This window comes from Celeribacter ethanolicus (assembly GCF_002407265.1).
GTDB classification, from domain to species: Bacteria; Pseudomonadota; Alphaproteobacteria; order Rhodobacterales; family Rhodobacteraceae; genus Celeribacter; species Celeribacter ethanolicus.
Map to the genome: position 1 here is coordinate 613,440 of NZ_CP022196.1, position 55,160 is coordinate 668,599.

General features: G+C 61.6%; 58 protein-coding genes, 2 tRNA genes, 1 other RNA gene and 1 pseudogene (2 of these 62 cut by a window edge). 31 read left to right on the forward strand and 31 right to left on the reverse strand.

Annotation, left to right across the window (positions count from 1 at the left end):
- The 4 genes from CEW89_RS03030 to CEW89_RS03045 form a co-directional block, all read left to right on the forward strand.
- Positions 1–1,579, forward strand: partial view of a pilus assembly protein TadG-related protein gene (locus CEW89_RS03030; RefSeq protein WP_280522628.1) — the 3' portion only. It extends 212 nt beyond the left edge of the window; 1,579 of the gene's 1,791 nt are visible here — the last part of the coding sequence; its start codon lies beyond the left edge, outside the window; its stop codon occupies positions 1,577–1,579.
- 89 nt (positions 1,580–1,668) lie between these two features.
- Positions 1,669–2,469: a tetratricopeptide repeat protein gene (locus CEW89_RS03035; RefSeq protein ID WP_244906150.1), complete on the forward strand. Its 801-nt coding sequence runs from the start codon at positions 1,669–1,671 to the stop codon at positions 2,467–2,469.
- A gap of 78 nt (positions 2,470–2,547) precedes the next feature.
- Positions 2,548–3,759, forward strand: coding sequence for a type I restriction-modification system subunit M (locus tag CEW89_RS03040; RefSeq protein WP_244906151.1), 1,212 nt, complete (start codon positions 2,548–2,550; stop codon positions 3,757–3,759).
- Positions 3,756–4,817: a restriction endonuclease subunit S gene (locus CEW89_RS03045; RefSeq protein WP_198403486.1), complete on the forward strand. Its 1,062-nt coding sequence runs from the start codon at positions 3,756–3,758 to the stop codon at positions 4,815–4,817. Before CEW89_RS03040 ends, CEW89_RS03045 begins: the two co-directional genes overlap by 4 nt.
- Positions 4,818–5,178: 361 nt before the next feature.
- Here the strand turns inward: CEW89_RS03045 and CEW89_RS03050 are convergent, their stop codons facing one another.
- Both CEW89_RS03050 and CEW89_RS03055 read right to left on the reverse strand, forming a co-directional pair.
- Entirely contained in the window at positions 5,179–5,904 is a 726-nt protein-coding gene (locus CEW89_RS03050) for an Abi family protein (RefSeq protein ID WP_096804867.1), read from the reverse strand.
- Positions 5,905–5,975: 71 nt separating this feature from the next.
- A complete protein-coding gene (locus CEW89_RS03055) occupies positions 5,976–6,500 on the reverse strand; it encodes a helix-turn-helix domain-containing protein (protein ID WP_096804868.1) in 525 nt (174 codons plus the stop codon).
- Positions 6,501–6,879: 379 nt separating this feature from the next.
- On the opposite strand from CEW89_RS03055, the gene CEW89_RS03060 reads away from it, so the two are divergent.
- Positions 6,880–7,158 carry a hypothetical protein gene (locus CEW89_RS03060; RefSeq protein WP_096804869.1) on the forward strand — a complete coding sequence of 93 codons (279 nt, stop codon included), beginning with the start codon at positions 6,880–6,882 and terminating at the stop codon, positions 7,156–7,158.
- A gap of 137 nt (positions 7,159–7,295) precedes the next feature.
- Positions 7,296–8,039 carry a hypothetical protein gene (locus tag CEW89_RS03065; protein ID WP_198403487.1) on the forward strand — a complete coding sequence of 248 codons (744 nt, stop codon included), beginning with the start codon at positions 7,296–7,298 and terminating at the stop codon, positions 8,037–8,039.
- 234 nt (positions 8,040–8,273) lie between these two features.
- On the opposite strand, the gene CEW89_RS03070 is transcribed toward CEW89_RS03065, so the two are convergent.
- Both CEW89_RS03070 and CEW89_RS03075 read right to left on the reverse strand, forming a co-directional pair.
- Positions 8,274–8,348, reverse strand: a tRNA-Asn gene (locus CEW89_RS03070).
- An 81-nt stretch (positions 8,349–8,429) separates the two neighbouring features.
- A complete protein-coding gene (locus CEW89_RS03075; RefSeq protein ID WP_244906152.1) occupies positions 8,430–9,320 on the reverse strand; it encodes an MBL fold metallo-hydrolase in 891 nt (296 codons plus the stop codon).
- A 46-nt stretch (positions 9,321–9,366) separates the two neighbouring features.
- Here CEW89_RS03075 and CEW89_RS03080 point away from each other — a divergent pair, with 46 nt between their 5' ends.
- Entirely contained in the window at positions 9,367–10,698 is a 1,332-nt protein-coding gene (locus tag CEW89_RS03080) for an ATP-binding protein (RefSeq protein ID WP_096804871.1), read from the forward strand.
- A gap of 34 nt (positions 10,699–10,732) precedes the next feature.
- Positions 10,733–11,008 (forward strand): annotated as a pseudogene (locus tag CEW89_RS03085) (methyl-accepting chemotaxis protein); the annotation flags it as partial.
- A 185-nt stretch (positions 11,009–11,193) separates the two neighbouring features.
- On the opposite strand, the gene CEW89_RS03090 reads toward CEW89_RS03085, so the two are convergent.
- Positions 11,194–11,270: transfer RNA gene (locus CEW89_RS03090), tRNA-Ile, on the reverse strand.
- A gap of 119 nt (positions 11,271–11,389) precedes the next feature.
- Between CEW89_RS03090 and purM the strand changes: the two genes are divergently transcribed.
- The 4 genes from purM (at position 11,390) to rnd (ending at position 14,806) form a co-directional block, all read left to right on the forward strand.
- Positions 11,390–12,436: a phosphoribosylformylglycinamidine cyclo-ligase gene (gene purM, locus CEW89_RS03095; protein ID WP_066708259.1), complete on the forward strand. Its 1,047-nt coding sequence runs from the start codon at positions 11,390–11,392 to the stop codon at positions 12,434–12,436.
- Positions 12,433–13,026: a phosphoribosylglycinamide formyltransferase gene (gene purN / locus CEW89_RS03100; protein WP_081423944.1), complete on the forward strand. Its 594-nt coding sequence runs from the start codon at positions 12,433–12,435 to the stop codon at positions 13,024–13,026. Before purM ends, purN begins: the two co-directional genes overlap by 4 nt.
- 121 nt (positions 13,027–13,147) lie before the next feature.
- The gene (locus CEW89_RS03105; RefSeq protein ID WP_066708257.1) at positions 13,148–13,519 is read left to right on the forward strand and encodes a DsrE family protein; all 372 of its coding nucleotides are present in this window, start codon (positions 13,148–13,150) and stop codon (positions 13,517–13,519) included.
- 129 nt (positions 13,520–13,648) lie between these two features.
- Positions 13,649–14,806 carry a ribonuclease D gene (rnd, locus tag CEW89_RS03110; RefSeq protein WP_096804872.1) on the forward strand — a complete coding sequence of 386 codons (1,158 nt, stop codon included), beginning with the start codon at positions 13,649–13,651 and terminating at the stop codon, positions 14,804–14,806.
- A gap of 9 nt (positions 14,807–14,815) precedes the next feature.
- On the opposite strand, the gene CEW89_RS03115 is transcribed toward rnd, so the two are convergent.
- The 5 genes from CEW89_RS03115 to CEW89_RS03135 form a co-directional block, all read right to left on the reverse strand.
- Positions 14,816–15,340: a GNAT family N-acetyltransferase gene (locus tag CEW89_RS03115; protein WP_096804873.1), complete on the reverse strand. Its 525-nt coding sequence runs from the start codon at positions 15,338–15,340 to the stop codon at positions 14,816–14,818.
- Between the two features lie 155 nt (positions 15,341–15,495).
- Positions 15,496–15,984: a GNAT family N-acetyltransferase gene (locus tag CEW89_RS03120; protein ID WP_096804874.1), complete on the reverse strand. Its 489-nt coding sequence runs from the start codon at positions 15,982–15,984 to the stop codon at positions 15,496–15,498.
- A 391-nt stretch (positions 15,985–16,375) separates the two neighbouring features.
- Positions 16,376–17,383, reverse strand: a complete 1,008-nt coding sequence (locus CEW89_RS03125; protein ID WP_096804875.1) for a Fe(3+) ABC transporter substrate-binding protein — start codon at positions 17,381–17,383, stop codon at positions 16,376–16,378.
- A gap of 93 nt (positions 17,384–17,476) precedes the next feature.
- On the reverse strand, positions 17,477–18,295 hold the full coding sequence (gene mazG / locus CEW89_RS03130) for a nucleoside triphosphate pyrophosphohydrolase (RefSeq protein WP_096804876.1): 819 nt from the start codon (positions 18,293–18,295) through the stop codon (positions 17,477–17,479).
- Complete coding sequence (locus CEW89_RS03135; RefSeq protein ID WP_096804877.1) at positions 18,288–19,106, reverse strand: isocitrate lyase/PEP mutase family protein; 819 nt, start codon at positions 19,104–19,106, stop codon at positions 18,288–18,290. Before CEW89_RS03135 ends, mazG begins: the two co-directional genes overlap by 8 nt.
- A gap of 192 nt (positions 19,107–19,298) precedes the next feature.
- Here CEW89_RS03135 and cysS point away from each other — a divergent pair, with 192 nt between their 5' ends.
- From cysS to CEW89_RS03150, 3 genes are all read left to right on the forward strand, one after another.
- The gene (gene cysS / locus CEW89_RS03140) at positions 19,299–20,786 is read left to right on the forward strand and encodes a cysteine--tRNA ligase (RefSeq protein ID WP_096804878.1); all 1,488 of its coding nucleotides are present in this window, start codon (positions 19,299–19,301) and stop codon (positions 20,784–20,786) included.
- A 126-nt stretch (positions 20,787–20,912) separates the two neighbouring features.
- Positions 20,913–22,538, forward strand: coding sequence for a citramalate synthase (cimA, locus tag CEW89_RS03145; protein WP_096804879.1), 1,626 nt, complete (start codon positions 20,913–20,915; stop codon positions 22,536–22,538).
- Complete coding sequence (locus CEW89_RS03150) at positions 22,538–23,317, forward strand: squalene/phytoene synthase family protein (RefSeq protein WP_096804880.1); 780 nt, start codon at positions 22,538–22,540, stop codon at positions 23,315–23,317. The genes cimA and CEW89_RS03150 overlap by 1 nt, the downstream gene beginning before the upstream one ends.
- Here CEW89_RS03150 and CEW89_RS03155 read toward each other — a convergent pair.
- From CEW89_RS03155 to CEW89_RS03210, 12 genes are all read right to left on the reverse strand, one after another.
- Entirely contained in the window at positions 23,290–23,523 is a 234-nt protein-coding gene (locus CEW89_RS03155) for a ribbon-helix-helix domain-containing protein (protein ID WP_096804881.1), read from the reverse strand. The two genes, CEW89_RS03150 and CEW89_RS03155, sit on opposite strands and share 28 nt — an antisense overlap.
- Complete coding sequence (locus tag CEW89_RS03160) at positions 23,520–23,702, reverse strand: DUF4169 family protein (RefSeq protein ID WP_066708233.1); 183 nt, start codon at positions 23,700–23,702, stop codon at positions 23,520–23,522. The genes CEW89_RS03155 and CEW89_RS03160 overlap by 4 nt, the downstream gene beginning before the upstream one ends.
- Positions 23,703–23,814: 112 nt before the next feature.
- Positions 23,815–25,209 (reverse strand): class II fumarate hydratase, encoded by a 1,395-nt coding sequence (gene fumC / locus CEW89_RS03165; protein ID WP_066708231.1) that lies wholly within the window; start codon positions 25,207–25,209, stop codon positions 23,815–23,817.
- 120 nt (positions 25,210–25,329) lie between these two features.
- Positions 25,330–25,887: a class I SAM-dependent methyltransferase gene (locus CEW89_RS03170; RefSeq protein ID WP_066708229.1), complete on the reverse strand. Its 558-nt coding sequence runs from the start codon at positions 25,885–25,887 to the stop codon at positions 25,330–25,332.
- Between the two features lie 136 nt (positions 25,888–26,023).
- Complete coding sequence (locus CEW89_RS03175) at positions 26,024–26,515, reverse strand: SspB family protein (RefSeq protein ID WP_066708227.1); 492 nt, start codon at positions 26,513–26,515, stop codon at positions 26,024–26,026.
- Between the two features lie 61 nt (positions 26,516–26,576).
- Complete coding sequence (gene chrA / locus CEW89_RS03180) at positions 26,577–27,842, reverse strand: chromate efflux transporter (RefSeq protein ID WP_066708225.1); 1,266 nt, start codon at positions 27,840–27,842, stop codon at positions 26,577–26,579.
- A 64-nt stretch (positions 27,843–27,906) separates the two neighbouring features.
- A complete protein-coding gene (locus CEW89_RS03185) occupies positions 27,907–28,668 on the reverse strand; it encodes a phytochelatin synthase family protein (protein WP_066708223.1) in 762 nt (253 codons plus the stop codon).
- Positions 28,669–28,785: 117 nt separating this feature from the next.
- Entirely contained in the window at positions 28,786–29,211 is a 426-nt protein-coding gene (locus CEW89_RS03190; RefSeq protein ID WP_066708220.1) for an ester cyclase, read from the reverse strand.
- A 231-nt stretch (positions 29,212–29,442) separates the two neighbouring features.
- Positions 29,443–29,818, reverse strand: a transfer-messenger RNA (tmRNA) gene (gene ssrA, locus CEW89_RS03195).
- Positions 29,811–30,332: a DUF1287 domain-containing protein gene (locus tag CEW89_RS03200; RefSeq protein ID WP_198403488.1), complete on the reverse strand. Its 522-nt coding sequence runs from the start codon at positions 30,330–30,332 to the stop codon at positions 29,811–29,813. The genes ssrA and CEW89_RS03200 overlap by 8 nt, the downstream gene beginning before the upstream one ends.
- A 281-nt stretch (positions 30,333–30,613) precedes the next feature.
- The gene (locus CEW89_RS03205; RefSeq protein WP_096807111.1) at positions 30,614–31,654 is read right to left on the reverse strand and encodes an extracellular solute-binding protein; all 1,041 of its coding nucleotides are present in this window, start codon (positions 31,652–31,654) and stop codon (positions 30,614–30,616) included.
- 133 nt (positions 31,655–31,787) lie between these two features.
- Complete coding sequence (locus CEW89_RS03210; RefSeq protein ID WP_244906153.1) at positions 31,788–32,525, reverse strand: FadR/GntR family transcriptional regulator; 738 nt, start codon at positions 32,523–32,525, stop codon at positions 31,788–31,790.
- 128 nt (positions 32,526–32,653) lie between these two features.
- On the opposite strand from CEW89_RS03210, the gene CEW89_RS03215 reads away from it, so the two are divergent.
- The gene (locus tag CEW89_RS03215; RefSeq protein ID WP_096804883.1) at positions 32,654–33,637 is read left to right on the forward strand and encodes an MDR family oxidoreductase; all 984 of its coding nucleotides are present in this window, start codon (positions 32,654–32,656) and stop codon (positions 33,635–33,637) included.
- Between the two features lie 73 nt (positions 33,638–33,710).
- Entirely contained in the window at positions 33,711–34,532 is an 822-nt protein-coding gene (locus CEW89_RS03220; RefSeq protein WP_066708211.1) for a sulfite exporter TauE/SafE family protein, read from the forward strand.
- Between the two features lie 53 nt (positions 34,533–34,585).
- On the opposite strand, the gene CEW89_RS03225 is transcribed toward CEW89_RS03220, so the two are convergent.
- From CEW89_RS03225 to CEW89_RS20650, 4 genes are all read right to left on the reverse strand, one after another.
- Positions 34,586–34,822 carry a DUF1289 domain-containing protein gene (locus CEW89_RS03225; protein WP_066708208.1) on the reverse strand — a complete coding sequence of 79 codons (237 nt, stop codon included), beginning with the start codon at positions 34,820–34,822 and terminating at the stop codon, positions 34,586–34,588.
- Positions 34,819–35,283, reverse strand: a complete 465-nt coding sequence (gene ruvX, locus CEW89_RS03230) for a Holliday junction resolvase RuvX (RefSeq protein ID WP_066708318.1) — start codon at positions 35,281–35,283, stop codon at positions 34,819–34,821. The genes CEW89_RS03225 and ruvX overlap by 4 nt, the downstream gene beginning before the upstream one ends.
- Before the next feature lie 5 nt (positions 35,284–35,288).
- Positions 35,289–36,524: a c-type cytochrome biogenesis protein CcmI gene (ccmI, locus tag CEW89_RS03235; protein WP_066708205.1), complete on the reverse strand. Its 1,236-nt coding sequence runs from the start codon at positions 36,522–36,524 to the stop codon at positions 35,289–35,291.
- Positions 36,525–36,629: 105 nt separating this feature from the next.
- Positions 36,630–37,013, reverse strand: coding sequence for a hypothetical protein (locus CEW89_RS20650; RefSeq protein WP_155846186.1), 384 nt, complete (start codon positions 37,011–37,013; stop codon positions 36,630–36,632).
- A 175-nt stretch (positions 37,014–37,188) separates the two neighbouring features.
- Between CEW89_RS20650 and CEW89_RS20655 the strand changes: the two genes are divergently transcribed.
- From CEW89_RS20655 to rarD, 5 genes are all read left to right on the forward strand, one after another.
- Complete coding sequence (locus CEW89_RS20655) at positions 37,189–37,347, forward strand: hypothetical protein (protein WP_157779746.1); 159 nt, start codon at positions 37,189–37,191, stop codon at positions 37,345–37,347.
- Between the two features lie 183 nt (positions 37,348–37,530).
- Complete coding sequence (locus tag CEW89_RS03245; RefSeq protein ID WP_096804885.1) at positions 37,531–38,130, forward strand: superoxide dismutase; 600 nt, start codon at positions 37,531–37,533, stop codon at positions 38,128–38,130.
- A gap of 146 nt (positions 38,131–38,276) precedes the next feature.
- A complete protein-coding gene (locus CEW89_RS03250; RefSeq protein ID WP_096804886.1) occupies positions 38,277–38,594 on the forward strand; it encodes a hypothetical protein in 318 nt (105 codons plus the stop codon).
- A 79-nt stretch (positions 38,595–38,673) separates the two neighbouring features.
- Complete coding sequence (locus tag CEW89_RS03255) at positions 38,674–39,840, forward strand: amidohydrolase (RefSeq protein WP_096804887.1); 1,167 nt, start codon at positions 38,674–38,676, stop codon at positions 39,838–39,840.
- 58 nt (positions 39,841–39,898) lie between these two features.
- The gene (gene rarD, locus CEW89_RS03260) at positions 39,899–40,825 is read left to right on the forward strand and encodes an EamA family transporter RarD (protein ID WP_096804888.1); all 927 of its coding nucleotides are present in this window, start codon (positions 39,899–39,901) and stop codon (positions 40,823–40,825) included.
- Here the strand turns inward: rarD and CEW89_RS03265 are convergent.
- Together CEW89_RS03265 and CEW89_RS03270 are read right to left on the reverse strand one after the other, a co-directional pair.
- The gene (locus tag CEW89_RS03265; RefSeq protein ID WP_096804889.1) at positions 40,822–41,463 is read right to left on the reverse strand and encodes a pentapeptide repeat-containing protein; all 642 of its coding nucleotides are present in this window, start codon (positions 41,461–41,463) and stop codon (positions 40,822–40,824) included. The two genes, rarD and CEW89_RS03265, sit on opposite strands and share 4 nt — an antisense overlap.
- Positions 41,450–42,031, reverse strand: a complete 582-nt coding sequence (locus tag CEW89_RS03270) for an LOG family protein (protein WP_066708183.1) — start codon at positions 42,029–42,031, stop codon at positions 41,450–41,452. The genes CEW89_RS03265 and CEW89_RS03270 overlap by 14 nt, the downstream gene beginning before the upstream one ends.
- 163 nt (positions 42,032–42,194) lie before the next feature.
- Between CEW89_RS03270 and CEW89_RS03275 the strand changes: the two genes are divergently transcribed.
- From CEW89_RS03275 to CEW89_RS03300, 6 genes are all read left to right on the forward strand, one after another.
- Complete coding sequence (locus CEW89_RS03275) at positions 42,195–43,436, forward strand: LysM peptidoglycan-binding domain-containing protein (protein WP_096804890.1); 1,242 nt, start codon at positions 42,195–42,197, stop codon at positions 43,434–43,436.
- A gap of 246 nt (positions 43,437–43,682) precedes the next feature.
- Positions 43,683–45,503, forward strand: coding sequence for an ABCB family ABC transporter ATP-binding protein/permease (locus tag CEW89_RS03280; protein WP_244906191.1), 1,821 nt, complete (start codon positions 43,683–43,685; stop codon positions 45,501–45,503).
- Between the two features lie 64 nt (positions 45,504–45,567).
- A complete protein-coding gene (locus tag CEW89_RS03285) occupies positions 45,568–46,962 on the forward strand; it encodes a cryptochrome/photolyase family protein (protein WP_096807112.1) in 1,395 nt (464 codons plus the stop codon).
- 55 nt (positions 46,963–47,017) lie between these two features.
- Complete coding sequence (locus CEW89_RS03290; RefSeq protein ID WP_096804892.1) at positions 47,018–48,244, forward strand: SAM-dependent methyltransferase; 1,227 nt, start codon at positions 47,018–47,020, stop codon at positions 48,242–48,244.
- 27 nt (positions 48,245–48,271) lie between these two features.
- Positions 48,272–48,712 carry a TrgA family protein gene (locus CEW89_RS03295; protein WP_066708171.1) on the forward strand — a complete coding sequence of 147 codons (441 nt, stop codon included), beginning with the start codon at positions 48,272–48,274 and terminating at the stop codon, positions 48,710–48,712.
- The gene (locus CEW89_RS03300) at positions 48,703–49,575 is read left to right on the forward strand and encodes an NUDIX domain-containing protein (protein ID WP_096804893.1); all 873 of its coding nucleotides are present in this window, start codon (positions 48,703–48,705) and stop codon (positions 49,573–49,575) included. Before CEW89_RS03295 ends, CEW89_RS03300 begins: the two co-directional genes overlap by 10 nt.
- 18 nt (positions 49,576–49,593) lie before the next feature.
- Here the strand turns inward: CEW89_RS03300 and CEW89_RS03305 are convergent, their stop codons facing one another.
- The 3 genes from CEW89_RS03305 to cobA all read right to left on the reverse strand — a co-directional run bounded on the left by CEW89_RS03305 (position 49,594) and on the right by cobA (position 53,051).
- A complete protein-coding gene (locus CEW89_RS03305; protein WP_096804894.1) occupies positions 49,594–50,814 on the reverse strand; it encodes an MFS transporter in 1,221 nt (406 codons plus the stop codon).
- 105 nt (positions 50,815–50,919) lie between these two features.
- The gene (locus CEW89_RS03310; protein ID WP_096804895.1) at positions 50,920–52,194 is read right to left on the reverse strand and encodes a cobyrinic acid a,c-diamide synthase CobB; all 1,275 of its coding nucleotides are present in this window, start codon (positions 52,192–52,194) and stop codon (positions 50,920–50,922) included.
- Positions 52,194–53,051, reverse strand: coding sequence for a uroporphyrinogen-III C-methyltransferase (gene cobA, locus CEW89_RS03315; RefSeq protein WP_096804896.1), 858 nt, complete (start codon positions 53,049–53,051; stop codon positions 52,194–52,196). Before cobA ends, CEW89_RS03310 begins: the two co-directional genes overlap by 1 nt.
- Positions 53,052–53,144: 93 nt before the next feature.
- On the opposite strand from cobA, the gene CEW89_RS03320 reads away from it, so the two are divergent.
- The 3 genes in view from CEW89_RS03320 to CEW89_RS03330 are tightly spaced (each overlapping or abutting the next) and all read left to right on the forward strand, a layout consistent with a single transcriptional unit that may run on beyond the window.
- Positions 53,145–54,188 (forward strand): cobalt-precorrin-5B (C(1))-methyltransferase, encoded by a 1,044-nt coding sequence (locus CEW89_RS03320; protein ID WP_425321029.1) that lies wholly within the window; start codon positions 53,145–53,147, stop codon positions 54,186–54,188.
- Positions 54,189–54,926: a precorrin-6A/cobalt-precorrin-6A reductase gene (locus CEW89_RS03325; RefSeq protein ID WP_096804897.1), complete on the forward strand. Its 738-nt coding sequence runs from the start codon at positions 54,189–54,191 to the stop codon at positions 54,924–54,926.
- On the forward strand, positions 54,926–55,160 hold the 5' portion of the coding sequence (locus CEW89_RS03330; RefSeq protein ID WP_096804898.1) for a DNA-3-methyladenine glycosylase family protein. 389 nt of this gene lie beyond the right edge of the window; only the first 235 of its 624 coding nucleotides appear in the window; it begins with the start codon at positions 54,926–54,928; its stop codon lies beyond the right edge, outside the window. The genes CEW89_RS03325 and CEW89_RS03330 overlap by 1 nt, the downstream gene beginning before the upstream one ends.

Below are 55,160 nucleotides of genomic sequence, written 5' to 3' on the forward strand. Positions count from 1 at the left end.
CGCTCAGGACACGGTAGCGGGCAATGCCTTGGCTGTCGCCGATCTGGAAACGCTGTCCTATGGTCGATACCTCTATGACGCGGCTGTCTCGCCCGAGGCGCGGTTCACTGTGGGGGATCTGACCGACACCGGGACCAATGCGGCGGAGGTCGTCCTCACGGATGACGCGCCGCTCTATTTCTCCTCTCTGTTTCTTGGATCGAACAGCACGCCGTTGAGCGCATCCGCAACCGCCGCCCGGTTTGATTTCGCGTCTTTCAGCCTTGGCTCGCGCTTGTTGTCGCTGGACGAAGGGCTGCTGAATGCGCTGCTTGAGGAGCTTCTGGGCACCTCCTTGTCGCTCACCGCTCTGGATTACGAGGCTCTGGCCAATACGAATATCGACCTTTTGACCTTCACCGATGCTTTGGCCAATCGGATAGATTTGACCGCAGCGAGCTACGAAGACATTTTGACCTCCGATATTGACCTGCTCGATGTGGCGGGGGCGCTGCTCGATACCGGGCTGGTCTCGGGCTCGACGGATGTGTTGACCGCCATTCTCAATGGTGTGGTGTCCAGCACTCTCAATGCGTCGCAATTGATTGCGATCGACGGCGACAATGTTGCCTTGCAGCTTGAAGATGTGCTCGGGGAAGTTTCTGTTTCCGCTCTCGATATCCTGATGACGAGTGTCGAGATCCTCAATCAGGATCACTATATCGAAGCCAGTCTGAATCTCGATATTCCTGGTGTCCTGGACACCGATTTGGGGTTGATCGTCGGGGCGCGGAAGGCGGGGTCTGGCTGGATCACGCTGGGAGATCGCGGCGCCACAGTGCATACGGCTCAGGTGCGTCTCAAGTTGTTGCTCGATTTGTCTCCGAGCCTTCTCGAAGGAATCGGGGAGGGGGTCTCCGTGCTGTCTTTGCGTCTGCCGCTCTACGCCGAGATTGCGAGCGCCACGGCCACGCTGGCGGATCTCAATTGCGACGCCGGGGATGCGGACGACGTTGTGGCGCGGTTCGACACGGGTTTTGCCCCGATGACCGGAACGACGGGCAACCATGTGCTCGAATTGTTCTTGGGCGAATTCGACGCGCCGACCTTTGAGGATACGACAACGCCGCTGGACGCCGCTTTGCTGGAACCCGCGAAGTTTCTTGATCTGGAGCTTAGCCTGTTGTTGATCACCATCGACTTGTTCTCCCTGAACATCAAATCCCATGTCGCGACGGGGATCTCCGAACAGCCGGAAACGGAATTTCTCGTGTCTCAGATCGGCGAGACACAGACCTACGGGGTGGAGGGGGTGCTCAGTTCAACCGTGGCCAGTTTGCTGGACCCGGACAATCTCGAGATCAGCGTCAGCAATGACAGCCAGTCTCTTTTGGGGGGGCTTCTTGAGCTGCTTTTGGCGCCGGTGGTCGCATTGGTGAACCTGATCCTGACCACCTTGCCGAACATGTTGCTGACTGCGCTTTTAACCCCCATCGACGCTGTGCTCGACGCCCTTTTCAACCTGCTCGGCATTGGTATTGGAGAAGCGGACCTGACGCTTGAAGGCGTGTCCTGCGGTAAGGTCATGCTGGTCCGATGAATGTTCTTGCGTCCCTCATACAAAACCGCTGCCGTGGGGATGTTTTCGCCTCACTCTTCTCATGATCCCTCGTCGACCGGAGTAGCCTCTTGCGCCTTATCACACACATGAAACACCTGTTTGCACCTATTCTTGTGGCTCTGAGCCTCTCGGCCTGTACGCTTGGCACTGAGACGGCGACACAGGGGGCAAGTGGAGGCGGTTCGGAAACCCTGCGTTTGGCACAGGCGACCTCTGAGGCGGGCGACAATGAAACGGCTGCGCGGCTGTTTGAGAAGGTTCTGGCGGTCGATCCGATGTCAGTGCCTGCTCTTTTGGGGGCGGGCAACAGCTATGCGCGTATGGGGCAAAACAGCCGTGCAGAGGCCGTGCTTTTGCGCGGGCACGAACTTGCCCCCGGGAATGCAGAAGTGCTGACCACTTTGGCGCGTGTCTATCTGGCGATGCAACAATCCGAGCGGGCGGTTGACACCTATGACAAGGCGCTGCGGGTGGATCGCACCAATGTGGCGGCCCTGACCGGAAAAGGCGTGGCACTCGACACGCTGTCGAGGCACAAACAGGCACAGGGCGTCTATGAAGATGGCTTGCAACTCTATCCCACGAATTTCATTTTGCGCAGCAATTATGCGCTGTCGCTGGCGATTTCCGGCGATATCGTGCGGGGGACCGCGATCCTGCAAGAGTTGGTCAAAGACCCGGCCGCTGCCCCCTATGTGCGGGGCAACCTTGCCTTGGTCTACGGGCTGGATGGGCGCGAAAACGATGCGCGGGCGACGCTGAAACTTGATCTGACTCCGCAAGAGATCGAAGAAAATCTGGCGACCTATCGGGCTTTGCGCCGGATGCGGCTTGAGGGGAAACAGATCGGGTCTCTCGTATTCGTCTGAGGCAAAAGAGGGTGCTCTGACGTTCACACGGCAGTCGGGCCGGACAAATGATCCAGGATTTTACCAAAGCCGATCGAGTTGGACGCGTTTAGCAAGATGGTATCCCCCGGTTGCAGATGGCGGTCGATGTCTTCTAGGAGATCCGACTTCAGTTCATCTACCGTTGAATGGTACGCAACGTCGGTGTCTGTGGTGTTTCGGGCAGGACGCTCGTTTTATCAAGTGGACGGACGACTCTACCGCAACGCCGTGGAGGCTGACCCCTTCGGCGATGCCTACGAATTCCTGATCTCCAACTACGCCGCCAACGCCGGCAAGTCAGGCGGCGAATTCTTTACCCCGCAACACGTGTCCAAGCTGATCGCGCAACTCGCCATGCACGGCCAAACTCGCGTTAATAAGATTTACGACCCCGCTTGTGGCTCTGGTTCACTGCTGTTGCAGGCCAAGAAACACTTCGACGCCCACATCATCGAAGGCGGCTTCTTCGGGCAGGAAATCAACTACACCACCTACAACCTCGCCCGCATGAACATGTTCTTACACAATGTTAACTACGACAAGTTCGACATCCAGCATGGCAACACCCTCGAAGATCCGCATTTTTTGAATGCCGAGCCCTTTGATGCCATCGTCTCGAACCCACCCTATTCCGTGAAATGGAAGGGTTCGGACGACCCGACCCTGATCAATGACGAACGCTTTGCGCCCGCAGGTGTGCTTGCCCCGAAATCCAAGGCCGATTTTGCCTTTGTGTTGCACGCACTGCATTACCTGTCGGGTCGTGGTCGCGCTGCGATTGTCTGCTTCCCTGGCATCTTCTATCGCGGCGGGGCGGAGAAAAAGATCCGCCAATATCTGGTCGACAACAACTATGTCGAAACCGTCATCGCGCTGGCCCCGAACCTGTTTTTCGGAACCACCATCGCAGTGACGATCCTTGTGCTGGCCAAGAACAAGCAAAACACCGATGTGCAGTTCATTGATGCCAGCGGAGAGGCCTTCTTCCGCAAAAGCACCAACACCAACCTGATGGAGGACGGCCATATCGCCGAGGTGCTGCGCCTGTTTGCCAGCAAAGACCCGGTGCCCCATGTGGCGCAGAACATCACGCAGCAAAGAGTCATGGACAATGACTACAACCTGTCAGTCAGCGCCTATGTGGAGCCGAAGGACACCCGCGAGGTGACGAATATTGTCACCCTCAACGCCGATATCGCGACGACGGTCGAACGGATCACCGACCTGCGCGCGCAGATCGACGCGATCGTGGCGGAGATCGAGGCGTGAGCGGCTTGGGCTATATGGAGCGCCTTTTGGATGGGGCGGCGGTGGAATGGGTGCCGTTGGGGGAAATCGCCATTCTGCGCCGTGGAAGAGTTATGTCGAAGGAATATCTCGTTAAAAATGCAGGTGATTACCCGGTTTACAGTTCACAAACGGCAAGAGAAGGCATGATTGGAAAAATCGGGACCTTCGACTTCGATGGAGAGTATGTGAGTTGGACGACTGACGGTGCAAATGCTGGCACAGTGTTTCACCGAACAGGTAGGTTCTCGATTACAAACGTTTGCGGCGTCATCAAAAGTAACTGCGCAGAGCCGCTAAACCTCAAGTTTCTCTATTACTGGCTTATCAGGGAAGCTCCCAAGCATGTTGTTTCAGGCATGGGCAACCCCAAACTAATGAGCCACCAAGTCGCGAAAATCCTCATCCCCATCCCCTGCCCAGAGAACACGCAGAAATCTTTGGCGATTCAGGCCGAGATTGTGCGGATATTGGACGCTTTCACTGCCCTTACCGCTGAGCTTACCGCTGAGCTTACCGCTGAGCTTACCGCTGAGCTTACCGCTGAGCTTACCGCTGAGCTTACCGCCCGCAAAACCCAATACAACCACTACCGCAACCAACTCCTCGGCTTCGACGGCGCGGATGTAGAGTGGAAGACCTTGGGGGATTTGACACTGAAATCTTACTCTGGCGCAACGCCAAAAGCGGGAAGCGCAAAGTATTACGATGGGCGGATGCGGTCTGTGCGCCGTGAGAAGATGGGCCGGGTGTTCATCATGCACTCCATGCGCCTCGACATTGAGGTGAACGAGTGTGCCACGGGTGCCGAGGTGATGCGGCGCATGGGCGATGTCACGTTGCTGTCACCAAAGGAGGTGGATCGTGTGTTCGGCGCTGGTGGCGCGGCAACGCGGCGCGCGCTCAGCCATGTCGAGGCGACGCACAAGTATTGGATGAAGGAAGGGCAGACTCAGCCGTTCAAGTGCGCCGTTGCCGTGGGCGCGGATGCCGCGCAGTGCATGGCCGACTTGGGCGCGATGCGGTGGGAAGCGGTATGAGCGGAGATGTTGCGCAGTTCTCTTATACAGTACTTCAGTAGAGAAGTGCGCAACATCTCGACACCGCGTGGCACGGCGCCCAGCATGATCCCGCGTGGTACCGTTGCGCAGACTGCCTCCCGATCACGGGCAGGTCTCTTCCTAATATGTTAGCATTGCTGACATACTTCCACCCAACCAATTGATGTTTCATCAATCGCCGCGCCCAAACTGACTGCGCCATCAAGCGGTTAGTCGCCCTCTACAACATCGCTACAACATGGAAAGCAGGGCACGCAGTACCTGCTAAGGGGACCCCCTCCCGGAGACACAGAACCCCGCACCCGACCTTGGAAATATCTGAGCAGGATTTTGCGCCCTCTCAGAAGCGGACTTTCGGGTCATCTTTCGGCATGGCCAGAATCTCGGGCACACGGCAATGCGCTTCCATCCATGCCTTCTTGTGGGGGCAAACCCAAGTCATCACATCGAGGATGTTTTGGTAGTCCTGCTGTAGATGCCGCTGGAAAATCGGTTCGTGATGGGCAATGCGATTGCGGAACGTTCGCAAGTAGTCGAGTGGTGTGTGCGCGCCCGTTCGATTCAAAGAACTCGCGTGCGGAAAGGCGCCTCGAAGAGCGGGTCGCCAAAGCGTCATTTCATAGTTCGCCCGTCGGGTTCGGTTTGCATCCATGTATCCGCCACGGCCTAGAAGTGAGACCCAGAACCCAAGAGATAGTCCTGCGATGACATGCGGCGGATCGACTGGATAGTTACTCCTCTGGAGTTCCCCCTTCGCTTGCAAGATTTTTTTGTTGGCACCGTTGTCTAGTCCGCTTGCGGGGTTGTCGTACCAATGAGGGCCATAGGCATTCGCCAAGCGCCCATGCATCGAATTGCGGACCGCAACCTCCAGTGCCTGTAGTGGGCCGTAGAAGGCTGCACTGACGGCTGTGTTCCATGTATACAGACGCGCAGCCGCCTCACGGTCGCCCCCCGCTGCCGCAAGGTAAGTGGCAAAGCGGTCGGCAGAAAGTGTTGCTTCAAGTTCGTTCAGGGCGTCCTCACCATAGGCATACCCCTTGACACTGGCGTCCATATCCATCATATCACTCTCGTTCGCCCCGGACCCGCCTCTGCCCTAGGTATGCGCCCGGGGCTCAGCTTTTTATGGGGTTCTCAAACCTCGTTCTTGCTGACAGCCGTCTTCTTCGTTCGCCTGTAGCCACGCTTGGTAACTGCCTTACGCTCTGCCTTTGCATCGTCTTCAACTTCGCGAAACTCAGGTTCCAGCTCCTTCAGTCGCTTCACCAAGCCGGACAGGTCGTAGATGTTTGTTTGCTTGCCGCCATGTCCGGCATGACGCTCGATGCGCTGAACCAAGCCCGCTTTTTCCAGATCGGCGATATAGCGGCGGACCTGCCGCTCACTTAGGCTGAGCCGTTGTGCAAGTGTCTTGACGCCAGGATGAGGTTTCCGCGCTTCTTCCCACCAAAAGTCGCAAAGTTGCAGCAAGACAGCCAATTGCGTCGGGTTCAGCCCAAGCCTCTGCTGTGCCCGCAAGAGGAGCGATGGGACGATGCAGAAGCCAAGGTCAATTACCTTTTTTCCCCATTTCCGTTCAGAAGACAGCCCTGCTTTGGCCTTGGGAGGGCGGAGTTGCACCACCTTGTTTTGATCAGTATCTTTGTTGTCTGAAGTCATGTCGAAGTTCCTTTCTCTGCTGAGCTATATCGCACTGATACGACTGCATTTCAACGCTTTGCCACCGGACGCCACTGTCCGCTGGAACCAGTCGTAAGCGTCCGCATCCTCCGGTCCGAGTTGTCCGGTAAAGAAGGATCATTCACCTAGCATCCGGGAAGTCGGACGAACTAGCATACGTTAGGTGCGGACATGGGTGTCAGGAGGGGTCGCTACTTCACCTGCTTTTTGTCGAGAAGCCGATCATACTACCTGCTTTCCCGGTTTGGGATGTTCTGTAAATGTTCTAATGTCGCATCGACCGCTCCTTTCACACGGGCAACTGGTGCGGTCTAAAGGATAGGCCAGTTGCCCACCTCTTACTGATCGGGCAACACCCATGCGGAAAATCACCCTGGCCGACGGCGAACTGCGCCAATATCGCTTCCCGTCCGACACCACCCCCATCCTCGTCTTCCCAATCCCGCACGATGCCGCCGCCTTCAAGCGCATCCTGCGTGAACTGCTCACCTCCGAAGACATTGCCGTGTCGCAGGACGAAATGGTCGCGACCAAGACGGAAGTCGCGGTCTCGATCATCACGCGGCAGGGCAAGTTCCCGATCCCTTGGCAGGACGCCGCCCGGATCGCCTTCACCAACATCGACGCCACTGCGTGATGAAATACCGCGCCGAAGACGCTCCAACCGCTGACTGCGAGACGGCAGCAATCCGAGCAGATCGCGCGGCAAAGCGGCAGGTGGGTCGGTTGCCCGACCCGGCCCGCCTGTCGCGCCCTAACTCTTGGAGAGACTGAATGAGCGCCATCATCAAGAACGTCCGATATGACGAGCGGGCCTACGAGTATCAACTGATCCGCGATGCCATCGCAGGGGAGCGGGCCGTCAAGGCTCAGGGGCAACTCTACACGAAGAAATCCGACGGCATGACCTCGGCCAACTACGAGCATTACCTCGAACGCGGTTCCTTCTACGGTGCGCCCGAAATGACCCTGCGCGCCCTCGTCGGGCTTGCACTGCGCAAGGACCCGGTTATCGCCCTTCCCGAACGGCTGGAACCGATGCGACTGAACGCGACCCACGAGAAGGCCCCGCTGTCTGTGCTGATCGAGGACACCGTGCGCGAGGTCATGGCGCTTGGGCGGTATGGTCTGCTGCTGGAATTCCCGCGCGAGGGGAACGGCGCGCTGACGACGCCATATTTCTCGACTTGGCGGGCGGAAGAAATCACGGATTGGGATACGGCCTATGTGAATGGTCGGAAGGAACTGACCCGCGTTGTGCTGGCGTCGGACGAGAAGTTCGACGGGTCGGATGCACGGTCCTTGAGGGCGGAACGGACTTTGTGGTCGACTTCTGTTACGACGATGCTGGCCTGTTCGGCTTCTCCTACAACCCGACCTGCTTTGCAGATCGTGCAGAGCGGAATGCAATGGAGAAGGAGGCCGTGGCATGAACGACGACCTGCGTGCTCTCTTCGAGCAACTGGCCGACAGGCCTTACGTGACGAATGCGACCATCACGCTCAACGACGGGACTGAATACCAGTTTGAGAAACCCTCGGTTCCAGATGGAGTCCTGTATCAGTGCCGTGTCACTCAGAAGAAAGTGTTTGTGGTCTGACCGCCACCACATCGACAACAAGGCCGTGCCTTCGGGCGCGGCCTTTTTCGTTGTAGAAGCCCAATGTTGTAGAGTTGTTGTAGAGGCCCCCGAAAACGACAAAAGCCGCCCTGCGAGGCGGCCTTTATCATCTTGATCTCATTGAGAGATATTGGCTCCGGCGGTAGGGATCGAACCTACGACCAATTGATTAACAGTCAACTGCTCTACCGCTGAGCTACGCCGGAACATGTGGGGTGTATAGCTATGGGATTTCGGGGGTGCAAGAGGGTTTTGTGACAAAAAGTCAATTTTTGCGTATTTTCCTCTCAAGGCACTGAAAATACAGCATTTATGCCGATTTTTGGTTGCGCAATCAGGCGTTTTTGACGGGTCATCTCGACGAGGTGCGCCAGTGTGTTGCGGGCGGCGGCGGGCAGGTGGGTTGGCGGCAGATCGGTGTAGACCGCACGGGTCACCGCCATCAGATCCATCGGGCCCTGCGCGAGGGCTGCAAGGATCTGTGCCTCCCGTTCGGCGCGGTGATCCAGCAGGAATTCGATCCGTGCGCGCGGCGTTTCGACCGGGTCGCCATGACCGGGATGAAGCCGGTCGGGGGTCAGGCGCAGAAGCAGGGCGCAGCTTTGACGAAAGGCTTCGGCATCGCCATCGGGTGGCGAGATCAGCGAGGAGGACCAGCCCATGATCAGATCGCCGGAAAACACCGCGCCGCGCCAGGCGAAACAGAGGTGATTGCCCATATGGCCGGGGGTGTGCAGCGCTTCGATCGGTCCCGCCGGGGTGTCGAGAAGCGTGCCATGGGGCAGGGCGATGTCGGGGACAAAGGCCGAATCCACCCCTTCGCCGCCGCCAAGCGTGTCGGAAAGTGCCGCCATATGGGCGCTGCGCCCGGCTGCGGCGGTGCCAAAGGCCAGAATCGGTGCGTCCGTGGCCTCGGAGAGCGCGGCGGCGCCGGCGGAATGGTCGAGGTGGGCGTGGGTGACGAGGATCTGGGAGATTCGTGTGTCAGCGGGCAGGGCGGCCAGCACCGCCGCGCGATGCGCGGCCAGATCTGGCCCCGGATCAATCAGCACACGCTCCGTTCCTTCGCCCAGCACATAGGTGTTCGTGCCCCAATAGGTCATCGGCGACGGGTTGGGGGCCAGAATGCGCATCAGCCCGGGGGCCAGCTCGGTGAGTGTCTCGGGGCGGGTCTGCACGCGATTTCTCTTTCCTTCAGAGGTCTTGCAGGGATACCAATAGCCCATGTTCTTCGACTGGCTCAAAACATATCTGCCGCGCGGGCTCTATGGGCGGGCTGCGCTCATCCTGCTGGTTCCGGTCGTGGTGATCCAGCTCGTCGTCATGATCGCCTTTTCCCAGCGCTATTTCCAGGATGTCACCCGCCAGCTCACCCAGGGCGTCGTCGCGGAGATCGGTCTCTATGTCGCCGCCGTGGAGGGGCTGCCGGAGGCGCAGATCCCGCTGGCGCTGGAGGAGATGGACGCGCGGCTGCGCTTTACCTCTCGTCTCGGCGATCCGACCCCGGTGACGGATCAGCGGTCGTGGGACGATATTACGGGCCGGGTCATCGCTGCCGAGTTAAGAGACGGTCTGGACGGGGTCGAGGGGGTCGATTTCGCCAGCGATCCCCGGCGGGTGCAGCTTTCGGTCCTGACCGCACACGGACGTCTGACGGTCGATCTGCCGCGGCGTCGCGCCTCCGCTTCGAACCCGCACCAGCTTCTGGTGCTGACCGCGCTGACCGGCGGGCTGATGACGCTGATCGCCTTCATCTTCCTGCGCAATCAACTGCGCCCCATTCGCCATCTTGCGCGGGTGGCGGAGGCCTTCGGGCGCGGCGAGAACAAACCCTACCGGCTTGCTGGCGCTCTGGAGGTGCGTTCCGCCGGGGCCGCCTTTCTCAACATGCGCGCCCGGATCGAACGCCAGATCGAACAGCGCACGCTGATGCTTTCGGGGGTTTCGCACGATCTGCGCACGCCGCTGACCCGCATCCGCCTCGGCCTGTCGATGCTCGACGTGCCCGAGGCGGACGAGGCCGAGATCAAGGCGATGCAGAGCGATCTCGACGAGATGGAAAAGCTGATCGACACCTTCCTCGATTTCGCCCGTGCGGACGCGACGGAGGAACCGAAGCGGCTCGACCTCAAGACGCTGATGCGCGATGCGGTGACCCGAGCCGAACGGGCGGGCTCGGTGATCGAGGCGGTCATCCTGCCCGAGGAGGCGGTCGAGTTGACGGGACGACCCGCGGCCCTGTCTCGGGCGCTCGACAATCTCCTGTCGAATGCGCGGCGCTATGGCACGCGCACCCGGCTCAGCCTGACCCTGTTCGAACGCGCGGCGGTGATCTCGGTCGAGGACGACGGGCCGGGGATCGCGCCGGAGGCCAGGGACCGGGCGTTGCAGCCCTTCGTCCGGCTCGATGCCGCCCGCAACCAGAATCGCGGCTCCGGTGTGGGGCTCGGGCTCGCCATCGCCCATGACGTCGCGCGGCGTCATGGCGGCACGCTGCGTCTGGGGGAAAGCGAAGCGCTCGGCGGGCTGAAAGCCGATCTGGTTCTTGCGCGCTGATTCCCCGGCGTCGGAAGCCCTGATCGTCTCCGATACGGTCGTCGCCATGGGCGAGATCGAAAGTTCGTCGCAGAAGATCGGCAAGATCATCGCGGTGATCGAGGGCATCGCCTTCCAGACCAATCTTCTGGCGCTGAACGCCGGTGTCGAAGCGGCGCGGGCCGGGGAGGCGGGGCGCGGATTCGCCGTCGTTGCCAGCGAAGTGCGCGAGCTGGCGCAACGTTCCTCACAGGCTGCCCATGAAATCAACGCGGCAATTTTCGACATCGAACAGACGATTCAACACAATGCCGCCATGTCGGAGGAAACCTTCGCCAGCAGCGCGACCCTGATCGAGGCGGCCTCTCACCTGCGCAAGCTGGTGGACCGTTTCCAGATCGCGGCGGAGGATGAGAGCTGGAGGGTTCGGAGCCGGGTGGCCTGATCCCGTCGCGGCGGTTGTGATATTCCGGCTTGGACGGGGACATCCCATGGTCGGGAACCGGCGGAAAATCTTGGTAGGCCCGGCAGGACTTGAACCCGCAACCAAAGCGTTATGAGCGCTCTGCTCTAACCAATTGAGCTACAGGCCCGCCTGTCGCCCTGATTATTGCGGTGAGAAGACCGGGTCAAGTGGCGCAGGCAGGCCTTTTCAACGCGGCACAAACCGCGTAAACGGGCCGAAACGTCAGTTTCGCGGGGAGCCTTTGCCATGACGCAGGGAAAGAACGGTCTCACTTATGCCGATGCGGGTGTCGATATCGACGCGGGCAATGCGCTTGTCGAACGGATCAAACCGGCGGCGAAGAAAACCGCACGCCCGGGGGTGATGGCCGGTCTCGGCGGCTTTGGCGCGCTGTTCGATCTCAAGGCGGCGGGCTATGAGGACCCGATCCTTGTCGCCGCGACCGATGGGGTCGGCACCAAGCTGCGCATCGCGATCGACACGGACAACGTCAAGACCGTCGGCATCGACCTCGTGGCCATGTGCGTCAACGATCTGGTCTGTCAGGGCGCGGAACCTTTGTTCTTCCTCGACTATTTCGCCACCGGCAAGCTCAAGCTCGACAATGCCGCCGCCGTGATCGAGGGCATCGCCGAAGGCTGTGCCCAATCGGGCTGTGCCCTGATCGGGGGCGAGACCGCCGAGATGCCGGGCATGTATGAAGATGGCGATTTCGATCTGGCGGGCTTTGCCGTGGGCGCGATGGAACGCGGTGCCGATCTTCCGTCCGGTGTGACCGAGGGCGATGTGCTTTTGGGCCTGGCGTCCAACGGTGTACATTCCAACGGCTATTCTCTGGTGCGCAAGACGGTCGAGGTTTCCAGCTTCAAATGGTCCGACATCGCGCCGTTTTCCGACAACACGCTGGGCGAAGAACTTCTGACCCCGACGCGGCTTTACGTCAAACCGGTGCTCAAAGCGATCCGCGCGGGTGGTGTTCATGCGCTGGCGCATATCACCGGCGGCGGTCTGACCGAAAACCTGCCGCGTGTGCTGCCGACCGGCATGGGCGCCGACATCGACCTGTCGAGCTGGACGCTGGTGCCGGTGTTCCGCTGGCTGGTGGATACGGCGGGTCTGAGCCAGCACGAGCTTCTGAAAACCTACAACGCCGGGATCGGCATGGTGGTTGTTTGTGCCGCCGATCAGGCTGATGCGCTCACCGCACTTCTGAGCGGCGAAGGCGAGACTGTCTACCGCATCGGTCAGGTGACCACAGGCAATGGCGTGACCTATGAGGGTGAGCTCAAGTGAGCCACAAGAAGGTTGCGATCCTGATTTCCGGCGGCGGCTCCAACATGGTGTCGCTGGCGAAATCCATGGTGGCGGACCACCCGGGGCGTCCCTGTCTCGTTCTGTCGAACGTGCCGGCGGCGGGCGGTCTGAAAAAGGCCGCAGATATGGGAATCGCGACCGCAGTCGTGGATCATCGTGACTTCAAGGGCGACAGGGAAGTCTTTGAAGAAGAATTGATTTCCGTCATCGATTCCTATGCTCCCGACGTCATTGCGCTGGCCGGGTTCATGCGCATTCTTACGCCGAAATTCATCACCCATTATGCCGGGCGGATGCTCAATATCCATCCTTCGCTCTTGCCGAAATACAAAGGTCTGCACACCCACCAGCGCGCCATTGAGGCGGGCGATGCGGAGGCAGGATGCTCCGTGCATGAGGTGACGGCCGAGCTTGATGGCGGGCCGATTCTGGGACAGGCGCGGGTGCCGATCCTGCCGGGCGATACCTCTGACGATCTCGCCGCCCGCGTTCTGGTGCAGGAGCACCGGCTCTATCCGGTGGTTTTGCGCCGGTTTATCGAGGGCGAGCGGACGCTTTTCACGCTCTGAGGCAAGGTGTCGCGCCAATGTGAAGGGCGGACGGTGACATTCGGGCTGTAAAAGATATATTCGAGATATAGAATGTAAGGGAGTCTCAGATCGGGACCCGCGTTTCGCGAAAGGATATCTCATGCAAACCGCTGATTTCGTCGCCACCATCTTCGACGGCCATTCCAACCCCGGCAAGGTCACCGTGGCTTTCACCATGGCGCTCAACGCGCAAAAGATGGGCCACAGCTCGATCGTTCTGCTGATGGTCGAAGGGGTGGAGCTTGGCAAACCCGGATCGACCGAAGGTATGGATATCGGCAAGCCCTTCGAACCGGTGGCCAATCTGGTGAAAGAGTACCGCGCAGCGGGCGGACGGATCGGCATATGCGGTGCCTGCATGATCCACAACGGATTCTCCGCCGAGGAAATGGACCCGGACTATGAAATCATCACCGCGCCGGAAGTGGTTGAACTGATGATGGCGGCGAAAGGCACGATGCCAATCACCTGAGGCGTCTATCTCATCTACGGACCACAAAGGGGGCCATGTCTGCGCCCCCTTTGTTCTTTTCTTTCGGCGAAAACCTGCGTATCAAGACCAAATCGTCGGGATGACCCCGCGCCGCAGGTAAGAAACCATATGATCACCATCACCACGACCGAAGGCCTTCAGGCCTTCTGCGACCGCGCCAAGGATCGTCCTTACGTTACGGTCGACACCGAATTCCTCCGTGAACGGACCTATTATTCGAAACTCTGCCTCGTGCAGCTCGCCATTCCGGGCGATGCGGAAGAGGACGCGGTTCTGCTCGATCCGCTGGTGAAAGGCCTCGACCTTGCGCCGCTTTACGAGCTGTTCCGCAATGAGAATGTGGTCAAAGTCTTCCACGCCGCGCGGCAGGATCTTGAGATTTTCTACATTCAGGGTGGGGTGATCCCCGCGCCGCTGTTCGACACCCAGGTCGCCGCCATGGTCTGTGGCTTTGGCGAACAGGTCGGCTACGAGACGCTGGTGCGCAAGATCGCCAAGCAGAGCCTCGACAAGACCTCGCGCTTCACCGACTGGTCGCGCCGTCCGCTGACGCCGGCGCAAGAAAGCTACGCGCTGGCCGATGTGACGCATCTGCGGGTGATTTACGAATATCTCGCGCGCGAGATTGCTCGTCAGGGGCGCGAGAAATGGGTGGCCGAGGAGCTTGAGGTTCTGACCACACCCGCGACTTATGTGATCGAACCGGAGGAGGCCTGGCAACGGGTGAAGACCCGCACGAGCTCCGGGAAATTCCTCGCCGCGGTCAAGGAACTTGCGGCGTTTCGCGAGTTTTACGCCCAGAGCCGCGATATTCCGCGTAACCGGGTGTACAAGGACGATGCGCTTCTGGAACTCGCGTCCACCAAGCCGAAAACCCCGCAGGACCTGTCGCGTTCGCGGCTTTTGCTGCGCGAGGCCCGGAAGGGCGAGATTGCAGACGGGATTTTGCAGGCGATTGAAAAGGCTGCGAATTATGCGCCTGGCGACATGCCGAAGCTGGATCAGTCGCGCGACAAATTGCAGGTCAATCCGGCACTGGCAGATATGCTTCGGGTGCTTTTGAAAGCGAAATCCGACCGTTTCGATGTGGCCGCGAAGATGATTGCTTCTGCCGCCGATCTCGATCTGATCGCTGCGGGCGAGCGCGATCTGCCGGTGTTCAAAGGCTGGCGCTCCGAAGTGTTCGGTGACGACGCGCTGCGGCTTTGCAAGGGCGAGATCGGTCTTGCCGTGAAAGGCCAGAGAGTCGATGTGATCGCCCTCTGATCTGCGCGGTTACGCCAGTTCCATTGCGAAACGCGTTCCGCTGAACGGGTGGGGTGCGAAACCGCAAGCGCGGTAGGCGGTCTGTGCGACGGCGTTGTGTTCCCGGGTCGAAACCGTGAGGCGCGCACAGCCGAGCCGTTCCGCCAGATCGCGACTGGCGTCGATGAGATGCCGCCCGAGACCTTCGCCGCGGACATGATCCCGGATGAACAGGTGATGCAGGTCCATCACCTTCTTGCCATGCTGCAACTGAACGCCTGCGACCAGCGCGGCATAGCCCTCGAGCACGCCGTCACGTTCGGCGACGAGGATGCGGATCCAGGGCAGATCGGCATTCAGAAGGTCGATGAGCGCAGGCAGATCGAGCTCCGGTTCGTCGCCATTGAAACGCGCCAGCGCGTGGATCATCTCCAGAAGCGCGTCCTTGTCGCCCCAGCGCGCCGGGCGGATCACGGCCGGGCGCGTCTTGGTATCAATGCGTTGCATGAGGGTCATTTCAATCTCCTGTTTCGCGCCACAGGGGATCTTCGACATAAAAAAACCGCCCTGCGGCGGCCTTTCATCGTGTCATGACTTTGGACCGCGCTCTATGTCAGCTCGGTCCAATAAAAAACGGTCATGGTGGTTGCGTGTGTCATGGCGCGAGATTGCGGCAGAGCGCGGGTCCTGTCAACAGGGAAATCGGGGGCTCAGACCGGCATCACATAGCGCGGTGCACGCAGCGTCGGGCGCTCGAAGCCGAGGGCGCGATAAGCTGCCTTGGCCATGGCACTGGTGCGGCCGATGGCGACGGTGAGGGTTTCACAGCCCAGCGTGCGTGCCATGGTCATCGCCGCATCCGAGAGCGCGCGCCCGACGCCCTGGCCGCGTTGCGCGGGCTCGACATAGATGTGATGCATCTCCATGGCACGGTCTTGTGCACTGAGTTGCAACCCGCCGACCAGCGCGGCATAGCCGACCAGTGTGCCGTCCTGTTCCGCCACAAGCAGGCGCACCCAGGGGGTCGGGGCGTGAAGAATGTCGATCACGCTGATCTCGTCGAGGTTCAGCTTGTCCTCGGTCAGCGGTTTCAGATCGCGGATCATGTCCATGAGACGCGGCAAATCGGAGCCTTCCGCGGGGCGGATGGTCAGGGCAGGCAGGGAGCCTTTCAGGGAAATCGGCGTCTGGAGGGACATGGCGGTCGGCTTGTGTTGATGGTGTCTACGGTGCGAATCTGTGGGATCCCGATGAGAAGAAAACCGATAAAGGTTAAAGCTCACTTATCGCCGGGACATCTTTTTCATGACCTGTCACGCCATGCTGTTGCGGCTCATATGGGGGGCGGCGCGAAAACTGTCAATCAGCCCGGTTTGAATATTTGGTAAAAGATTTATGTCAGGCATGAGGCGGGCGGTTTTGTGCCGGTTTGCGGGGGGCGGACTTCCTTTGCGCAACAAAGAAAGGCACCCGCTTGGCAAGCGGGTGCCGAAGATCGGAGGCGAGCAATGTGCCTGTAAACCGGGGCTCCGCCCATGATCAGCTTAAAAGGTCCACTGGACCTTTTGTCGCCATTGGCCGATCCGCTGATCACCCATCATAATCCACTTCTTCGGTGAGGCGCAGCGCGCTCGCGCGTTGGTTGGCGATCTCCATCAGGCTCAGGTTGTCGGGGTTCAGATCGCCCCAGCCTGCCACAAGTTCCGACGGCTCCGTGCCGGGCGCGACCGGATATTCGGAATTCGTTTCCGCATAGATTTCCTGGGCCTCATGCGAAGACAGGAATTCGATGAAGCGGGTGGCATCTTCCTTGTTCTTCGCGGCTTTGGTGAGTGCCACGCCGGAGATGTTCACATGGGTGCCGCCCCCCTCGACGTCGAAGACCGGGAAATCGAGACGCACGGAGTCGGCCCAGACCTTTTGCTCCGGGTCGGCCAGCATTTCACCCATGTAATAGGTGTTGCCCAGCGAGATGTCGCATTCTCCAGCCCAGATCGCCTTGACCTGTGCGCGGTCATTGCCCTGCGGTTTGCGGGCCAGATTGGCCTTCAGCCCTTCGAGCCAGGCTTTGGTCTCTTCCGGGCCGTGATGGGCGAGATAGGCCGAGGTCAGGCCGATCATATAGGTGTGCATGCCGGAGCGGGTACAGATGCGGCCCTGCCATTTCGGATCGGCGAGGTCCTCGTATGTGGTGACCTCGCCGGGAGCCACGCGGTCTTTCGAGGCGTAGACGATGCGGGCGCGAGTGGTCATACCCCACCATTGACCGTCGGGCGCGTGGTATTGTGCCGGGATGTTCTCTTTGAGCGTGTCGGTCATCAGCGGTTGTGTCACGCCGGCCTCAACGGCCTCGATGATGCGGGAAATGTCGACGGTCAGGATGACATCGGCGGGAGAGCGGTCGCCCTCGGCCTTCAGGCGCTCAACCAGACCGCTTTCTAGAAAGGCGACGTTGACCGGGATGCCGGTTTCTTCGGTGAACGCATCGACCAGCGGCTGGATCAGCTCCGGCTGGCGATAGGAGTACACGTTGACATCGGCAAAGGCCGGGGCCGTCGCGAGCATGAGGGGAAGCGCATATTTCAGGTGGGGCCGCATGGGTCTCTCCGTAACGTGGTGCAGGTTTCGCCCTTCTTAAATCTGACAAAAACAATCAGGTCAATCGGGAAAGCTCTGCGCCATACATGTGGCTCACTCTCCACGCGCTTTCTCAGCCGCCTTCGCGGCATCCCAAAGCACATCCATTTCTGCCAGATCGCTCTCTTGCGGGGTCTTTCCCTTTGCATTGAGTGCGTCTTCCACTGTATTGAACCGGCGTGTGAATTTCGCATTGCAGGCGCGCAGGGCCTCTTCCGCGTCGACGCCCAGATGTCGCCCGAGATTGACCACGACAAACAGCAGATCGCCGAATTCCTCGAACACCTCGTCTTGCGTGAGCCTGTCGCGCGCCTCTTCAAGCTCGGCGGCTTCCTCACGGATCTTGTCGAGAACATGCGAGGTGTCCGGCCAGTCGAATCCCACCCGCGCGGCACGTTTTTGCAGCTTTTGCGCCCGCATCAGAGCCGGAAGGCCCATGGCCACACCGTCGAGTACCCGATGCTCACCGCGCCGGGCACGCTCCTTGGCCTTTTCGACCTCCCAATCCTTGGTTTGTTGCTCTGGCGATTTCTGATTGCTCTCATCCCCGAACACATGCGGATGGCGGGAAATCATTTTGGATGCAATGGTTTGCGCGACGTCGTGAAAGTTGAAGAGACCTTTGTCCGACGCGATTTGCGCCTGAAATACTGATTGGAACAACAAATCGCCCAGTTCGGATTTCAGATCTTCCATATCGCCGCGCGCGATGGCGTCGTCGACCTCATAGGCCTCCTCGATCGTGTAGGGCGAGATCGTCGCGAAATCCTGTTCGATGTCCCAGGGGCAGCCGCCCTCCGGGTCACGCAGGCGACGCATGATTTCCAAAAGCTGTTCAATGCCTTGCGGGACGTTGTGAATGGGATCACTCATGGTGGGCTCCTTTGGCGAGAAGCGCATCCACCCGGTCCGATCCGGCGGGGGTGCAGGTGGAAAAGACGCCTTGGCTCAGGATGTCTTCGGCGTTTGAGATTAGCCGTTCATGGATCGACCGCGCCAGCAAAGAGCCAAGCGAAATGCGCGCCACGCCGAGGGCGGCAAAATCGGCGCGGGTCAGGTTTTGGAGCGGGCCGACGGGCAGGGCGTTCACCGGTTTCTCGGTCGCCGCCACCACGGTTTTCAGATCGTCGATGGTGCCGGGACAGGGCACGTAGAGGCAATCCGCCCCCGCTGCGTCAAAGGCGCGGATGCGCCGCAGGGCCTCGTCCAGATCGTAATCGCCATTCATCACCCCGTCGGCGCGGGCCACCAAAACGAAATCACCAGGCAGGGCGCGGGCGGCGCTCACGGCGGCTTTGATGCAGTCGACCGCCAGATCAAACTCCCGCGCGCCTGCGTTGGGGAAGGCCGTGTCCTCGATGGAAATCCCAGACAATCCAGCCTCATAGGCCAGTTTTACGGTCCGTGCGACCTCATCGGGGTCATTGGAAAACCCGTTCTCGAAATCGCCAGAGACCGGCACGGAGACGGCGGCCACAAGGTCCTGGGCATGGGCCAGCGCCTCGTTGCGTGTGATCGTGCCGCCATCGGGGCGCCCGAGGGTAAAGGCCTGTGCCGCAGAGGAGGTGGCAATCGCCTGTGCGCCAAGTCCCGCCAGCACGCGCGCCGATCCGGCGTCCCAGGCATTGGCGAGGATGAAAGGCTGGCCGGGGCGGTGGAGGTCTCTGAAATCTGTCTGGGTCATAACCGTCACCCTGACCCTCACATGAGGGCTTTGCAAGGGCGAAAACCCGCGCTACAAAGGCCGCATGACCAACCGTGCCACCATCATTATTGGCTGCTGCATTATCCGCTGACATCGTCGCGCGGGTCCGGTCTCTTTTCACCTGAAATGGAAGCTGATAAGCCCGCCGGGGACACCCGAAGGGACAGGCTTATGACCATCAAGCTCACCAATTCGAAAACGCGCAAGAAAGAGATTTTCGAGCCGATCGACCCCAACAACGTGCGGATGTATGTCTGTGGCCCGACCGTTTACGACCGCGCCCATATCGGCAACGCGCGGCCTGTGATCGTCTTTGACGTGCTCTACCGGCTGTTGCGCCACGTCTACGGGCCGGAGCACGTCACCTATGTGCGCAATTTCACCGACGTGGATGACAAGATTAACGTGCGCGCGGCGGAGAGCGGGCGCTCGATCCGCGAGATCACCGATGAGACCACGCAATGGTATCTCGACGACATGCGTGCGGTGGGGGCGATGGACCCGGATCAAATGCCGCGGGCGACCGAATTTATCGGCGCGATGATCTCGATGATCGAAGGGCTGATTGCGAACGGCCACGCCTATGCTGCAGAGGGTCATGTGCTGTTTTCCGTCGAGAGCTATAAGGATTACGGCAAACTCTCGGGCCGCTCCATCGACGATATGATCGCCGGCGCCCGTGTCGAAGTGGCGCCCTACAAACGCAACCCGATGGATTTCGTGCTGTGGAAACCGTCCTCTGACGATCTCCCGGGCTGGGAGAGCCCATGGGGGAGAGGGCGTCCGGGCTGGCACATCGAATGCTCGGCGATGTCCTATGAATTGCTCGGCGAAACCTTCGACATCCACGGCGGCGGCAACGATTTGATGTTCCCGCACCACGAAAACGAGATCGCCCAAAGCTGCTGCGCCCATCCGCAGGGCGGCTTCGCGCGCTATTGGCTCCACAACGAGATGTTGCAGGTCGAAGGTAAGAAAATGTCCAAGTCCCTGGGCAATTTCTTCACCGTGCGGGATTTGCTGGATGGGCATGATGGGATGCCGGGTGTGCCGGGGGAAGTGATCCGCTTTGTGTTCCTCTCGACGCATTACCGCAAGCCGATGGACTGGACGGCGGAGAAGGCTCGAATTGCAGAAATTCAATTGACGAACTGGGCACAAGTAATCAGAGCTCACCCGTGGGCAATTGCAGAGAAAAATTTGAACCCAGAAAAGTTTAGCCAATCATGGGTTCCGGTCGATGTTTTGGCTGCTATCTCCGATGACTTAAATACTTCTCTTGCGATTAGCCAGTTGATCGCACTGTCCAAACCGGTATTGCCTGGATCCGGTTTTTTTGAACCTGATAGCGAAGAAGCCTCAAATATTCGCGGTCTCTTGGCTGGCTGTGATATCCTTGGAATTGATCTTGTAAAATATCTCGAGCGAATTCTTCTCAAAGAAAAAGAAACACAGGGTGACGGTCGCCTAGCGAAACTTGCCGACCATCTTTTCGCACTCCGTCAAGCGGCGATGGAAACCAAAGACTTCTCTGCCGTTGACGAGATGAAAACCGCGCTCTTGGACGCGGGGGTCGAGGTGCGCATGTCGAAAACCGGGGTCGAGTTGGAGCCGGGTCCGAATTTCGATGTGGCGAAGCTTGAGGGGCTGTTGTCATGAATGTCGTAAGAAGAACGCAGGTTTGCCCCCGGCACGAGGGTGGGGGCGCAATCGCCCCCGCCCTGGGGGGCGGGTCGGGGACGAACCGGGTCGCAAGCGTCCCGGTGAAAGAAAAGGAGGTCACCCATGTCTGACCGCCTCTACCTCTACGACACCACACTCCGAGACGGCCAACAAACCCAAGGTGTGCAATTTTCCACCGAGGAAAAGCACCTGATCGCCGACGCGCTCGACCATCTCGGCGTCGATTACATCGAGGGTGGCTGGCCCGGTGCCAATCCGACCGACAGCGACTTCTTCGCCGATGCGCCCAAGACGAAAGCCCGTTTCACCGCCTTCGGCATGACCAAACGCGCCGGGCGTTCCGCCGAGAATGACGAGGTGCTCGCGGGCGTGTTGAACGCGGGCACGGACTCCGTCTGTCTCGTCGGCAAGACCCATGATTTCCACGTCACCACGGCGCTCGGCATCACGCTTGAGGAAAACATCGAGAACATCGACAAATCCATCGCCCATCTGGTGGCGCAAGGCCGCGAGGCGCTTTTCGATGCCGAGCATTTCTTTGACGGCTACAAGGCCAACCCGGACTACGCGATCGCCTGTTGTCTGGCCGCCTATAAGGCGGGTGCGCGCTGGATCGTGCTCTGCGACACCAATGGCGGCGCGCTGCCCGGTGAGGTCTATCAGATCACGCTCAAAGTGATTGAGGCGGGCATTCCCGGCTCACATCTGGGCATTCACACCCATGACGACACCGGCAATGCCGTCGCCAACAGCCTCGCCGCCGTCAATGCGGGCGCGCGGCAAGTGCAGGGGACATTGAACGGCCTCGGCGAGCGCTGCGGCAATGCCAATTTGACGACGCTGATCCCGACATTCCTGTTGAAAGAGCCCTATAAATCGACGCTCGACACCGGCGTCACCGAAGAGGCGCTCCACAGCCTCGTCAAGACCTCGCGCATGCTCGACGACATCCTGAATCGCGTGCCGCTGCGCTCCGCGCCCTATGTCGGCGCCTCGGCCTTTGCGCATAAGGCGGGGCTGCATGCCTCGGCCATTCTCAAGGACCCGACCACCTACGAACACATCCCGCCCGAGACAGTCGGCAACGCCCGGATCGTGCCGATGTCCAATCAGGCAGGGCAGTCGAACCTGCGCTCGCGTCTGGCGGATATGGGGCTGGAGGTCTCGGAGCGGGCCGATCTCGGTCGCATTCTCGACCGGATCAAACAGCGCGAAAGCGAGGGCTATTCCTACGACACCGCGCAGGCCTCTTTCGAGCTTGAAGCCCGCCGCGAGCTGGGCCTCATGCCCGCGTTTTTCGAAGTCGAGCGCTACCGCGCCACGGTCGAACGCCGCCGGGATGCCAAAGGGCGTGAAATCCATCTCTCCGAGGTCACGGTGGTGGTCAATATCGGCGGAGAACGTCACCTGTCGGTGTCCGAAGGCATCATGGCTGACGGCAGCGATGGCGGGCCTGTGAATGCGCTCTCGAAAGCTTTGGTGAAAGATCTCGGCCCCTATTCCGACATGATCACCGACATGGAACTCGTTGATTTTAAAGTCCGTATCACCAATGGCGGCACCGAAGCTCGCACCCGTGTGATTATCGACCATGAGGACAGTCTTGGCCGTCGTTGGTCGACCGTGGGCGTGTCCTCAAACATCATAGATGCGTCTTTCGAGGCGCTTCTCGATGCGGTTCTGTGGAAACTTCTGCGCGACGGTGCGACCGCGCTCGGGGCCGAGTGATGTCGGTTCAGTCCTGCGCAGAGATCGTTCAAAAGGGCGATGAGGACCGGTTCCGCGCCACCATGGCGGCGCCTGTTGCCGCACGCGAGGTGTTGTTTCCGATTCATGCCTTTTGCCTTGAGGTCGCGAAGGCGCCTTGGGTGACGCAAGAAGCGATGATCGCCGAAATGCGGTTGCAGTTCTGGCGCGATGTCTTGCAGGAGAAAATCGACGGCAAGGCGCCGCGTGCGCATGAGGTTGCGGGGCCTTTGGCTGCGGTTCTGGACACGGCCTCAGCGCAGGCCTTGGATGCCACGGTCACCGCGCGGCAATGGGACATCTACCGCGATCCGCATGACGATGCGGCGGCGCTCAGGACCTATCTGCACAACAGCTACGCCATCCCGATGCACCTTGCATCCCGTCTGCTTGGTGCACCGGAAACCGCGGCCAAGGCGCTTAACGCTCTGGGCTACGCCGGCGGTTTGGCGCGCTATCTGATGGCCATTCCGGGGTTGCAATCGGCGGGGCGGATTCCTCTGGTCGATGGGCGCCCCGAGGCGGTGTCGGAGATGGCGAAAGAGGCGCTTGAGCAGGGCCGCTGGGGCGCGCAGCAATTGGGTAAACTGGGGAAAGCCGCTCGCGCGCCGATGATCGACGCGGTGCTGCTCTTGCCGGTGCTGAAACAGGCGGCGAAAGACCCAAGCGCGGTCTTACATGGACGTCTGGGTCAGGGGCCTGCCCGCAAATCCCTGCGGCTGGCGGTGGCGTCTCAGTCGCCGAGTTGGACTTTTTTCTGAGTGTAATCCAGAACATAGACCCGGATCGCGGAGGCCAGACCGCTGTCTACGCCGCGCAATTCGTCGATCTCGGCGGCCAGCACATTGATTGGCACATCGCGCTCCTTCGCAATGGCGCGAAAGGCGCGCCAGAACGGTTCTTCGAGGGACACGGAGGTGCGGTGACCGTGCAGCGTCAGCGAACGTTTGACGGGGCGACCACTCATTCCTTCTCCTCGCGCTCATGCGCGTCCAATGCTGCGTTCATTCTGGCTTTTTGCGCCTCTTCCAGCGTCTTCTGCGCCTTGGTGCGCCCGAATTTCACGGCATTCTCGTCACCCTGCGCGCGTTTCTCGGCGCGGGCTTTCCGTTTGCGAAACTGGTTCAGATTGGTGACTGTGCTCATGGGGTGGGATATTACCACACCTTGACCGAAGGGCAAGCAGTTTCATATCTCGTGCATCAGAAAAGGCGACCCGAGGGTCGCCTTTGTCGTCTGTACACATTGTCGGAGAGGCTCAGTCTTTCGGCCCGATCATCTGCTCCGGGCGGACCACGGCGTCAAAGGTCGCTTCGTCGACAAAGCCCAGCTTGATCGCTTCTTCCTTGAGCGTCGTGCCGTTCTTGTGCGCAGTCTTCGCAACTTTCGTGGCGTTGTCATAGCCGATGGTCGGCGCGAGAGCGGTCACCAGCATGAGCGACTCGTGCAGGAGTTTCTCGATGCGCGGTTCGTTGGCCTGAATGCCCACCACCATGTTGTCGGTGAAGGCGGAGGCGCTGTCACCCAGAAGCTGCATGGATTGCAGCACGTTGTAGGACATCATCGGGTTGTAGACGTTCAGCTCGAAGTGACCTTGCGAGCCCGCGAAACCGACAGCGGCGTCGTTGCCCATGACGTGGGCACAGACCATGGTCAGCGCTTCGGCCTGGGTCGGGTTCACCTTGCCCGGCATGATCGAGGAGCCCGGCTCGTTTTCCGGCAGGATCAGTTCGCCAAGGCCACAGCGCGGGCCGGAGCCCAGAAGACGCAGGTCGTTGGCGACTTTGAACAGCGAGGCGGCGATGGTTTTCAGCGCGCCGGAGAACATCACCATGGCGTCGTGGGCGGCGAGCGCTTCGAATTTGTTCGGCGCGGTCACGAAGGGCAGGCCGGTGATTTCGGCCATGTTTTTCGCGACGGCTTCCGCCCAGCCTTTTTTCGTGTTGAGACCGGTGCCGACGGCGGTGCCGCCTTGGGCCAACTCGTAGATCGCGGGCAGGCACATTTCGACGCGTTTGATGCCCATGCGGACCTGATGCGCGTAGCCGGAGAACTCCTGACCGAGCGTCAGCGGCGTTGCGTCCTGGGTATGGGTGCGGCCGATCTTGATGATGTCCTTGAAGGCCTCGGATTTGGCTTCGAGCGCTTCGGCCAGTTTCTTGAGACCCGGCAGCAGCACGTCACGCGCCTGCATGCCGATGGCGACATGCATCGCGGTCGGGAAGGTGTCGTTCGAGGACTGACCCATGTTGCAGTGATCGTTGGGGTGCACCGGATCTTTCGAGCCCATCACGCCGCCCAGCATTTCGATCGCGCGGTTGGAGATCACCTCGTTGGCGTTCATGTTGGACTGGGTGCCGGAACCGGTCTGCCAGACGACGAGCGGGAAGTTGTCGTCGAACTTGCCCGCGATCACCTCGTCTGCTGCGGCCACGATGGCGTCGCCCAGCTCTTTCGCCAGCTTGCCCTGCGCCATGTTCTCAAGCGCACAGGCTTTCTTCACCACGCCCAGAGCGCGGATGATCGGAACCGGTTGCTTTTCCCAGCCAATCGGGAAGTTCATGATGGAGCGCTGCGTCTGCGCGCCCCAGTATTTGTCGGAGGGAACTTCCAGCGGGCCGAAGCTGTCGGTTTCGGTACGGGTGGTGGTCATCGGGGGATCTCCCTAGCTCTGCCAATCAGTTGCCATGGCTATAGAGCCTCGCCTCGGCGCTTGCAATGTATACCGAAGCATACACGCCCCTGTTTGCGCTAAAATCCGACGCGCCGCCGCTCAACCCGGCTGGCGGCGATATTCGAATACCCGCGCGGGCGGCAGATTGGCCCAGACCGTGCCGCGTTTCACTGCCGAGAGGCCAAGCTCGGCCTGCATCGCGGGCGTCACTGGCGAGCTGTTGGCATAGGTGATCTGGGTGAAGAAGGCCCCCGGCGCCATGACCTCGAAAGCGCGACCGACGACGGCACGTTGCAGATCGGGGCGGGCGAGAACCGGCACACCGGAGATCACCGCGCCGACGCCCGTGAGCCCGATGTCACGGATGTCCTCGGCGGAGCGGTTGAGCACGGTTACTCCGGGAAATTTCTCGCGCAGGTCGTCGCAGAACCGCGGGTTCAGCTCCAGCAGCGTCAGCCGTTCGGGTGCCACGCCACGGGCGAGGATCGCTTTGGTGAACACGCCCGTGCCCGGGCCGATCTCGACCAGCGGGCCGGTGACCTTTTCGACGCCTGCGGTCATGAGACGTGCCGCGGCGGCAGAAGAGGGCGCGATGGCGCGCACCTCGTCGGGGTTGCGGATCATCTCTCCGAGAAATACGGCAAAATCGCGCGGCATGGGGGGCTCCTGTGCATCACCTCGTGTCAGAGGTGCGCGGAGCCTAGGCGCAAAACAAGAGGCCACACGAAGCTGTTACGTAAAATTCACGGAGATGTTTCGAAAGCGTCAGAAACCCGGCAAGACGGATGCGGGTTTATTTGCGAAACTTGTCGAGAGAGACGATTTCCGCCTCTTTCGGGCCAGCGGTTTTGCCGGTGTCGTCCTTCGGTTCGAAGGAGGTCACTTCCGCGTCATGCGGAATCTCGTCCTCGTCCATTTCCTCTACATCGTACTCCTGCGTCTCGAAGCGCAGGCCGAATTCGACGGAAGGGTCCACAAAGGTGCGGATCGCGTCATAGGGAATGTAGAGCGGTTCCGGGCTGTCGCCGAAATTCAGCGTGATCGCAAACCCGTCTTCGGAGACTTCGAGATTGTCGAACCAATGCTGGATGACGATGGTCATTTCCTCGGGATAGCGGTCCGACAGCCAGTCGGCCAGTTCCACATCCGGGTGCATGGTGTCGAAGGTGATGAAGAAATGATGTTCCCCCGGCAGGCCGTCGCGGGCCACGCCGTCCAGCACCTTGCGGATCAGACCGCGCATGGCGTCATGCATCAGGTTGCCGTAATCGATGGTTTTGGCCATCCTAGGGTCCTTTCTCTCATCCTGATTGCAGCATACGGGATTCTGCAGCCAAGGAAAGGGGTCACCGCACGCTTGCCGGAAGCCCAAGTCCGAGGCCCAGCCCGGCCAAGGCCACAAGGGCGATGGTGAGCATCAGCGAGCGTTTCAGGCCGAAGAGCAAAAGCGCTGCGAGTCCCGCGAGCACGGCTGCGAGCGGCTCGAATGTGGCCGGATCGGGCAGGGTGAGTCGCAACGCGTCGAGGCGGGTCTCGTTGACCCCAGTGAAAAACACATGCAGCGCGAACCACCATGACAGTGAGGCGATCACGCCCACGACGGCCGCTGTCACGGCCTTCAGTGCTGTGTCGATCCGGGGGCGGGAGGCCATCCAATCGATGTAAGGAGCGCCCGCGAAAATCCAGAGAAAACAGGGGATAAAGGTCACCCAAAGAGTCACGAGCGCGCCCGCCACACCACCAAGAATACCCAAGGGCGTGGCGGCCATATAGCCAACGAACTCGGTCACGAGGATCAGCGGGCCGGGGGTGGTTTCGGCCAGTCCCAACCCGTCGAGCATCGCCTCGGGCGCGAGCCAGGCTTTGGCCGTGACCACCTCTTGCGACATATAGGCCAAAACCGCATAGGCTCCGCCGAAGGTCACCACCGCGAGTTTCGAAAAGAACAGGCCGATGGCGAGCAGACGCTCCTGACCTGTGGCCCAGAGGAGCGCGAGCGGTGCGGCCCAGAGCGCGCCCCATGTGGCGAGCGTGCGGGGCAGGTGGGTGGTTTTGGGCGTGGGCAGGGGCTTGGGCATGCTGCGGGTCGTCAACGCCCCGACGAGGCCCGCGCCGAGCACGATCAGCGGAAACGGCACGGCAAATCCCGCGATCAGCACGAAAGCGGCCAGTGCCAGCACCTTGCGCAGCGGCGTCCCGAGCGCCTTGCGCGACAGCCGCACAAGTGCTTGCAGCACGACAATCACCACCGTGGCCTTGACGCCCAGAAACAGCGCTTCGGAGGCGGGCAGGTGGCCGTAGGCAGCATAAAGCGCTGCGAGCGCCAGCATCACCAGCGCACCGGGCAGGACGAAAAACAGCCCCGCGACGATGCCGCCCGACACGCCTTTGAGCCGCCAGCCGCAATAGGTCGCAAGCTGCATCGCCTCGGGGCCGGGCAGCATCATGCAAAACGAGAGTGCGGAGAGAAACCCGTCCTCCTCCATCCAGCGCCGGTCTTCCACAATTTCGCGGTGCATCACGGCGATCTGTGCCGCAGGCCCGCCGAAGGACAGGAGGCCGATGCGGGCAAAGCTTTTGAGGAAGTCGGAGAGGGGCGGCTGGGGCGTCATGGGGAGGGCGCTCGTGGCTGGTGTCCGTCCCGCCCTTGTTAGCCGCCCCGGCCGGTCAAGTCACTCAGTTTGCGGGGGCCAGACGAACAAAACCGCCGGTCTGACCTTCGAGAACGCCATGCTCGTCCGAAGTCGGTTTCAGCATCGCCTCCAGAAGCACCGGCGCCGGGGTCCAGTAGGGGATGTACCATTCCTGATCCACTTCGAGGATCAGAACCGCGTCCCTGGCGGCGTCATAGGCGCCGATCACCGAGACATGCGGCCCGTCCCAGTCGCCGGTCACCACGCCCTGGTTGAAATAGACCAGCATCGCATCCTCGGCGCTTTCCTCGTTGAGCATCAGCCAGTTGCGCAGGGTCGCAAGGCTTTCGGCGCTGTCGTCCGTCGGTTTAAACGTGCTGACCGCATAGCTGTCGAGACCGGCGACGGGCAGGGCCTCGGTCGCATAGGTCACAAGCTCGTCGAACATCACACCATCGCCGCCCTCGGCGGAAATCTCCGACCAATGGGCATCGCCCACGGCCTCGAGCAGATCCGGCTGGGTCATCACCGTATCCTCGGCATTGGCCGGAAGCCCCGCAAGCCCGTTGAGGGCGGCGGTGACGGAGGCAACGCCACAGGCAGAGGTGGTGAATTGCGGTTTCACGAATTCGGCAAAGGCCCAGTAGTCCGGCGCGGGCGCGGTTCTGAGATACTCGGTCGCTTCGGTGACGGGAATGGCGTTGGGGCCGAGTTTCGGCAGCGGCGCATCGTCCTGTGCGAGGGAGGCTTGGGCAAGGGAGAAGAGCAGGACCGCGGAGGTCAGCATCAGGTCAGTGGATTTCATGGGTCACCTGTAAGAGAAAACGGGCGATGCCATGGCCGAGTCGCACCACGGGCCCGTCCGTTTCACAGTCCGGCAAAGTTCTATGAAAGCAAGGAAAACCGTGTTTCAGGGGCTGGGTCAGGAGAAAGTTTCCCCGGCCAGCATCAATGCCACAGAATCTTTCGGAAGATTGCCCATCTGTTCGAAATAACTGACAAAATCGTAGCTGTTATGTGCCTCAATGATCTTGCCATGCTTGAGCCGCACCATGACCTGGCCGGAGATATGAATCGGCATCATGTCCTCGGCCTTCCGGGCGTGCAGCGTCATACGGGCCCAGACCTTGTCGCCGATTTCCATCGAATCCTCGAAGGTGATGCTGATGTCGCGCAATGCGTGGCGCACGGCGGGCACGAGGGTTTGGAAGTCCTCAAGCTGGGCCGCAAAATCGCTCATCAGCCCGGAGGCAAGTGCTTCCGTGTCGAAGAAATCGGCCACGGCGCTCAGATCGCCCTTTACCCATACCTTGTCATACCAGGCTTCCAGCAGCTCCATGCCGGTCATGAGACGGTCTCCTTCGGTCTTCACGTCTGGAACGATTTTGCGCTCAAAAGCTGAACGAAACCTTTCTGTTCGAGGGGAAAATACCGGAAAAAGAGAAATACATGTGTGGGTGTTACGTCAGTCTTCGCAAATTGCAAAAGCAGAGGGCGGCAGGACTCAATCTCGCGCGCCGCAGGATACATGTCCAACAACGATTGTGCCGGGGATCGTGTCGGGCGGTGAGAGGGGGAAAGTGCAGGTTTCTGTTGCCAGGTACCTGCGAACCCCGCCTTAAGCTGCTAGGCCTAAGGGCTTAGATTTCGATATTTCGCACAGCTTACGCTGCGAGAGCCATCGGAGCTTTGTTGTCGTTTGCAACTAGCTTAGGTGTACCGATAACGGTGGTAACTCACCGAGACAAAGCAAACCCCTTTAGACGTCCGTCGATCCTATTTCGTCCCCATGATCCAATCTCTTGCCGGTCCCAAACGAAAACCGAAGAGGGGTATTTGGTGGAGACGCCGGGTACCGCCCCCGGGTCCGATCCGCTTATTACGAGCGCGTTTATGTCCATAGTCCCCGAAGGGACAGATCACAGATAGGCGATGAGGCTCCGGGTTTCAAGTGCCCGTCGGTTTGGGAGAAAGGCGATAATGTCCGGTGATCGGATAGGCGAAGAGAAAGCCCTGTTCCCGCGTGCCGGCGCCTGCATTGTGCAGGATCAGCGGCACGCCCGTCCGGGCCTCCGTCCGGTCAGACACGATGCCGATATGGGGCTTGCCGGGCGCGAAAAGCCAGGTGACCAGATCGCCGCGCAGATAGTCCTCGGCTCGATCGCTGACTGGCAGAGACTGGCCATGGCGCTCGAAATAGCGGCGCAGGTTCGGAACCCTGCGATGGTCGATATTGGAATCCGGGCCGCTCGATCCCCAAAGCGCGGGATAGTCGGAAAAGGCGCGCAGCATGTCCTCGTGAACGCTTTGTTGCAGGTCGAGACCGTGGGAGGCACGCAGCGCCCTAATGACGACATCGGTGCAGACACCGCTCTCCATGGGCACGTCCCCGTTGGGATAGGCGATCTGCGCATAGGCCCCGTCATACTGCATCGTGACGCCGATCTGAGCTCGGGCCGCGGCGATCAAGGAGGCGGACCAGGGGTCCGCGCCCCCGGCTTTCTGTCGCCGAACCATAGGAGATCGGGACGAGGTCTGACAGCTTCGCCGTGACCGTGGCTTTGAGCGCAGGCGAGAGCTGGGAAAAGCCGAAGCCAACCGCTGCAAACACAAGACAAAGCATAAGAAACACACGACGGTACATGAGGCATTTTCCTAAGTGCGCACATATTTGTCGAGCCAAAATGCAGGCATAAGAAAAACGCCGCCCACAAGGGGGCGGCGTTCCTTTTTGGCTTTCAAGGAAGGGCTTAGAAGCCAGCCTTGATCTTCTCGAATTCTTCGGACTGCTTCTCGCGCAGCTCGACCGACATCGGCAACTGGGCCAGGATCGGGGCGTCGATCGGGGCCAGGCCACCGGCTTCGAGCGCCTCTTGACCCAACGTGGCGAGGCCTTCGGTGTTGGAAATGCCATAGCCCGCGTCCATCAGCACGGCGGCGTTGGAGGCATCGAGGAAGCCGTTAAGATAGTCATAGGCTTTTTCTTCAGAACCGGGGCCGTCCTTCAGATTGACGTAGCCACAGAGCCAGAGCGAAGAGCCCTCTTTCGGCTCGCGCTGAAATCCGACGGGGAAACCTTCGTCCGCAAGCGTCGGATAGGTTTCGTTCCAGGCCCAGGAGATCAGCACTTCGCCGGTTGCCATGAGCTGCGCCAGTTCCGCAGGGTCGGTCCAGTAGGTACGCAGGTAGGGGTGCACTTCGCGCAGCCAGGCGGAGGCGGCCTCGAATTGCTCGTCTGTGGCATTGGTCCAGTCGGTCGTGCCGGTGGCGAGATAGGCCAGCGCATAGGCGTCGTCGACGTTGTCCGGCAGCGTCATGCGGCCTTCGTATTTCGGGTTTTTGAACACGTCGAGAGAAGCGACATCCTCGGCGGGCACTTCCTCCGTGTTGTAGGCGATGGCGGTGGAGCCGAAATCGGTCGGGATGAAATAGGCACTGGTCGCCGCCACGTCCTTGCCGACGAGATTGCTGTCGAGCTTGGCGAACTCGGTGATTTTCGACGTGTCCCACGGCTCCAGAATGCCGCTTTCCTCCCATTTCATCACGGAGCCGGCACAGACGTGGCTGACGTCGGCCTTGAAACCGGAGACGAGTTTTTGCAGCGCCTCGTCTTCTTCGCCGAAGAAGGCGAAAGAGGGGACATCGCCATTCTTCTCGACATATTTGGTGTGGAAGGCCGGGTCTTCGAAACCGGAATAGTCAAACACCAGCAGATCGGGGTCTTCGGCGAAAGCGGCGCTCGCGACGGTGGCGAAGGCGACGCTGCCCAGAAGAGTTTTAAGCGTGTTCATGAAGGTCATCTCCCTGAAAATGGACCAATTCTGGGAGATGACGCTAGCATGGGTTTTGCCTCGTGCAAGGGGCGCTTTGGGCGTCGTGGCGTTTTTTCGGGAGTTTGCCCTAAATTTGATCAAATTTAGGCGATCAATCTCTTCGATGCGGGGTTTCCGGAGGGGCCGCAAGCCGATGGCCCTGCGCCGCATGGGCGGTGCGCAGGGTCTGGTCCCGCAGGTAATCAATCAGGATTTCGAGCTTCGATCCGACCCGCGCTTCCAGCGCATCGGCAATGGCCTCATGCAGGCCGATCACGGCATCGCGGTCGCGCTGGCGATAGGTGATCATGTTCATCAGCGGCTCGATTCCCTCGACCGCTGCCGCCAGTTGCCATGACAGCACCGGATTGCCCGCCGCATCAACAAGGGCCCGGTGAAACGCCACATCGGAGGCGCAGAACGCCTCGTCGCTCAGTTCCGGATCCTTCTGTCGGGCAATCTCTCGTCGCATGATGTCGAGATGCTCCGGGCCGCGATGCTTGGCGGCCAGTCGCATGCAACCGCGCTCAAGCGCAAAGCGCGCTTCGCAGGCGGTGGCGATGTCGATCTCGTTCAATCCGATCAGAAGCGTGGCCTTGGAAGCCATGTCGGCGCATGCTTCCTCGAAGCTTTGCCGATGCACGAACGCCCCGCCAGCGGCCCCGCGCCGCGTGCGGATCAGGCTCTGCGCCGCCAAGCGTTTGAGTGCTTCGCGCACGGTCGCCCGCGACACGCCATGGGTCTCGGCCAGTTCCGATTCCGAGGGCAGGCGTTGATCCGCCGCCAGCTTGCCAGAAGCAATATCGGCTCGGATCGCATCCGCGATCACGGTTGGCAAGTCTCTGGACATATTTTGTTTTTCTTTATTGTCTGACATTTAAACCATGGTCCGACCTATTTGTCAGACATTTGCTTGCATTGTGTTTTCATTTGTCCGACATTTAAGCAAATCTCATGCAGCATAGCAAGGAGGACCGCATGAAAGCTTTGGTCATGGAACAGACTGCCGAGGGGCTGGCAGAACCGCATATCAAGGACATTTCCGAAGATCTTCTGCCCGAAGGCGATGTCACGGTGAAGGTCGAATATTCGACGCTGAATTACAAGGACGGGCTGTGTCTCTCCCCAAAGGGCGGCGGGCTGGTGCGGCACTATCCGCATGTGCCGGGGATCGACTTTGCCGGGACGGTCGAGCGCTCCGACAGCCCCGAATTCCACCCCGGCGACAAGGTGGTGCTGACCGGCTGGCGCGTCGGGGAGGTGCATTGGGGCGGCTATGCCGAAAAGGCGCGGGTCAAATCGGATTGGCTGGTGCCGCTGCCCGAAGGGCTCTCGACACGGCAAGCCATGGCGGTCGGCACGGCCGGGTTCACCGCGATGCTGGCGGTCATGGCACTCGAAGATCACGGTCTGACGCCTGACAAGGGGCCCGTTCTGGTCACCGGTGCCTCGGGTGGGGTCGGCTCCGTTGCGACAGCCATTCTCGCGCATCTCGGCTATGAGGTCGCCGCCGTCACCGGGCGTCCCGCAGGGGCTGGCTATCTCAAATCCTTGGGCGCAAGCCGGATCGTGGCGCGTGAAGAAATCGCGGAGACGGTCAAACGTCCGCTCGAATCCGAGACCTGGGCGGGCTGTGTCGATGCGGTGGGGGGCGCAATGCTGGCGCGCATCCTCGGCCAGATGAAATATGGCGGTTCGGTGGCCGCGGTGGGGCTTGCGGGCGGGGCCGATTTGCCGACCTCGGTGATCCCGTTCCTGTTGCGCGGGGTGAACCTGCTGGGCATCGATTCCGTCATGCAGCCGAAAGAGAACCGCATCCGCTGCTGGAACCGGATCGCCATCGACCTTCCGATGGAAAAACTTGAGGAGATGGTGCAGTCGGTGACGCTGGAAGACCTGCCCGCGCTCGGCGCTGCGATCCTCAAGGGCGGGGTGAAGGGCCGGGTGCTGGTCGAACTCTGATCGGAAACGCAGGCACAGGCTTTGAAAAACGCGCTCTTTTCAGGGGCGCGTTTTGTCGTTAACGCTTTGCGCCATGGATTTCGCAACGCTTCTCCCCTTCGCCGCCCTGATCGCCGTCATCGGCGCGTTCGCGGGCATTCTTGCAGGCCTTTTGGGCGTGGGGGGCGGCATCGTTCTCGTCCCCGCCTTCTATTACGCCTTCTCTGGGCTGGGCTATGACAGTCCGCAACTCATGCAGATATGTCTCGCCACGTCTTTGGCGACGATCATCGTGACCTCGATCCGCTCCGTTCTGTCGCACCACAAAAAGGGCGCGGTGGAATGGCCCATCCTCAAGAGCTTTGCGCCGGGGATCGTCGTCGGCGCAATCATCGGCGTGCTGGTCGCCTCCAGCCTGCGCTCGGCCACATTGCAGATGATCTTTGGCGGGGTCGCGATCTTCATCGGGCTCTACATGGCCTTCGGCAATTCCGCATGGCGGATCGGCTCGGAGATGCCCAAGGGGATCATGCGGGGGATCATCTCGCCGCTGATCGGGTTCCTGTCCGTGCTCATGGGCATTGGTGGCGGCTCCTTCGGGGTGCCGACGATGACGCTTTACGGCGTGCCGATCCACCGTGCCGTGGCCACCGCCGCAGGCTTTGGCGCGATCATCGCGATCCCTTCGGTGATCGGCTTTCTCTTTGTCGATCTGCCCGCCGATGTGACGCCCCCCTTTACCGTGGGGGCGGTCAATATCGCAGCCTTCCTTCTGGTCATCTGCATGACGCTGATCACGGCCCCTCTAGGGGCAAAGATCGCCCATGCCATGGACCCGAAACCCCTGAAACGCGTGTTTGGCGGCTTCCTGATCCTCGTGGCGCTCAACATGCTGCGCAAGGCGCTGATGGGGTGAGGTTTTGAGTATTTCGGGCACAAAGGAAACCCGTCTCCTTTGTGCTCAAATACTCATTCCATCCGTTTCAACCGCGCCGCGCGGCCGCCACGGCGTTTGGTCGGGGCCGGTGAGCGGTTGGGCAGTTCAGCCATGATGGCGCGGCGCTCTTCAGCGGACATCGAGGACCAGCGCCCGATTTCGTCGATTGAGCGGGCGCAGCCAAGGCAAAGCCTTGTGTCCGGGTGAATTTGACAGATCTTCGTGCAGGGGCTTTCGATCTCGTCGCGTTTCCAGATGTCGTCCGTCATAGGTTTCTGAGCCTGTCCAGAGCCCCCTGAAGGATCACGCCCGCCGCCACCTGGTCGATTTTCTCGGCGCGTTTGGCGCGGGACATGTCGGCCTCCAGCATGGCTCGGTCGGCGGCGACCGACGACAGGCGTTCGTCCCAGAAGGTGATTGGCAGATCTGTCAATTGGCCGAGATTGCGCGCGAAAGCGCGAGTTTTCTGACAGCGCGGGCCCTCGGTGCCGTCCATGTTGCGCGGCAGGCCCAAGACGATGCCACTCACTTCGCGCGACGCGAGCAGCTTGAGCAGTGCCTCGGCATCCAGCGTGAATTTCTTGCGCCGGATCGTATCCGTGGGGGAGGCGACCGAGTGCAGCCGGTCGGAGATTGCCACGCCAATGGTCTTGTCGCCGAAATCCAGCCCGGCAAGCGGGCACATCGGGGTCACGGCGGCCTTGAACACCGCAATATCATCGGTGATCAGCGCGCTCATTCGACCAGACCCGCACGTTCCGCGCCCTGACGCACGACCGCCAGAGCCTCGGGGGTTGCGCCGAAGATCACCTGTGCCTCGCCCCAGATCGCCTTGGCGCGCTCCGTTTCGCCCAGCATGGCGAGCGAGGAAATCAGTCGCGACCATTCCTCCGGGCTGCCGCCTTCATTGGCGAGACGGGCCGCGAGGCCTTCGACCATGCCGCGGATCATCTCCTGACGTTCCTCGGGGGTCATGTCGGCGGTGGCTTCGACATCTTCCTGCGTCGGGCCGCGCAAGCCCCCGGCCATCGGGGCAGGCGGCAGGGTATAGCGGATGCCTGCGGCCTGTGCGACGCTCTCGATCTGCTGCCGGATCGGCATCACCCAGGGGTCTTCGGCGGAGGACGAGGACAGGAGCGGTTGCCAGAGCCGGAAGGTCATGTCGGGGCGCCCGGTCTGGGCAAACATGAGGCCGGAGTAATAGATCGCCGTGCCGTTCTGCGGATCGCGTTGCAGCGCCTTGGTGAGTGCGTCCTCGGCCTCCGGCGAGACAAAGCCGCCCGCAGCGAGGATCATCATATCGGCCAGATCGGCGTAATCGTCGGCGGTGGCGCCGGGGCCCTTGATGCGGATCACCTGTTTCTGCGCCTCATAGGCGGCGCGGTAATTGCCGGCCACGGCCTCGTTGCGTGCCAGAAGGATATGGCCCTGAAGATCGTCGGGCCTAGTGGTGAGCGCATCGCGCAGCTGGACAAGCAAGGTCGTGAGGCGCTCGTCCGGTTCCATGATGGGCGGCGAGGGCGGGCGCATCTGTTCGATCGCGTCCTGTGTCGGGCGGTTGGCACGGGCCTCTTCGGCCAGTTCGATGCGATGGGTGAGCGGCAGGTCCTCGTAGCCCGGCGCACCGAGGTCGTTGTAGAGCCAAAGCGCACCGCCGCTGACTGCGGCAAAGAGCACGGCGGCGGCCCAGATCGGCGCGCCACGCACACCGTGCTTTTCGCTGGCGCGGGCCTTGTCGGCATCGAGGAGACGGCGCGAGACCTCGATCCGGGCGCGTTTGGCGTCCTCGGCGGAGAGCACGCCGCGAGCCTCGTCGCGGTCCACTTCCTTGAGCTGGTCGCGGTAGACCTTCATCTCCACCTCGGCGGTGGAGCTATCGACATCGCCGATGCCATGGGCGCGCCGGAGCGCAAGGGCCAGCGGGATCGCGGAGAGCAGGGCGATGGCGAAAGCGATGATCCAGAAGGTCATATCAGGGTCCGTCAAAGAGAATTCCGTTGCAAGGGTGTATCCGGCGGACGGGCTTTGCGAAACCCCTTATGACGCGGGTGTGACCGAATGGCTCGTGGGGAAGATTTATTCCAGAGAAGGGAACATCAATTCATGAAGGTCGCTTCCAAGATCGGCGCTGTGTTCACTGCTGGACAGCAGAAGTTCTTCGCCGTCCTTCTTGAGGGTCAGTCGAAGTTCGGCGTCGCGTATGTCCTCGGCGATAAGAGACGCGCCATCGAGCACCGTAAGGGTTGAAAACAGCGAGGCTTCGGCAATGTACTCCATAAGCTGACGGCAGGTCCGTTGTTGCTCCTCATCCAGAGACCTGTACCATTTAGACAACGTCACAAGTCGCTTTGCGGGTTTGCGTCCCGGAGGGTTTTGTAACGATTGTTCGGATGACGTTACGACGTCATCAACGCACTCACGGCGCAGATCCAAGGCAAACTGTTCTCTGGTGTAGTTCATTGCTTTCGCTTCTGAAAAAACTATGTCGTCTGATCCCCCAAGTTCATGGATCATCTTCAGAAAAATCTAAATGTTTCTCATTGATCTTTCATAAATGCCCTATTTGGAACCAATCGCAACGTCAATCGTTTATCACCTAAGCGGCCTGTCATGGCCCAGACTTAAGGAGAAAGATATGAGTGGCAATAAAACGGGTGGCAACACAGGGCTTGGAATTCTGGTGGGGGCGATGCTCGTGCTGGTGGCTGGGATCGCCTATTATCTCTTCACGGGGGGCGATGTGCCGCCGATCGGCGACGAACCGGAAATCCAGATCGACCTGCCGGACAATTGAGTCCAGTCCAGACCTGATCCGTGGCGCCCGGTCGGGTGCACGGAAAACGGATGGTTGAAGGGTGAACAACCCATGTTCGCGATTTTTGGAACGTTTCCAAAGTTTCTCCCTTGACCCGAGCCGGTCATCGGATCAGGTATATGCCTGACAGAAACGCACAACTTCTGAATTATGGAGGCCCCAATGGCTTTTGAACTTCCCGATCTTCCCTATGCCTACGACGCACTCGCTGATCTCGGCATGTCGCAAGAGACGCTGGAATATCACCACGACCTGCACCACAACGCTTATGTGACCACCGGCAACACGCTGGCTGCTGGCACCGAGTGGGAAGGCAAATCGGTCGAAGAGATCATCAAAGGCACCTATGCCGCTGGCGCCGTGGCGCAGTCGGGCCTGTTCAACAACGCGTCCCAGCACTGGAACCACACCCAGTTCTGGGAAATGATGGGTCCGGGCGAGAAGAAAATGCCGGGCGAGCTTGAAAAAGCTCTCGTCGAGTCCTTCGGTTCCGTCGACGAGTTCAAGAAACAGTTCGCCGCCGCGGGTGCCTCCCAGTTCGGCTCCGGCTGGGCCTGGCTGGTGAAAGACACCGACGGTTCGCTCAAAGTGACCAAAACCGAAAACGGCGTGAACCCGCTCTGCTTCGGCCAGACCGCTCTGCTGGGCTGTGACGTGTGGGAACATTCCTACTACATCGACTTCCGCAACAAACGCCCGGTCTACCTGTCGAACTTCCTCGACAAGCTTGTGAACTGGGAAAACGTCGCCTCCCGCATGTAAGTCGTGAGACGATGCCGGATTTTGGAAAGGGCGCCCATGTGGTGCCCTTTTTGCATTTCGGGGAGGGGGCGCGAGATTTTCCCATTGATATCAAATGCTCCGACACTCAGCCTTGCGGTACACGCGTCAAGGATCAGGAGGGGTGGATGAAATATGTCATGGCGGCAGGGCTGACGGTGATGTGTCAGATCGGCGTTGCACAGGCGGAGGATTTGAAAACCGCTTATGTGAACGGCTGTATGGCGGAGGGCGAAAGCCCCGTGGTGTGCGACTGTGCCTATGGGGTGGCGGAAAGGACGCTCGATCCGGATGTGATCCGTATCGCCATTGCCCTCTCGGGTGGAAATGTCGCGGCGGCGCAGACCCTGGTGGTGTCGGCGGGATACAGTGGCGCAGAGGATCCCGAACTCATAGCCGATGTCATGGGCTTTGCCCGGGCCGTCGAAGCGCAGTGTCTGCCCTGACGTGGTGTGACGGAGGGCTCTTTCCCTCGCGCGTGACACATGACAGGGTGCCGCTGATCTGACGACAAGAGACACCGAGATGACGCCGCTTTCCAACGCCTGGACCCTCACCCCGGACATGCTGTCCGAGGCCGTGGCACTGCGCCATGAGCTGCACCGCTTTCCCGAAGTCTCCGGTGCCGAGCATGAAACCGCGAAACGCATGGCCGCGCGGATGCGGGCGCTTGGCGCGGAGGTGATCGAGGGGCTGGGGGGCATGGGGATCGCAGCGCTGTTCGGAGCCGGACCGAAAACTTTGATGATCCGTGCCGAACTCGATGCGCTGCCGATCCTTGAGGCGACCGGGCCAGACTATCGCTCGGAGCACGAAGGTGTCGGGCATCTGTGCGGTCACGACGGTCATATGGCAACGCTTTTCGCCGTGGCTTCTGCTCTGTCGCAGCGTGCGCCGGAGTGTCGTGTGGCGCTTTTGTTCCAACCCGCCGAGGAGATCGGGGCGGGGGCGCGGCTGGTGCTGGCCGACCCGGCATTCGACGCGATCAGACCCGATCTTGCGATCTCTTTGCACAATCTTCCGAAACGGCCGCTTGGAGCGGTGGCCCTGAAGGAAGGTCCAGTCGCCTGCGCCTCCCGGGGACTGCGTATCCGCCTGACCGGCCAGACCTCGCATGCGGCCCGACCGGAGAACGGTCGTTCGCCGGGGCTGACGCTGGCACAGCTCATCCCGGCGCTCGGGGCCCTGTCGCGCGATCTGCCGACCGAAGATCCGGGGTTTCGGCTATGCACCGTCACCCATGCCCGGCTCGGTGTGCCGTCTTTTGGCATCAGCCCCGGCGAGGCCGAACTTCAGATCACATTGCGAACTTTGTTCAATTCTGAAATGGCTGCGCTCGAGGCCGAGGCCCGCGCTCTGATCGAGACCACCGCCGCAGGGTTCGCACCCGAGATCACTCTCCACGATGCGTTTAGCCATTCGGTCAATGCGCCGGAGGCCACGGCGCTGCTGGAGCGCGCCTGTACGGGCCTGCCGCGCGCCGAGGGAGCAATCCCGATGCGCCCGTCTGAGGATTTCGGCCTGTTCGGTACGAAAATCCCCGCAGCCATGTTGTTTCTTGGTTCGGGCGAGGATCAGCCGGAATTGCACAACCCGGATTTCGATTTTCCCGACGGGCTCATTCCTGTCGGTGCGGAGATTTTCCTGCGCGCGATTCAGGCTTTCGCCAGCGATGGCAGGCAGGGCACCTGAGCCCCTGTGCGTTTTCGCCTCTTGCCAAAGGGTGGGGAAAAGGCGCTTTGTCACGGCCATGACCGAGACGCAAAAAGGCTATGTCGCCCTCCTGATCGCCCAGACCGCATGGGGTCTCTCGCCGCTGTATTACAAGGCGGTGGCCGATGTGCCTGCCTTCGAGGTGCTGGCGCATCGCACGCTCTGGACCTGTCTGCTTTTCGGTCTCTGGATCGGGTTGCAGGGCCGGCTGGGCGAATTGCGCGCCCTGATGACCGGACCGCAGGCGGGCAAGGTGCTGGCCGCCGCGCTTTTCGTGTCGGTCAACTGGGGGCTGTTCATCTATGCGATCCAGTCGGGGCAGGCGCTTGAGGCCGCCTTCGGCTATTACATCTTTCCGCTGGTCGCGACCGTCATCGGCATGGCGATGTTTCGTGAACGGCTCTCCGGCCTGCAATATGCGGCGCTAGGGCTGGCCGCGCTCGCCGTCGTCGTGCTGGGCGTCGGGCTCGGTGCGCTGCCCTGGATCGCGCTGACACTTGCCGTGACCTTTTCGATCTACGGCGCGATCAAGAAGACGCTCGACGCCGGGCCGATCCTGTCGGTGACCGCCGAAGTGGTGCTTTTATTGCCGATCGCGCTGGTCTGGCTCGTGGGCGCGTATCTTGCGGGCTGGGGCGGGACGGAGGCACAGCCCGCAGGCGCCTTCGGGCACTCGCTCAAGGACACGGTGCTTCTGATCTTCTCGGGGCTGATTACCGGCATGCCGCTGATCTTCTTCACCGCCGCCGCGCGTCGTCTGCCGCTTACGGTGGTCGGCATGGGGCAATATTGGAACTCGACGCTGCAATTCCTTGTCGCCGTGCTGATCTTTGCCGAACCTTTCACCCATTGGCATGCCATCGCCATGCCGCTGATCTGGATCGCACTGGCGCTCTACACCGTCGAGGCTTTCCGCCGCGAGGCCCTGAGCCGCAAAGCACGCAAGGCCACGCGAACGGTCTAGAGAACCGTCACGCCCAGACCGCGAAGCAATTCGGTTGCCTGCGCCTTCGAGATGATCGCGCCCTTGAAACAGGCGGCACTCGCAAAACTCAGCGGTCCCAGATCGGCCTGCCGCAAATCGGCGCCCTCGAACCTGGCGGTTGCGAGATGGGCCGCCTGCATCCGGCAGCGTTCGAACGTGGCCTCCCGGAAATCGCAGCCCGCGAGATCGGCTTCGCTGAGGTCGATCTGCTCGAGCTGGCATTTGCGGAAATTCATCTGCCGCAGATAGGCCCCCGCAAGCACCGAGCCGTTGAAGTCGACCCCGAGGGCGCGGGCGTCCCTGAACTCCGCGCCGGTCAGCTTGCAATCGCGAAAGATCGCATCGGAAATATCGCTGCCGACCCAGCGTGACAGCGAGAGGTTGCAACCCTCGAACCGGGCCTCTGAGAGACGGGCGTAGCTGAAATCGGCCTGAAGCGCCTTGCATTTGACAAAGCAGGCCTCTTCCAGCGTTGCGCCGGTGAAGCTGCAGGACTGGAATTCGCAGAGCTCGAATCTATAGTCCGACATGTCCATCCCGTCGAAGTTTAGCCCTTCGAAGCGGCAGGAGAGGACATCCGTCCCGTTCAGCGCCGCGATGTCGTCAATGACCTGCATCGGTCCGCGCGGTGCGCAAAGCTTCGGCCAGCTCGCCGACCGTCTGCACCGTCTCGTAATATTGCGCGGTGGAAAGCGGCGCGAAGCCTTCGTCGATCACATGTTCGATCAGCGCTTCGAGCGGTTTCCAGTAGCCTTCGGTCGACAAGAGGAAGATCGGCTTGTCATGCAATCCGATCTGTTTCCAGGTCAGCACCTCGAAGAACTCGTCGAGCGAGCCGGCGCCGCCCGGCAGCACCACGATGGCGTCGCAATTCATGAACATGACCTTTTTGCGCTCATGCATGTTCTCGGTGACGATGAAGGTGGTGAGATCGCGTTTGCCGACCTCTTTCGGCAGAAGATGGGTCGGGATCACACCAAAGGTCGCAGCCCCCTTGGCCTGTGCCGCCCGCGCCACGGCGCCCATCAACCCGACATCGCCCGCGCCATAGACCAGCCGCCAGCCTTCGTCCGCGATCATCTCTCCGACCTCTGTTGCCGCCGCCTCGTATTCGGGCTTGCCTCCGGGGCGCGAGCCACAGAAGACACAGATCGAAAACAAGGAGGAAACGGGCTGGGATGACATGGCGGTCCCTTTGCGACGGGTTTGAAAAAAGGAAGTCTTTGACCCTTGTTAGCCCCCTTGCTAGGTTGTCTCAAGCCTTGATCTCGCAGCCCTGATCCGTGTCTCAATCTCGGGGGGTGACGGTCGTGCGACAGGGCCGGACCATCAGGGGGATGTGCCGAACATGGCGAAACAGAATGCATGGATGATGCCGGCGGCCGGTGTCGGGGCTGCGGTGCTGGTCGCGGCGATCGGGGCCGTGCTCTATCTCGGGCGTCCGATGGAGGAGGAGGCTTTGCCTCAGCCGGTGGCGGTGGTTCCAGAGCCTGCGACCGGAGACAACGGGACGATTGAGAGCGCCGAAGCCGTGCCGACCCCGGCGCAGATTCTGCCGCGCTTCGATCTCGTGCGCATTCCGCCCGACGGGCTTGCCACCGTGGCCGGACAGGCCGAGCCGGGTACGGAGGTGCATATCCTCGTCGATGGCACCGAAGTCACCAGCGCAGAGGCCAATGAGCGAGGCGAATTCGTGGCCCTGTTCGGGCTCGACGCCTCCGGGACGGCACGCGAAATGCAATTGGTGAGCGGTACGGGCGCGGGCGCTTTGGCGAGTGCCGAAAGCGTGATCGTCGCACCGGCCAGCCCCGCCGACACGGTGGTGGCAGAGGCACAGCAGCGGCCGGACGCGACCTCGCCGGACGAGGTGCCCGACGAGGTCGGGGCCGAGGCGATCGAAACTGCGGGCGGTGCCCCTCTGGCCGCCTCCGGGGCGGGCACTTCCATCGCGCAGAAAATTCTCGACGGCAACGGCAACGTGGTTTCGCCCGTCGCGCCAACCGTGCTGATGGCCGATGACGAAGGCGTCAAGGTGCTGCAACAGGACGGCACGGCTCCCGGTGCATTGCATATCGACGCGGTGAGCTACGATCCCGAGGGGCGAGTCTTCGTCTCGGGGCGGGCTGAGCCGGGCGCGGCGCTGCGGCTCTATCTCGATCAGGCGCTTATTGCACACACGCAGATTGGCAAAGACGGACAATGGCGCACGGAACTCAAGCATGTGGCCGCCGGGCGTTATGCCTTGCGCGCCGATCAGGTGGACGCCTGGGGCGCGGTGGTGAGCCGGGCGGAAATCCCGTTCCATCGCGAGGAGGTGGCGTTGCTGGCGCAGATCGCGGGAGAGACGACCGAGGCCGAACCGCGTCAAGAGACGGGCGTTGCCGAAACCGTGGAAGTTCCAGAAGTGACGCCGCCCGCATCGCGCATCGCCTCCGTCACCGTGCAGCCGGGCAACACGCTTTGGGGCATCGCTTCGACACGCTATGGCGACGGGTTCCTTTATGTGCGGGTGTTCGACGCCAACCGTGACCAGATCCGCAATCCCGACCTGATCTATCCGGGGCAGATTTTCCAGTTGCCCGAGGAGTGATCCAACCCGGTTCGGAGATTGCGCAGAAAGCATCAGAGGGGTATGCGGGCGAGGCCTCTTGCCTTGCCGCGTCTTTTCCGCGATTTTGGCGTCCCTTCACTCCGATCTGAAGTGTTGCGACTTGAGCTTGAGGCACGAAGATAACTCGAAACGCACACAACATTCAGATGTTCCACAGGTTTCGCGAAAAGCTGTGTCTCAGGTTTTTCCCGAAACGCTCTAGCCCGAAAGGTTGCCATGAGAGGTATGCGTCCCTCCGTCACCACCGACCGAACTCCCGAGAACGGCTGGCTCGTTCTGCGCAAGGTCGCGCCCTATCTCTGGCCCAGGGGCAACACGCCCGTGCGTGTGAAGGTGGTGATTTCAGTCGTCCTGCTGGTGATCGCCAAACTGACCGCCGTGGCCACGCCGTGGTTCTACAAGGCTGCCGTCGACAGCCTCTCGGGCGAGACGGCACAGGACGCGGCGTGGTTCGTTGCCGTGGGGGCGATCGGGCTGACCGTGGCTTATGGCGTGGCGCGGATGATGGAGGTGGGGTTCCAGCAACTCCGCGCGGCGGTGTTTTCGCCGGTCGAGCAGGGTGCGCTGCGGGTCATCGCGCTCCAGACCTTCCAGCACATCCACAAGCTGTCGCTGCGCTACCACCTGACCCGACGCACCGGGGGCCTCAGCCGGATTATCGAGCGCGGGGTGAAGGGCGTCGCGTTCCTGATGAACGTGCTGATCTTTGGCATCGCGCCCCTGATCTTTCAGCTCGGGCTGGTACTGATCATCCTCTGGGGGGCATTTGGCTGGACGTATATGGGGATCGTGGCGGTCACGGTGGTGGCCTATGTGGTCTTCACGCTCAAGGTCACCGAATGGCGGGTGAAAATCCGCTACGAGATGAACAAACAGGACACGGAAGCCAACCAGAAGGCTGTCGACAGCCTGTTGAACTTCGAAACCGTCAAATATTTCAACGCCGAAGGTGGCGAGGCGCGGCGCTACGATCAGGCCATGGCGGGCTATGAGACGGCGGCGATCAAGACCGAACGCTCGCTGGCGTTTCTCAACTTCGGCCAGACCTTCCTGATCACCTCCGGGCTGATCGCTGTGATGGTTCTGGCGGCTTTGGGAGTTCAGAACGGCACGCTGACCGTCGGCGATTTCGTCATGGTCAACGCCTATATGATTCAGATCACCATGCCTTTGAACTTCTTGGGCTCGATGTACCGCAACATCCGCCAGTCCATCGTCGATATGGAGGATATGTTCTACCTCCTCGAACAACCGGCCGAGATCGTCGACGCGCCGGGTGCGCAGCCGCTCAAGGTGACGGGCGGGACGGTGACCCTCGATCATGTGGAATTCGCCTATGATCCGGCGCGGCCGATCCTGCATGGCGTCGATCTTGAAGTGCCGGCGGGGCGCACATTGGCCATCGTCGGCCATTCCGGATCGGGCAAATCCACCATCGGGCGGCTGTTGTTCCGCTTCTATGATGTGACCGGCGGGCGGCTGATGATCGACGGGCAGGACCTCCGCGATGTGACGCAGGACAGTCTGCATGCCGCGATTGGCGTAGTGCCGCAGGACACGGTGCTGTTCAACGACACGATCCGCTACAACATCGGCTACGGGCGCGATGGGGCGACTTATGACGAGATCGTTGAGGCGGCAAAAAAGGCCAAGATTCACGACTTCATCATGGGCCTGCCGGAGGGCTATGAGACGCAGGTCGGCGAACGCGGGCTGAAACTCTCGGGCGGCGAGAAACAACGCGTCGGAATCGCCCGCACGCTGCTGAAAGACCCGCCGATCCTTCTGCTCGATGAGGCCACATCGGCGCTCGACACCCAGACCGAACGCGGCATTCTGGGCGCGCTGAAACTGGCGGGCGAAGGCCGCACGGTGATCACCATCGCGCACCGCCTCTCGACGATTGCCGACAGCGATGAGATCGTCGTGCTGGAGGCGGGCCATGTGGTCGAGCGTGGCACCCATGAGGCGCTTTTGCAGGCGGGCGGCAAATATGCGGCGATGTGGGCGGCGCAGGCCGAGGATCGCGACGCGGCGGCGGCGTGATCCGCCTCTGTCACGGCAATGAAAATGCCCTATATCATCGGCAGATGTTGATATGGGACAGGTTATGACGGCGATTTGGTGGATCCGGCGCGATTTTCGGTTTGAGGATAACCCGGCGCTTGTGGCGGCAGCGGCGCGTGGCGCGGTGTTGCCGGTGTTCATCCGGGACGAGACGGTGGACGGGCTGGGGGCTGCGCCGAAATGGCGGCTTGGGCTGGGCCTTGCGCATCTCGTGGAGCGCATCGAAGCTCAGGGCGGGCAGGTCGTACTGCGCTCCGGGTCTGCGAAAGACGTTTTAAAACAGATCGTTGCCGAGACCGGCGCAGAGGCGGTTTTCTGGAACCGGCTTTACGACAAGGCCTCGATCGCGCGGGATACCGAGGTCAAATCGGCATTGAAAGACACCGGTATCGAGGCACAATCCTCAAATGCGCATCTTTTGTTCGAGCCCTGGACGGTCTCGACGAAAACCGGCGGCTATTACAAGGTCTACACGCCCTACTGGAAGGCCGTGCGCGAGATCGGGGCGGGACAGCCGGTGAAAACACCGCAGGTCACATGGGCCGGGGCGCCCGAAAGCGAGGCTCTGGAGGACTGGACCCTCGGGGCCGAAATGCGCCGGGGGGCGGCGGTGGTTTTGCCCCATTGCCATGTCGGCGAAACGTCGGCAAAGCGTCGGCTTTCCGTCTTCCTCGACACTCATGTGGGCGACTACAAGGCCCGGCGCGATTTTCCCGCCGATCCGGTCTGCTCGGGCCTGTCGGAAAACCTGAGTTATGGTGAAATCTCGCCCCGGACCATCTGGCACGCGGGGCTTCATGCCATGGAAGAGGGCGCGGCTGGCGCGGAGCATTTCCTCAAGGAACTCGTGTGGCGCGAATTCGCCTATCATCTGTTGTATCACGAACCCGATCTGCCGGAGCGCAATCACCGCGACGGCTGGGACGCGTTTCCCTGGCGGGGCGACAACGAGGACGCAGAGAATTGGCGGCGCGGGCGCACCGGCGTGGGCTTTGTCGATGCCGCCATGCGCGAGATGTTCGTGACCGGCACAATGCACAACCGCGCGCGGATGATTGCGGCCTCTTACCTGACGAAACATCTGCTGACGGACTGGCGGGTGGGGCTCAAATGGTTCGAGGATTGCCTGATCGACTGGGACCCGGCGTCGAATGCCATGGGGTGGCAATGGGTAGCGGGCTGTGGCCCGGACGCCGCGCCGTATTTTCGGATTTTCAACCCGGACGGTCAGGCGGAGAAATTCGACCCGGACGGTACCTATCTGCGGCGCTGGATCGCCGAAGGCGCGGGGCAGCCGACGCAAACCGCGCTGTCCTATTTCGACGCCGTGCCGAAATCATGGGCGCTTTTGCACAAGGATGCACCAGCAACCCCAGCAATTTCGCTCAAGTCCGGGCGGGAACGCGCGCTTCTGGCTTATGAGACGCTAAAGGGGTGACGGATCGGAGATTTGCGTTACTCTGGGGCTGATATGGCAGTCAGGAGGCGCAGATATGCCCGGGACAGCACCCGTTTTGATCAGCACCGAAGGGCAGGGCGATCTGCCCCGGTATTTTCCGCAGGTCTTTGCCATGGCGCAAAGCATGGCGGCCGGACAGCTCGATTTCATCCTGCCCGACGGGCGAGTGTTTCGCGCGGCTGGCCCTGCGCCGGGGCCGGTTGCGGCGCTCAACATCCATTCGAACGATGTCTTTGCCCGGCTGATCCGCGAGGGCGATCTGGGGTTCTGTGACTCCTACATTGAGGGTGGCTGGTCGAGCCCGGATTTGCAGGATTTTCTCGATCTGCTGCACGCGGGCAATGACGTGCTGTACGACGGGTTTCCCGGCATGGGACTCCTGCGCGCTTTCGAGCGACTGCGGCACTGGATGAACGCCAACACGCGCAAACAGGCCAAGAAGAATATTTCCTATCACTACGATCTCGGGAATGAGTTCTACAGCCTCTGGCTCGATGACTCGATGACCTATTCCTCGGCCCTGTTCGAGACCGGACAGGAGAGTCTGGAGCAGGCACAGCGCGCGAAATATGCGTCCCTGATTGACGAAATGGGCGTCAAGGACGGCGATCATGTGTTGGAGATCGGCTGCGGTTGGGGCGGGTTCGCGGAATATGCGGCGGGGGAGCGTGGCTTGCGCGTCACCGGGCTGACGATCTCCGAAGAGCAGTTCAAATTCGCTGCCGAGCGGATCAAAAAGGCGGGTCTGTCGGACCGGGTGCAGTTGAAATTGCAGGACTACCGCGACGAGCGGGGGGCCTATGACGGCATTGCCTCCATCGAGATGTTCGAAGCGGTGGGGGAGAAATACTGGCCGACCTATTTCGGCAAGCTCTTCGAGTGCCTGAAACCGGGCGCCAATGCCACGCTCCAGATCATCACCCTCACGGATGCGCGGTTCGAAAGCTACCGCAAATCCGTCGATTTCATCCAGAAATACATCTTTCCGGGCGGCATGTTGCCCAGCCCCTCGGCGCTTCGGGACCAGATCGACAGCGCGGGACTGCATTTCCGGGGCTCGAAGGAATTCGGCGAGAGCTACAGTCAGACGCTCCGGCGCTGGCACGAGACCTTCAATGCCGAATGGGAGCGGGTCGCCGCACTTGGCTTCGACGAGCGGTTCCGCCGGATGTGGAATTTTTACCTGACCTCTTGCGCCGCCGCGTTTCACGGGGGAAACTGCGACGTAACACAGGTTACAATGACACGACCGGGGGCCTGAACCCCGAGAATTCAGAGCAGGTCACAGATGCCCACAGCCGCCAAACTCGTCGCAGCCCTCTGGTTTGCCCTTTTGGCATGGTTCGCCGCCGAATTGGTGATCCCCTACCTGCCGGAAGGCACACAAGTCGGGTTGTTTTCCTATATCACCGGGGTCATCGGACTGTTGACCGGCTGGGTCTTTCTCGGGCGGCGCGCGGGCGACACGATGGCGGCGGCACTGAGCTACGGGTTTTCGGCCTCGGTCATCCTGACATTCTGGGCGATCTTCTATTTCTCCTTCGAAATGATGATCCACCGCTCGCTCGACAAGCATTATCGCGGCCCGACGCAGGCGCTGATGTCGATGGTGGACATGATGCGCGACAACGGTTTGTTGATGCTGAAATGGGACATTGTCATCGTATTGGTCGCGGGCGGGTTCTTTGGCGGTTGGATCACTGAGAAGGCGGCGCGCAAATGGTCGTAAGCGATGTTTTTGCGCCGCTGAAAGCCCGGTTCAACTCGGATCAGGTGGCGTTCCTGCGGGCGGTTCTCGACGGCGATGAGCCGTTCCTGTCACCGGCTCTGATCGCGGCTGCCGCCGAGGAGGTGGTGCTTTACGAGCGCGAACGCGAGGTGGAGGAGTTGCGGGCGCTGCGCTCCGCGATCTTCATCCGGGCCTGGGCAAGGCTGACCGCAGCGGCGGGCGAACGTCCGAGGGCGGAAGGCCGGACCGATCTGTCGCGGGCCGATGTGACGCTGATGTCCCGGAAGATTCCCTATTCGCATTTCTTTGCGCTCGACGACAGCGTGCTGACGCATCGGTTGTTCGACGGCGGCAGTTCCGAGGTGATGACCCGCGCGGGATTTCTCATGGCGGATGCGGCGACGGTGCTGCCCTATGATCCGGTGCGCGACCATGTGCTGGTGATCGAGCAGTTCCGCTTCGGCCCCTATGCGCGCGGGGATGCTCGGCCCTGGATGCTGGAGCCCATTGCCGGGCGGATCGACACCGGCGAAGGCCCGGAGGCGACGGCGCGGCGCGAGGCGGAGGAAGAGGCGGGTGTCACGATCGGGGCGCTTCACAAGGTGGCGGAATATTACCCGTCCTCGGGCGCGATCACCGAATATGTGACCTCTTATGTGGGGATTGCGGACCTGCCCGAGAGCCTCGCCAAATCGGGCGGCGGGCTAGATCACGAGCATGAGGACATTGCGTCCTATGTGATCCCGTTTGCGCGGCTGATGGAGATGTGCGACGCGGGTCAACTGGACGTGGGGCCGCTTTACATGTCGGCGCTGTGGCTTTCGCGTCATCGCGACCGGATCAGGGCAGAGGCGGGGGTGTAAAGGCCCCCGCCCACCGCGTTACCCTTTGTTTTTCGGCTGCATCCAGAGCCAGATCAGCGCCGCACCGGCGAGCGTCAGGAGCGGGATCATCGTCAGGTTGACCGCGATCCAGCCGTCCTGTGCCGAACCGCCGGAACAGTTCAACAGACCGCCGGAGGCCAACGAGGCCAGCGTCACGCCGCCGAAGACGATCAGGTCGTTCATGCCCTGAACGCGGCCACGCTCCGACGGCTCATGGGCCGAGGAGAGCATGGCCGTTGCGCCGATGAAGCCGAAGTTCCAGCCGACGCCCAGAAGGATCAGCGCGCCGAAGAAATTCTCCAGCTCCACCCCCATCATCGCCACGACACCGGCGGCGCCCAAGATGACGAGGCCCAGCGACATGATCCGCTCGACGCCGAATTTGGCGATCAGATAGCCGGTGAAGAAGGACGGCAGGAACATCGCGATGACGTGGGCGGAAACGATATTGGCGGCGGTGTTCTGTTCGAACCCGCAGCCCACGACGGCGAGCGGCGTCGAGGTCATCACGAGGTTCATCAGCGCATAGGAGGTGGTGGCGATGATGATCGCAACCGCAATGCGCGGGGTCTTCAAAAGCTCCATCCGCGAGCGCCCGATCAGGTGGTGATGGGTCGACACCGGCGGTTTCGGGATGTCGAGGAAGAGAAACAGCAGCGAGCCGACGATGTTGATCGCGATCACCGCGAGATAAGTGCCGAGGAAGGGCACGACCATGGCTTGCGACGTCACTTTCACAAGCTGAGGCCCGATGATGGCGGAGGCGAGCCCGCCCGCCATGACATAGGAGATCGCTTTCGGGCGGAAGGACTCGTCGGCAGTGTCGGTGGCGGCAAAGCGGAAGAAGCCCTGCGCCGATTGATAGACGCCGGTGAAGAACCCGCCGAGAACGAAGAGCCAGAAACTTTGGTGCAGAAGCGCATAGGCGCCGATTCCCGCGCCAATGGTGCCCGACCCGGTGCCGATCCAGAACCCGACACGACGGCCCCAGCGCTGCATCGCGGCCGAGAGCGGCGTGGCGGCCATCATCGACCCCAAAACGGTGGCGGAAATCGGCAGGGTGGAGAAACAGAGGTTGGTCGCCAGAGACTGACCGGCGAGGCCGCCGATGGTGAAGATCATCGACATCTGCGCGCCCAAGAAGGCCTGAGCGAGGACGAGGATCATCACGTTGCGCCGGGCGCGCTGGGTGTCGGGGCTGAGGGCCGTGTCGGTCATGAAGCGTCCGTGTGCATGTTTTTGAATGTGTCGTCTCAGCGTTTAGCCGCTCAGCCGCGTCCTGAGAACCCGCGTTCTTCAAGGGGCGCTGTGCAGAAACGGGGATTATGACGGGATCGCGTCGATCAGATGCAGGAACGATCCCGCGACCGAGCCGGAGATCAGCCCTTGCGGTCCGAGATCGGTGCCTTCGGCATCCGAGGCGGCAAAAAGCGGCGTGCCCTCGGCCTTGAGCGTCGTGGCATAGTGAAACTCATGCGCCGCCCATCGACCGGGGAACGGCCCGTTCACGGCCTGCGCATGGCGGTAGCCCAGATGCAGCTTACGCGCGGCAAAGGAGGTTTCGAGCCGCAAAAGCCCGGCCATTTTGTGCCGCACCCCGTCCTTGTCGATCAGCCCGTCTCCCAACACCATATAGCCGCCGCATTCACCGTAAACCTGACGCCGCGCGGCGGCTTCGCGGAGCCCCTGAAGGAACTGATGATTGGCGGCGATCCGTCCGGCGTGCAATTCGGGGTAGCCGCCGGGCAGGTAGACCAGATCGGCGGGCGGCGGCGTTTCATTGGCCAGAGGCGAGAACAGCCGGATCTCCGCCCCCTGCGCCCGCCAGTCCGCGAGGAGATGCGGATAGGTGAAGGCAAAGGCCGCGTCCTGCGCCACCGCAAGGCTCTGGGCGGGCGGCGGAACGCGCGGGGTGTGATCTGTGACAGGCAGCGGGGTGGCGAGATTTTGGATCAGGTCGAGATCGAGCGCGCCCTCGACCGCCTCGGCGGCGGCGTCGAGAAAGGCGTCGAGATCGGGACGTTCTCCCGCCTGCACAAGGCCGAGATGACGGTCGGGATGGCTAAGCGCAGTGTTGCGGGGCAGGGAGCCGATCAGCGGGATGTTCAGCGGCGCAAGGGCGCGGGCGAGCATCTCCGCATGGCGCGGCGAGCCGGTTTTGTTGAGGATCACGCCTGCGATTTTCACACGCGGATCGTGATGGGCAAAACCCGCCACCAGCGGCGCAACGGACCCGGCCATGCGCGAGGCATCGACCACGAGAAGAACGGGGATGTCGAACAGCCGCGCGAGATCGGCACAGGCGCCCTTGCCCTCGGGCGGCGCGCCGTCGAACAGGCCCATGGCGCCTTCGACGATCAGGAGACCGTTGCCTGAGGCAAGGCTCGTGAGCCGGTCAGGCGTCATCGCCCAGGCGTCGAGATTGACACAGCTCCGCCCGGTGGCGGCCTCGTGAAACCGCGGGTCGATGTAATCCGGGCCGGATTTCGCGCCGCGCACCGGCACGCCGTGCCGGGTCAGCGCGCGCAGGATGCCAAGCGTGACAGTGGTTTTGCCGGAGCCGGAGGCGGGCGCGGCGATCAAGAGGCCCGTGGTCATCAGCCTTGTTCTGCCGGTTTGCCACGACCCAGCGGATCGGTGTTGCGCGGGGCTTCCCCCCGCATCAGGGCCTGCCAGTCAAGCACCTGGCGCATCAGCACCGCGCGCCCGACACAGATGATCGCGGGCGGCTCAAGCCCTGCATTGGCGATGTCCTCGACCATCGCGTCCAGCGTGGTTTCCAGCACCCGTTGTTCGGGCAATGTGGCCTGCGACACGACGGCGACGGGTTCGTCTGCGGGTCGTCCGGCCTTAAGGAGGCCGTCGCGAATGGTCGGGGCGTGTTTCATCCCCATGTAGATCACCAGAACGCCGGAGGCGCGCGACAGGGCCTCCCAATCAAGGCTGCCGGTCGGGCCGCCGGTCTGATCGTGGCCGGTGACGAAGCTCACCGATTGGTTGACGTCGCGGTGGGTGACCGGGATGCCCGCATAAGCGAGCCCGCCGATCCCCGCCGATATTCCCGGCACGATGCGCACCGGCACGCCATGTTGGATGAGCGTCTGGGCCTCTTCGCCGCCGCGGCCAAAGACGAAGGGATCGCCGCCCTTGAGCCGCAACACGCGTTTGCCCGCGCGGGCGAGATCGACGAGTTGCAGCGAAATATCGGCCTGTTTCGCAGAGGGCTTGCCGCCGCGTTTGCCGGCATAGACCAGTTCGGTGCCCTCGGGCGCCCAGCTCAAAATCTCCTGCCCCACAAGCGCATCGTAAACGATCACATCGGCCTGCCGCAGCGCATTGATCGCATGCAGCGTCAAGAGGCCGGGATCGCCGGGACCCGCGCCACAAAGCCAGACCCAGCCGGGTTCCAGTGTGGGCCAGTCGCCCGAAGGGAGGGAGAGCGTCGATTCTGTCATATCTGTTTTATGACGAAGGCCGGGGGGCGGGGGAAGCCTGTTTGGTGGCACGAATGCGTCTGGCGGAAGCTGGGCGGCTGGCTTATCGTGACCATGATGACCGAGACTTCACCTCCTTTGCGCCGTGGCTGGACCACGGGGGCCTGCGCGACGGCGGCAACCCGCGCGGCGCTAATGGCGCTGTGGGGCGAGGGCTTCCCCGACCGTGTGCGGATCACATTGCCGAAAGGCGAGCGGCCCGAATTTGCCCTGTCGCACCGGGCCGAGGGGCCGGGCTGGGCCGAAGCGGGCGTGATCAAGGATGCGGGCGACGATCCGGACGTGACCCATGGCGCGGAAATCCGGGCGCGGGTCTGTGCCTCCGGGGGTGGCGTCGTGTTCCGGGCGGGTGCGGGCGTGGGGACGGTGACGAAACCGGGCCTGCCGATCCCGCCGGGAGATCCCGCGATCAACCCGGTGCCGCGCGAGATGATGGCCGGGCAGGTGGCGGAGATGGCGAAACGGCTGGGGCAGGCGGGAGATGTGGAGATCACGGTCTCCATTCCCGGCGGCGAAGAGATCGCGCTCAAGACATGGAACCCGCGCCTTGGCATTCGGGGCGGGCTGTCGGTTTTGGGCACGACGGGCGTGGTGCGGCCGTTCTCCTGCGCGGCATGGATCGCCTCCATTCAGCGCGGCGTCGATGTGGCGCGCGCCGAGGGGCTTTGCCATGTGGCGGGTTGCACGGGCGCGACGTCTGAGCGCGCGGTGCGGGGGCTTTACGATCTGCCCGAGGGCGCGATGCTCGACATGGGCGATTTCGCGGGCGGGCTGCTGAAATACCTGATGAAACACCCGGTGCCGTGCGTCACCATCGGCGGCGGTATCGGCAAGATCGCCAAGCTGGCGCAGGGCGAGATGGACCTGCATTCCAAGCGGTCGCAGGTCGACAAACCTTATTGGGCCGCCGAGATGGGCGACCCGGATCTTGTGCATTGCAACACGGCGCTGGAGATTTACGACCGTCTGGGGGCTGACTTTGCCGCGCGGGTGGCGCAGAAAGCGCTGGAACAGGTCGAGACACGGTTCGGCGGGCGCGGCTGCGCTTTCGACATCGTGGTGATCGACCGCAAGGGCACCATTATAGGACGGGCATAAATGATCCTTCTTCTCGCAGGCAGCACCGAGGCGCGCAATCTGGCCGGTCATCTGGCCTCTTCGGGGATCAAGGCCGTGGCCTCTCTGGCGGGGGTGACCGACGATCCGCTGACCTATCCGATCGAGACGCGTGTCGGGGGCTTTGGCGGCGAAGAGGGGTTTCGCGCCTATCTCAAGGAGGCTGGCACCACCGCCGTGATCGACGCCACAAACCCCTTTGCCGAGGCGATCACCGCGCGCACGGCGCGGGTTTGTCGTGAGCTGGGCCTGCCGTATCTGCTTTATGAGCGCAAAATCTGGCGCTCGCAGCCGGGCGACGCCTGGCATCACCTCTATGATCTCGCGGAGCTGCCCGCGATGATCCCCGAAGGCGCGCGCGTGTTCCTTGCGACCGGGCGGCAGAGCCTTGATCGCATCGGGCCGCTTTTGCCGGGGCGGCATCTGATTTGCCGGGTGATTGATGCGCCGACGCAGCCGTTTCCCTATGAGGGGGACTGGATCACCGGGCGTCCGCCGTTTTCGGAAGCCGAAGAGATTGCCCTGTTCGAGCGCCTCAAACCGGATTTCCTCGTGGTGAAAAACGCAGGCGGTGCGGCGCGCGGCAAGCTGGACGCGGCGCGCAAGCTCGGCATTCCCATTGCCATGATCGCCCGCCCGCCGGTGCCCGAGGGCGTTGAGCGGCGCGAGCAAGTGCTCGATGCGCTGGAATGGGCGGAAACCCATGGTGAGACCTTCTGATGCGGATCATCGCCTGTGACGCGGATGTCGCCGAAGGGGCGGCGCATCTGGCCACATGCGAGCCGCGTTTTGCCCATGCGCTGAGCCTCACCGGGCCTTTACCGCTCCGGCGGCGCAAGGACGGGTTCGAAGAGCTTCTGGGCGCCATCGTCAGCCAGCAAATTTCGGTTGCCGCCGCCAATGGCATCTGGCGGCGTCTGAAGGCAGCCAAGCTCACAGGGCCGCGCAAGGTGC

Bases quoted from the DNA above. Each gene is read 5' to 3' on its own strand.
- CEW89_RS03055 (WP_096804868.1), bottom strand. From the start codon at position 6,500: ATGACTTCAGACAACAAAGATACTGATCAAAACAAGGTGGTGCAACTC.
- CEW89_RS03300 (WP_096804893.1), top strand. From the start codon at position 48,703: ATGGTCGTAAGCGATGTTTTTGCGCCGCTGAAAGCCCGGTTCAACTCG.
- cysS (WP_096804878.1), top strand. From the start codon at position 19,299: ATGACCATCAAGCTCACCAATTCGAAAACGCGCAAGAAAGAGATTTTC.
- CEW89_RS03245 (WP_096804885.1), top strand. From the start codon at position 37,531: ATGGCTTTTGAACTTCCCGATCTTCCCTATGCCTACGACGCACTCGCT.
- mazG (WP_096804876.1), bottom strand. From the start codon at position 18,295: ATGAGTGATCCCATTCACAACGTCCCGCAAGGCATTGAACAGCTTTTG.
- rarD (WP_096804888.1), top strand. From the start codon at position 39,899: ATGACCGAGACGCAAAAAGGCTATGTCGCCCTCCTGATCGCCCAGACC.
- CEW89_RS03105 (WP_066708257.1), top strand. From the start codon at position 13,148: ATGCAAACCGCTGATTTCGTCGCCACCATCTTCGACGGCCATTCCAAC.
- CEW89_RS03255 (WP_096804887.1), top strand. From the start codon at position 38,674: ATGACGCCGCTTTCCAACGCCTGGACCCTCACCCCGGACATGCTGTCC.
- CEW89_RS03080 (WP_096804871.1), top strand. From the start codon at position 9,367: ATGTTCTTCGACTGGCTCAAAACATATCTGCCGCGCGGGCTCTATGGG.
- CEW89_RS03265 (WP_096804889.1), bottom strand. From the start codon at position 41,463: ATGCAGGTCATTGACGACATCGCGGCGCTGAACGGGACGGATGTCCTC.
- purM (WP_066708259.1), top strand. From the start codon at position 11,390: ATGACGCAGGGAAAGAACGGTCTCACTTATGCCGATGCGGGTGTCGAT.
- CEW89_RS03150 (WP_096804880.1), top strand. From the start codon at position 22,538: ATGTCGGTTCAGTCCTGCGCAGAGATCGTTCAAAAGGGCGATGAGGAC.
- CEW89_RS20650 (WP_155846186.1), bottom strand. From the start codon at position 37,013: ATGAACTACACCAGAGAACAGTTTGCCTTGGATCTGCGCCGTGAGTGC.
- CEW89_RS03220 (WP_066708211.1), top strand. From the start codon at position 33,711: ATGGATTTCGCAACGCTTCTCCCCTTCGCCGCCCTGATCGCCGTCATC.
- CEW89_RS03060 (WP_096804869.1), top strand. From the start codon at position 6,880: ATGCGGAAAATCACCCTGGCCGACGGCGAACTGCGCCAATATCGCTTC.
- CEW89_RS03225 (WP_066708208.1), bottom strand. From the start codon at position 34,822: ATGACGGACGACATCTGGAAACGCGACGAGATCGAAAGCCCCTGCACG.
- chrA (WP_066708225.1), bottom strand. From the start codon at position 27,842: ATGACGCCCCAGCCGCCCCTCTCCGACTTCCTCAAAAGCTTTGCCCGC.
- CEW89_RS03320 (WP_425321029.1), top strand. From the start codon at position 53,145: ATGATGACCGAGACTTCACCTCCTTTGCGCCGTGGCTGGACCACGGGG.
- CEW89_RS03175 (WP_066708227.1), bottom strand. From the start codon at position 26,515: ATGGCCAAAACCATCGATTACGGCAACCTGATGCATGACGCCATGCGC.
- CEW89_RS03190 (WP_066708220.1), bottom strand. From the start codon at position 29,211: ATGACCGGCATGGAGCTGCTGGAAGCCTGGTATGACAAGGTATGGGTA.
- CEW89_RS03280 (WP_244906191.1), top strand. From the start codon at position 43,683: ATGCGTCCCTCCGTCACCACCGACCGAACTCCCGAGAACGGCTGGCTC.
- CEW89_RS03205 (WP_096807111.1), bottom strand. From the start codon at position 31,654: ATGAACACGCTTAAAACTCTTCTGGGCAGCGTCGCCTTCGCCACCGTC.
- CEW89_RS03185 (WP_066708223.1), bottom strand. From the start codon at position 28,668: ATGAAATCCACTGACCTGATGCTGACCTCCGCGGTCCTGCTCTTCTCC.
- CEW89_RS03295 (WP_066708171.1), top strand. From the start codon at position 48,272: ATGCCCACAGCCGCCAAACTCGTCGCAGCCCTCTGGTTTGCCCTTTTG.
- CEW89_RS03120 (WP_096804874.1), bottom strand. From the start codon at position 15,984: ATGTCCCTCCAGACGCCGATTTCCCTGAAAGGCTCCCTGCCTGCCCTG.
- CEW89_RS03050 (WP_096804867.1), bottom strand. From the start codon at position 5,904: ATGATGGATATGGACGCCAGTGTCAAGGGGTATGCCTATGGTGAGGAC.
- CEW89_RS03285 (WP_096807112.1), top strand. From the start codon at position 45,568: ATGACGGCGATTTGGTGGATCCGGCGCGATTTTCGGTTTGAGGATAAC.
- ccmI (WP_066708205.1), bottom strand. From the start codon at position 36,524: ATGACCTTCTGGATCATCGCTTTCGCCATCGCCCTGCTCTCCGCGATC.
- rnd (WP_096804872.1), top strand. From the start codon at position 13,649: ATGATCACCATCACCACGACCGAAGGCCTTCAGGCCTTCTGCGACCGC.
- CEW89_RS03290 (WP_096804892.1), top strand. From the start codon at position 47,018: ATGCCCGGGACAGCACCCGTTTTGATCAGCACCGAAGGGCAGGGCGAT.
- CEW89_RS03305 (WP_096804894.1), bottom strand. From the start codon at position 50,814: ATGACCGACACGGCCCTCAGCCCCGACACCCAGCGCGCCCGGCGCAAC.
- CEW89_RS03155 (WP_096804881.1), bottom strand. From the start codon at position 23,523: ATGAGTGGTCGCCCCGTCAAACGTTCGCTGACGCTGCACGGTCACCGC.
- cobA (WP_096804896.1), bottom strand. From the start codon at position 53,051: ATGACAGAATCGACGCTCTCCCTCCCTTCGGGCGACTGGCCCACACTG.
- CEW89_RS03115 (WP_096804873.1), bottom strand. From the start codon at position 15,340: ATGTCGAAGATCCCCTGTGGCGCGAAACAGGAGATTGAAATGACCCTC.
- CEW89_RS03065 (WP_198403487.1), top strand. From the start codon at position 7,296: ATGAGCGCCATCATCAAGAACGTCCGATATGACGAGCGGGCCTACGAG.
- CEW89_RS03160 (WP_066708233.1), bottom strand. From the start codon at position 23,702: ATGAGCACAGTCACCAATCTGAACCAGTTTCGCAAACGGAAAGCCCGC.
- CEW89_RS03310 (WP_096804895.1), bottom strand. From the start codon at position 52,194: ATGACCACGGGCCTCTTGATCGCCGCGCCCGCCTCCGGCTCCGGCAAA.
- CEW89_RS03135 (WP_096804877.1), bottom strand. From the start codon at position 19,106: ATGACCCAGACAGATTTCAGAGACCTCCACCGCCCCGGCCAGCCTTTC.
- CEW89_RS20655 (WP_157779746.1), top strand. From the start codon at position 37,189: ATGAGTGGCAATAAAACGGGTGGCAACACAGGGCTTGGAATTCTGGTG.
- fumC (WP_066708231.1), bottom strand. From the start codon at position 25,209: ATGACCACCACCCGTACCGAAACCGACAGCTTCGGCCCGCTGGAAGTT.
- CEW89_RS03250 (WP_096804886.1), top strand. From the start codon at position 38,277: ATGAAATATGTCATGGCGGCAGGGCTGACGGTGATGTGTCAGATCGGC.
- CEW89_RS03210 (WP_244906153.1), bottom strand. From the start codon at position 32,525: ATGTCCAGAGACTTGCCAACCGTGATCGCGGATGCGATCCGAGCCGAT.
- CEW89_RS03215 (WP_096804883.1), top strand. From the start codon at position 32,654: ATGAAAGCTTTGGTCATGGAACAGACTGCCGAGGGGCTGGCAGAACCG.
- CEW89_RS03275 (WP_096804890.1), top strand. From the start codon at position 42,195: ATGGCGAAACAGAATGCATGGATGATGCCGGCGGCCGGTGTCGGGGCT.
- CEW89_RS03270 (WP_066708183.1), bottom strand. From the start codon at position 42,031: ATGTCATCCCAGCCCGTTTCCTCCTTGTTTTCGATCTGTGTCTTCTGT.
- CEW89_RS03325 (WP_096804897.1), top strand. From the start codon at position 54,189: ATGATCCTTCTTCTCGCAGGCAGCACCGAGGCGCGCAATCTGGCCGGT.
- cimA (WP_096804879.1), top strand. From the start codon at position 20,913: ATGTCTGACCGCCTCTACCTCTACGACACCACACTCCGAGACGGCCAA.
- CEW89_RS03170 (WP_066708229.1), bottom strand. From the start codon at position 25,887: ATGCCGCGCGATTTTGCCGTATTTCTCGGAGAGATGATCCGCAACCCC.
- CEW89_RS03125 (WP_096804875.1), bottom strand. From the start codon at position 17,383: ATGCGGCCCCACCTGAAATATGCGCTTCCCCTCATGCTCGCGACGGCC.